The 57,671-nt window shown below is 38.3% G+C and carries 36 protein-coding genes, 2 tRNA genes and 1 pseudogene (1 of these 39 running past the window's edge); 21 read left to right on the top strand and 18 right to left on the bottom strand.

The window, feature by feature from the left end; genetic code table 11:
- The 4 genes from gspE to TY21_RS00185 all read left to right on the top strand — a co-directional run.
- On the top strand, positions 1–381 hold the end of the coding sequence (gspE, locus tag TY21_RS00200) for a type II secretion system ATPase GspE (protein ID WP_079980024.1). Its footprint begins 1,248 nt before the window's first position; 381 of the gene's 1,629 nt are visible here — the last part of the coding sequence; its start codon lies beyond the left edge, outside the window; it ends in the stop codon at positions 379–381.
- 6 nt (positions 382–387) lie between these two features.
- Positions 388–1,572, top strand: coding sequence for a type II secretion system F family protein (locus TY21_RS00195; RefSeq protein WP_042244144.1), 1,185 nt, complete (start codon positions 388–390; stop codon positions 1,570–1,572).
- Between the two features lie 20 nt (positions 1,573–1,592).
- Complete coding sequence (locus tag TY21_RS00190) at positions 1,593–2,069, top strand: type II secretion system protein (RefSeq protein WP_197725063.1); 477 nt, start codon at positions 1,593–1,595, stop codon at positions 2,067–2,069.
- Positions 2,070–2,576: 507 nt separating this feature from the next.
- Positions 2,577–3,254: a Tfp pilus assembly protein FimT/FimU gene (locus TY21_RS00185; RefSeq protein ID WP_130589424.1), complete on the top strand. Its 678-nt coding sequence runs from the start codon at positions 2,577–2,579 to the stop codon at positions 3,252–3,254.
- Between the two features lie 298 nt (positions 3,255–3,552).
- Here the strand turns inward: TY21_RS00185 and TY21_RS00180 are convergent, their stop codons facing one another.
- Both TY21_RS00180 and TY21_RS00175 read right to left on the bottom strand, forming a co-directional pair.
- Positions 3,553–7,788, bottom strand: coding sequence for a tetratricopeptide repeat protein (locus tag TY21_RS00180; protein ID WP_158622983.1), 4,236 nt, complete (start codon positions 7,786–7,788; stop codon positions 3,553–3,555).
- Between the two features lie 95 nt (positions 7,789–7,883).
- The gene (locus TY21_RS00175; protein ID WP_042244152.1) at positions 7,884–11,237 is read right to left on the bottom strand and encodes a tetratricopeptide repeat protein; all 3,354 of its coding nucleotides are present in this window, start codon (positions 11,235–11,237) and stop codon (positions 7,884–7,886) included.
- A gap of 277 nt (positions 11,238–11,514) precedes the next feature.
- Here TY21_RS00175 and TY21_RS11755 point away from each other — a divergent pair, with 277 nt between their 5' ends.
- The 3 genes and pseudogenes from TY21_RS11755 to TY21_RS00165 form a co-directional block, all read left to right on the top strand.
- A complete protein-coding gene (locus tag TY21_RS11755) occupies positions 11,515–11,622 on the top strand; it encodes a transposase family protein (RefSeq protein WP_079980025.1) in 108 nt (35 codons plus the stop codon).
- 415 nt (positions 11,623–12,037) lie between these two features.
- Positions 12,038–12,184, top strand: a complete 147-nt coding sequence (locus tag TY21_RS10890) for a hypothetical protein (RefSeq protein ID WP_158622982.1) — start codon at positions 12,038–12,040, stop codon at positions 12,182–12,184.
- 34 nt (positions 12,185–12,218) lie between these two features.
- A pseudogene (locus TY21_RS00165) lies at positions 12,219–12,908 on the top strand (IS1634 family transposase); the annotation flags it as partial.
- Between the two features lie 244 nt (positions 12,909–13,152).
- Here the strand turns inward: TY21_RS00165 and TY21_RS00160 are convergent.
- Positions 13,153–19,422: a tetratricopeptide repeat protein gene (locus TY21_RS00160; RefSeq protein ID WP_052354681.1), complete on the bottom strand. Its 6,270-nt coding sequence runs from the start codon at positions 19,420–19,422 to the stop codon at positions 13,153–13,155.
- Between the two features lie 732 nt (positions 19,423–20,154).
- Positions 20,155–21,186: an aldo/keto reductase gene (locus tag TY21_RS00155; RefSeq protein ID WP_042244153.1), complete on the bottom strand. Its 1,032-nt coding sequence runs from the start codon at positions 21,184–21,186 to the stop codon at positions 20,155–20,157.
- A gap of 380 nt (positions 21,187–21,566) precedes the next feature.
- On the opposite strand from TY21_RS00155, the gene TY21_RS00150 reads away from it, so the two are divergent.
- The 7 genes from TY21_RS00150 (at position 21,567) to TY21_RS00120 (ending at position 28,578) form a co-directional block, all read left to right on the top strand.
- Positions 21,567–22,169: a hypothetical protein gene (locus TY21_RS00150; RefSeq protein ID WP_052354682.1), complete on the top strand. Its 603-nt coding sequence runs from the start codon at positions 21,567–21,569 to the stop codon at positions 22,167–22,169.
- Between the two features lie 44 nt (positions 22,170–22,213).
- Positions 22,214–22,891: a hypothetical protein gene (locus tag TY21_RS00145; RefSeq protein ID WP_145987370.1), complete on the top strand. Its 678-nt coding sequence runs from the start codon at positions 22,214–22,216 to the stop codon at positions 22,889–22,891.
- Between the two features lie 16 nt (positions 22,892–22,907).
- A complete protein-coding gene (locus TY21_RS00140; protein WP_042244156.1) occupies positions 22,908–23,858 on the top strand; it encodes a hypothetical protein in 951 nt (316 codons plus the stop codon).
- Positions 23,855–24,838 (top strand): small ribosomal subunit Rsm22 family protein, encoded by a 984-nt coding sequence (locus TY21_RS00135; RefSeq protein WP_042244158.1) that lies wholly within the window; start codon positions 23,855–23,857, stop codon positions 24,836–24,838. Before TY21_RS00140 ends, TY21_RS00135 begins: the two co-directional genes overlap by 4 nt.
- A 265-nt stretch (positions 24,839–25,103) precedes the next feature.
- Positions 25,104–25,508, top strand: a complete 405-nt coding sequence (gene flgN / locus TY21_RS00130; RefSeq protein WP_042244160.1) for a flagellar export chaperone FlgN — start codon at positions 25,104–25,106, stop codon at positions 25,506–25,508.
- A gap of 302 nt (positions 25,509–25,810) precedes the next feature.
- On the top strand, positions 25,811–27,187 hold the full coding sequence (locus TY21_RS00125) for a sigma-54 dependent transcriptional regulator (protein WP_042244161.1): 1,377 nt from the start codon (positions 25,811–25,813) through the stop codon (positions 27,185–27,187).
- A 485-nt stretch (positions 27,188–27,672) separates the two neighbouring features.
- Positions 27,673–28,578 (top strand): hypothetical protein, encoded by a 906-nt coding sequence (locus TY21_RS00120; protein WP_042244163.1) that lies wholly within the window; start codon positions 27,673–27,675, stop codon positions 28,576–28,578.
- Between the two features lie 249 nt (positions 28,579–28,827).
- Here TY21_RS00120 and TY21_RS00115 read toward each other — a convergent pair whose 3' ends face one another.
- On the bottom strand, positions 28,828–30,738 hold the full coding sequence (locus tag TY21_RS00115) for a leucine-rich repeat domain-containing protein (protein WP_052354683.1): 1,911 nt from the start codon (positions 30,736–30,738) through the stop codon (positions 28,828–28,830).
- Positions 30,739–30,780: 42 nt separating this feature from the next.
- Entirely contained in the window at positions 30,781–31,101 is a 321-nt protein-coding gene (locus tag TY21_RS00110; RefSeq protein ID WP_042244164.1) for a hypothetical protein, read from the bottom strand.
- 351 nt (positions 31,102–31,452) lie between these two features.
- Between TY21_RS00110 and TY21_RS00105 the strand changes: the two genes are divergently transcribed.
- Together TY21_RS00105 and TY21_RS00100 are read left to right on the top strand one after the other, a co-directional pair.
- A complete protein-coding gene (locus TY21_RS00105) occupies positions 31,453–31,764 on the top strand; it encodes a DUF1670 domain-containing protein (protein WP_158622981.1) in 312 nt (103 codons plus the stop codon).
- A 130-nt stretch (positions 31,765–31,894) separates the two neighbouring features.
- On the top strand, positions 31,895–33,529 hold the full coding sequence (locus TY21_RS00100; protein ID WP_158622980.1) for an IS1634 family transposase: 1,635 nt from the start codon (positions 31,895–31,897) through the stop codon (positions 33,527–33,529).
- 99 nt (positions 33,530–33,628) lie between these two features.
- On the opposite strand, the gene TY21_RS00095 is transcribed toward TY21_RS00100, so the two are convergent.
- The 4 genes from TY21_RS00095 to TY21_RS00080 all read right to left on the bottom strand — a co-directional run bounded on the left by TY21_RS00095 (position 33,629) and on the right by TY21_RS00080 (position 40,109).
- Positions 33,629–35,656, bottom strand: a complete 2,028-nt coding sequence (locus TY21_RS00095) for a 6-hydroxymethylpterin diphosphokinase MptE-like protein (RefSeq protein ID WP_232044366.1) — start codon at positions 35,654–35,656, stop codon at positions 33,629–33,631.
- 386 nt (positions 35,657–36,042) lie between these two features.
- Positions 36,043–39,063: a 6-hydroxymethylpterin diphosphokinase MptE-like protein gene (locus TY21_RS00090; protein ID WP_079979934.1), complete on the bottom strand. Its 3,021-nt coding sequence runs from the start codon at positions 39,061–39,063 to the stop codon at positions 36,043–36,045.
- 38 nt (positions 39,064–39,101) lie between these two features.
- Positions 39,102–39,521: a hypothetical protein gene (locus TY21_RS00085; RefSeq protein WP_130589419.1), complete on the bottom strand. Its 420-nt coding sequence runs from the start codon at positions 39,519–39,521 to the stop codon at positions 39,102–39,104.
- 105 nt (positions 39,522–39,626) lie between these two features.
- Positions 39,627–40,109, bottom strand: coding sequence for a hypothetical protein (locus TY21_RS00080; protein ID WP_039386225.1), 483 nt, complete (start codon positions 40,107–40,109; stop codon positions 39,627–39,629).
- A gap of 149 nt (positions 40,110–40,258) precedes the next feature.
- On the opposite strand from TY21_RS00080, the gene TY21_RS00075 reads away from it, so the two are divergent.
- Positions 40,259–41,884, top strand: a complete 1,626-nt coding sequence (locus TY21_RS00075; RefSeq protein ID WP_232044365.1) for a hypothetical protein — start codon at positions 40,259–40,261, stop codon at positions 41,882–41,884.
- On the opposite strand, the gene TY21_RS00070 is transcribed toward TY21_RS00075, so the two are convergent.
- The 5 genes from TY21_RS00070 to TY21_RS00045 form a co-directional block, all read right to left on the bottom strand.
- Complete coding sequence (locus TY21_RS00070) at positions 41,881–44,763, bottom strand: hypothetical protein (RefSeq protein WP_042241531.1); 2,883 nt, start codon at positions 44,761–44,763, stop codon at positions 41,881–41,883. The genes TY21_RS00075 and TY21_RS00070 overlap by 4 nt on opposite strands.
- A gap of 59 nt (positions 44,764–44,822) precedes the next feature.
- Positions 44,823–45,281 carry a type I restriction enzyme HsdR N-terminal domain-containing protein gene (locus TY21_RS00065; RefSeq protein ID WP_042241526.1) on the bottom strand — a complete coding sequence of 153 codons (459 nt, stop codon included), beginning with the start codon at positions 45,279–45,281 and terminating at the stop codon, positions 44,823–44,825.
- 59 nt (positions 45,282–45,340) lie between these two features.
- Positions 45,341–45,979, bottom strand: a complete 639-nt coding sequence (gene raiA, locus TY21_RS00060; protein ID WP_042241522.1) for a ribosome-associated translation inhibitor RaiA — start codon at positions 45,977–45,979, stop codon at positions 45,341–45,343.
- A gap of 858 nt (positions 45,980–46,837) precedes the next feature.
- On the bottom strand, positions 46,838–47,905 hold the full coding sequence (gene rlmN, locus TY21_RS00050) for a 23S rRNA (adenine(2503)-C(2))-methyltransferase RlmN (protein ID WP_042241521.1): 1,068 nt from the start codon (positions 47,903–47,905) through the stop codon (positions 46,838–46,840).
- Positions 47,906–47,919: 14 nt separating this feature from the next.
- A tRNA-Arg gene (locus TY21_RS00045) sits at positions 47,920–47,992 on the bottom strand.
- A gap of 87 nt (positions 47,993–48,079) precedes the next feature.
- On the opposite strand from TY21_RS00045, the gene recO reads away from it, so the two are divergent.
- The 4 genes from recO to yidD all read left to right on the top strand — a co-directional run bounded on the left by recO (position 48,080) and on the right by yidD (position 50,150).
- The gene (gene recO / locus TY21_RS00040) at positions 48,080–48,763 is read left to right on the top strand and encodes a DNA repair protein RecO (RefSeq protein WP_042241518.1); all 684 of its coding nucleotides are present in this window, start codon (positions 48,080–48,082) and stop codon (positions 48,761–48,763) included.
- Between the two features lie 129 nt (positions 48,764–48,892).
- Positions 48,893–48,976 (top strand) — tRNA-Leu (locus TY21_RS00035).
- A 173-nt stretch (positions 48,977–49,149) separates the two neighbouring features.
- A complete protein-coding gene (locus TY21_RS00030) occupies positions 49,150–49,944 on the top strand; it encodes an RMD1 family protein (RefSeq protein WP_042241514.1) in 795 nt (264 codons plus the stop codon).
- Complete coding sequence (gene yidD / locus TY21_RS00025; protein ID WP_042241511.1) at positions 49,941–50,150, top strand: membrane protein insertion efficiency factor YidD; 210 nt, start codon at positions 49,941–49,943, stop codon at positions 50,148–50,150. Before TY21_RS00030 ends, yidD begins: the two co-directional genes overlap by 4 nt.
- Positions 50,151–50,907: 757 nt before the next feature.
- Here yidD and TY21_RS00020 read toward each other — a convergent pair.
- The 3 genes from TY21_RS00020 to TY21_RS00010 all read right to left on the bottom strand — a co-directional run bounded on the left by TY21_RS00020 (position 50,908) and on the right by TY21_RS00010 (position 55,594).
- Entirely contained in the window at positions 50,908–52,458 is a 1,551-nt protein-coding gene (locus TY21_RS00020; protein WP_130589418.1) for a leucine-rich repeat domain-containing protein, read from the bottom strand.
- Positions 52,459–52,993: 535 nt separating this feature from the next.
- A complete protein-coding gene (locus TY21_RS00015) occupies positions 52,994–54,064 on the bottom strand; it encodes a leucine-rich repeat domain-containing protein (RefSeq protein ID WP_130589417.1) in 1,071 nt (356 codons plus the stop codon).
- Positions 54,065–54,598: 534 nt separating this feature from the next.
- Complete coding sequence (locus TY21_RS00010) at positions 54,599–55,594, bottom strand: leucine-rich repeat domain-containing protein (RefSeq protein ID WP_130589416.1); 996 nt, start codon at positions 55,592–55,594, stop codon at positions 54,599–54,601.
- Positions 55,595–57,671 lie beyond the last annotated feature (2,077 nt).

Raw genomic sequence — 57,671 nt, 5'->3', positions numbered from 1 at the left:
ATTATTGGAGTACTAGCCCAACGTCTTGTACGCAAAATATGTTCCCATTGCAAAACTTTTTATACTCCTACAGACCAAGAAATACAAAATATAGGCTTAAAAAGAGAAAATTTATCGGAAGGGCATCTTTTCCATGGTACAGGCTGCCAGGCATGCTATGGTTCAGGATATAAAGGACGCCACGGTATTTATGAATTAATGCTTGTCAACCATGCCGTCAAGCAGCAAATTGTTAAAAGTCCTGACGCGGTAGAACTGCGAAGAGTGGCTTTACATGCAGGCATGACGAGTCTATTAAGTCATGGCAGCCTTCTAACTAAGCAAGGGATTACTACTGTCGCTGAAGTTTTACGTACCACCCGTGGCATTGAGGAGGGCTAAGACTTTATGCCCTTATATAGTTATGAAGCCCTTGATTCGTGGGGTAAAAAACGCACCGGATTGATTGAAGCGCAAACTGAAAAAGAAGCTAAGGAAAAACTGCGCAGCCAAGGCACCATGTTAAAAAAGCTTGCCTTGCGTACAACTATCTCTAAAAAGCAAAACCTTAAAGGTGATACTCTTTTAGCTTTTACTTTACAGCTCTCTCAGTTAGTCAGCGCAGGAGTCCCTCTTTATGAAAGCTTATTAGCCTTAGAAGAGCAATACCGTACAGATTCCTGCCATCGTGTAATTTTAAGCCTTTGCGAACAGATCAAAGCTGGTCAATCGCTTTCACAAAGCATGGGTAACTTCCCTGATAGCTTTGATAAACTTTATTGTTCAATGATCACCGCTGGCGAAGCTGTAGGAGCGTTAGATATAGTCCTGGACAAACTTAGTCAATTATTGCAAAAGCAAAATAAATTAAAGAAGCAAATCATCACAGCGATGGTCTACCCTGCTGTCCTTGCTGCATTTTCATTTTTAATCATTCTTATGCTGCTAGGGTTTGTTGTTCCTTCAATTGAGGGCATCTTTGTCGATCGCCAATTAAATGGCTTTACAGAATTTGTACTGGGAATGAGCCGAGGGTTTAGGAGTTACTGGTGGATTGCCCTACCTTCAGTTCTAGCGGGGATTATTTATCTTGTTCACTTCTTGCGGAGCCTCCCGGGTAGGCTCTGGCTTGAACGCAACATGATCAAAGTTCCCTTGCTTAAAACGCTTATCATTCAAACTTGTGTAGCGCGCTTTTGCCGCACGATGGGAACTTTGCAGCAAGGAGGGCTGCCCGTCATCAACTCTTTGCGCATTTCGCGTGAAGTGATGCATAATATTGTTTTAGAAGAAGAGGTAAAAAAGGCAGAAGGAAAGATTATTGAAGGAAGTTCTCTAAGTGCTGAACTCATGCACTCTCGTTACATTCCTAAGCTAGTTTCTCGCATGCTAGCAGTAGGTGAAGAATCAGGCAATGCGACTGCCATGTTTAATAAGGTAGCAGATATATATGAAAATGAGATAGAAAAGTCACTAGAACGGGTAATGGCGCTTGCCCAACCTGTAATATTAATTGTGATGGGAACTATTATTGGCATCGTGCTATTAGCTATTTTGCTTCCCTTAACAGACGTAAGTTCATTGACTATGTAATTGCATCCTAAGGAGGTTTCATGAAATTTTATGTGTTAAAAAAAAGATATATTACTCTAATCGAAATTATGATTGTGATGTTTTTGATTGCCTTAATAGCAGGGGTCATTACTTACAACTATCGAGGGAGCTTAGATGAGGGCAAAGCTTTTAAAACGCGAGCAGCAATAGACAAAATTGAAACAATATTAAATTTGAGTGCCGCTGACGATCCTGCGTTATTAGATCACTTAGATTCTGAATGGAAGAAAGTAATTATTGCCTCTCCCCTAGTAAAAAATCCTGACGATCTGATTAAAGATGGCTGGGGGCACGAATTTAGAGTCACTTCTGAAAATAATGCTATCCATGTCTCCTCAGATAAATATAACGAATATAAAATCGGGTCGCCCAAGGGAACTTCCCCCTTAGGCTCCCACAGACACGTACGTGAAACTCTCGCTTCATACGGCTCCTATTGTTCTTCAAGCTTTCCAGCCTTTTCCCCACCCCCATAAGTTCCTCGTATTTCTACTTGACTTATTGAGGTGGATTGAACAATTCAACCCCTTCGCTCCCCCTTCATTACAAAGGCTTCCTCACTACTACGAGTTGATCTGCCCCTCATACATGCTTCGATATTTCCCACTTTGTGTTCTTCACTTATATAGTTTTCTCTTAACATCATCTATGAGGTTCCCACGTTCCATACAAAAGCCTAGACTAAGTTCACGCTATCTTTATGCCGGACGCCATTTAGGCAGTAAACAGGTTGCCCTAATTTATCCTGGAAGAGCTTTTAACCCCCAGTTTTGACATCATCTTTACGCTTTCGACACTTGGACCGATAGTTCACTTTCGTTCGTCTCCTTAGCCCTCACCTGATATGTTTATCACACCTTTTCCTTAACGCTCACTACCTTGGCTTTTGACCAAAGCAGCTTAAGGTGGTTTGAAATCTCTTCCTGCAAAGCGACTTCGAGGAGCCATTTTCCTCATCTTTCGTATAGTTACGCACATCTATAATGTGCTCGTGGCACACAGAAGCCATGCGACCTTATTCAAAAAGTAAGCGAGTCAAAAAGCGTTTCATTACCCTTTTAGAGCTGCTGATGGTGATGGCAATCTTAGCTCTGACCTTGGGAGTAATAGGCTTTAATGTTCATAAAGCTTTACGTGAACAGCGTTTTAAGACCGAAACAGACCTAGTCGTAGATTACTTAAGGCTAGCTCAAAACTTAATGTTGATCATGAATGCTGATGTGCATGTTATTTTTGAAAGCGCTCAAAATAGTCAAGCTAACCTCATGCGCCTTAAAGTAGAGGGTAATCTAGATGATAAGCTATTAGAGCTTGTGACAGATAAAGAAAAACCCTTGCACTACATTCAGCTGATTGAATTTCATGATGAAAATAGAACCCATCATGAATCCAATAAAATAGATGTTAAGTTTTTTTCCAAGGGCTCAGTCATGAGTAAAGGAGTGATGCGGCTGGCCACACATGCGCAAAGCAACACATCAGGCACATTAGAGAGATTTATTTACTTGCCTGGTTATCCTCAGCCAATCGTTAGTACGCTTACTAACAGTCCCGACCTCACCTCTAAGGGAAAGCAAAACGCCGATTTTGAGATAAAACTCATCAATGCCACAGTGCAAGAAATTCAAGAGAAAAGGTTAGCCAAAAGTAATAGCTTATGATTCTCCTTGATTTATAGAAGATATTCTGACAATTTTCAACGTTTGATAGGATAAACGCAAATTCAATACACGGGGAAGATAGCCTAAAAATTATTCTAGTACATTAAGTAATACGGTTTAAAAAAACTCCGTCTACATATCAAATCCTCTAAAAGCTGTCTTTTTACTTAACACAAGGGATTTTATAAAGTACGGGGCTGCATAAGAAGTAGCTTAAAAAGGTATAACAAGATCTTATAGCATAATTTTTAAAGCTAATCAGATGGCGTCCCCTAGGGCTTAAAAGTTACGAAAAAAACTATTTGTGCCTATGCTGTTTTAAATAAGCCTCTAAGAAGAGTACCTGTAGGTTATTGCAAATTGTTATTACATTGGGATGATCTTTTCCATATAAGTGGTAAGCAAGTTCCAAAGCTTTACTGATATGCTTAAATGCTTTTCGTAACTTATCTTGTTTTTGGTAGGTCCTTCCTAAGTTATTGTAACAAATTGCCACCTTGGGGTAGTTTTCCCCAAAAAGCTTAAGGTTAATGGTAAGCGCTTTTTTGCTATACTCTGCCGACTTGTCTAAATTGCCTTGCTCTTGGTAGATCAGTCCTAGGTTATTGTAACAAATGGCAACAAGGGGATAATTTTCACCAAATAGCTTAAGACTGATGACAAGTGATTTTTTTAAATACTCTGCCGCCTTTTTTAAATTGCCTTGTTTTTTATAGATTTGTCCTAGGTTATTATAATAAGTTGCCACACTAGGATGATTTTCACCAAAAAGTTTAAGATTGGTAGCAAGCGCTTTGTTACTATACTCTACCGCTTTGCCTAAATTACCTTGAACGTTGTAGATTTGCCCTAAGTTGTTATAATGAGTTGCCACACTACAATGATTTCCCCCAAAAAGCTTAAGGTCAATAGCAAGCGCTTTGTTGCTATACTCTGCCGCCTTATCTAAATTGCCTTGCGCTTTGTATATTGCTCCTAAGTTGTTGTAATCTCTTGCTATGTTGTGATAATTTTCACCATAAAGCTTAAGGTCAATGGCAAGTGCTTTATTTAGATACTCTGCCGCCTTGTCTAAATTGCCTTGGGCTTTATAAATTTGGCCTAAGTTGTTATAACGAGTTGCCACACTAGAATGATTTTCACCATACAGCTTAAGGTTAATGGCTAGCGCTTTGTTGCTATACTCCAACGCTTTGCATGAATTGCCTTTGTCTTTGTAGATTGCTCCTAAATTATTGTAATCTCTTGCTACGTTGGGATGATTTTCGCCAAATAACTTAAGGTCGATTGCTAGCGCTTTGTTGCTATACTCTCCCGCCTTGGCTAGATTACCCTGGTTTTTGTAGATTGCTCCTAGATTGCTGTAACAAACTGACACAGTAGAATGATTTTCACCATAAAGCTTAAGGTTGATAGCGAGCGCTTTATTGCTACACTCCACCGCCGTGTCTAAATTACCATTGTTTTCGTAGATTGCTCCTAGATTGCTGTAACAAGCTGACACAGTAGAATGATTCTCACCATACAGCTTAAGGTTGATAACTAGCGCTTTGCTATTATACTCTGCTGCCTTGTCTAGTTTGCCTTGGTCTTGGTAGATTGTTTCCAAATTGATGTAATTTGCTGCCACCATAGGATGATTTTCTCCAAAAAGCTTAAGGTCAATAGCAAGCGCTTTGCTGCTATACTCTTCGGCTTTATTTAAATGGCCTTGTGCTTTATAGATTTGTCCTAGATTGCTATAATCGATTGTCACGGCGGGATGATTTTCTCTAAAAAGCTTAAGGTTAATGGCAAGCGCTTTGCTGCTATACTCTTCGGCTTTATTTAAATGGCCTTGCTCTTTGTAGATTTGTCCTAGATTCCTGTAATCTATTGCCACCGTGGAATGATTTTCTCCAAAAAGCTTAAGGTTAATTGTAAAAGCTTTGTTTAAATACTTTAACGTCTTTTTTAAATCGCCTTGTTCTTTATAGATTTGTCCAAGGTTATTATAATGGGTTGCCACACTAGGATGGTTTTCACCATAAAGCTTAAGGTTAATAGCTAGCGCTTTGTTACTATGCTCCAACGCCTTGCATAAATTGCCTTCGTCCTTGTAGATTGCTCCTAAATTATTGTAATCTCTTGCTACCTGGGGATGATTTTCGCCAAACAACTTAAGGTCAATGGTAAGCGCTTTAGTGCTATACTCTGCCGCTTTTTCTAAAGTACCCTGGCCTTGGTAGATCAGTCCTAAGTTGTTGTGACGAATGGCCACGATGGGATGTTTTTCGCCATATAGCTTAAGGTCAATGGCAAGTGCTTTATTTAAATACTCTGCCGCCTTTTTTAAATCACCTTGTTCTTTATAGATTTGTCCTAGGTTGTTATAATCGGTTGCCACCGTAGAATTATTTTCTCCAAAAAGTTTAAGGTTGATAGCAAGCGCTTTGTTACTATACTTTACCGCTTTGTCTAAATTGCCTTGGGCTTTGTAGATTTGCCCTAGGTTGTTATAATGAGTTGCCACTATAGGATGATTTTCTCCCAAAGCCTTAAGGCCAATAGCAAGCGCCTTCTCACTATACTCTACCGCTTTGCCTAAATTGCCTTGCTCTTCGTAGATTGTTCCTAAATTGTTGTAACATATTGCTATCCTGGGATGATTTACACCATACAGCTTAAGTTCAATGGCAAGCGCTTTCTCGCTATACTCTACCGCTTTGCCTAAATTGCCTTTGTATTGGTAAATATTTCCAAGAGTATTTAAAACCTCCGAATCTTGTGGATTTGCTTCTATAGCCCGTAGATACCATTTTTCTGCATTTCTATTTTGAAAAATCCTTCGACATATATGTCCTCGCGTTTTTAGCGAATTATCCTCCAAATCAGAAAATCTAAGTTGCTCTTCATTGCCAGCTAAAAATTCTTTGATAGCTTGATAGAAAGGAATAAAGATATGATAGATTTTTTCTATTTTTTCTAAGGCTTTATGATCTAAAGCAAACTGCTTTTCAATAAGATCTGGATCTTCAAATCCAAAGGGCTTAAGGAGAGGATTCATCATCTCTTTTTGCGCTCGATAATGAGAATAAGTCCTAAGACGCATAAATAAGGCTAGGCTCATCCAATCCTTTAACTTTTCAGTGGCTCCTTGTGTCATAATCCCTAGCTCACTTAACTTGTCAATCCTAGTAAAAGTGTCGGAAACTTCTACTTTTTTAAGAAGCGCTAATCGGTCCAAAGCTAAATGGGGAAACCGATAGAAATCTTTTTTTACTTGAAAAAGCATGCCATGCTTGTCTAAATCACCCATTCCCGGGTCAAAAGCTTCCATATCAGCTAGAACAAGGTGCTGCTTGGCCAAATACTGACGCAAATCAAGGTTTTCTTGATAAGGCATATTAAGCACTTCATGAATTTTCTCATCATAGGCTTTAGTTAACTCTCTACTGCCTAACAAAGGAGTAAAGTTTAGCAATTCCATAGGGAGGTGAGGCTCTTTTTCATGCCACCACTGACCTTCTTCATCTTTACCAATATACTGGGCCATCTGTCCAGGAGTTTGGATAAGCTCAAATGTCTTACCATTGCCTAAAGGGGTTTTACACCCCTTTCCTTCTACTCCTGCCCCATCAAAGGCAAAGCCCCGAGGTGTTAAACCATCAAAAAAATTGATGGCTTTTAAGCAAGGAATGTTTAAAGCAGGAAGAATGGTTTCTCCTAAGTTGATAACCTGCAAGTGAAGGAGGATTGTAAAACACTTGAAATATTCTCTATTTACTGAAGTATCTTGTTCTATAAGAATGCCAAATTCTAGGTCTGAATAAGGAGTCATCTCTTCTCTAGCTAGGGAGCCAAAACCTATCATGGCGTATTCACATGGAGCAGGACCTAAATTGTCAAAAATTTGTATTGCAAGCTGCCCAAAGAAAATTTTTATCTGGCAAGCTATCTCAGCATATAGATCTCTCACCTCTTGGCAAGAAGGAGTTTCCGGTAGCTTTTGAATTTTCTCCCCTATTTCTTCTCTGAATTTTTTCAATACCTTACGATTGTTTTCAAATTGTTTTTCTACTACTACCGGATCAAAAGGTCTGCCTTTACATTGTTTAACAAGTAAATTTTGTACTTGAAAAAGTCTATCTTTAAGAACTTCTTGCCGCTCTTGAGGAGCTAGACGTAAGGCATAATTGTAAAGACCCGCCGCTTGCAGAAGCGTCTCTGTCGTTTCTTTTCTTAAATAAATATCGCCTAATTTTTCTATGCAACAGCTTTCTTGAATAGGGTCTTTCTTTTCAAAAATACTCTTTAAAGCTTGCGTATAGGCTTTTTCGCTTAAAAAACTACCTTCAACTAGCTGCTTCCACTCCTTACAGACTAGTTTGGCTTGACATAGATCTTGTAATCCTAATTCTTTGAATATCTTTAAGCTAATCTCTCTATAGGCAGTAGTATCTCTTGCAGAATAGCTACCATGTGCTTCTTCATTCTTGAAGGCAGGAAATAATACTGAGTGAATACGGTGAGGTTCTGATGAAAGATGATTCATAAGCTTATCCATTTTTTAAGCTAGTCTTAGCTTTTTTAATCAATGCTCTTTATTCATAAAATGAAGCTTTAATTTCAAGCGCTTTCTTAGCATAATTAGCTACCAATTCCACTCTTTTCTGGCATTCTATAAAGTTTTCTTAGTACCTTAAACATCATTACAATAGAAAAATGTTTTTCCTTAAAAAATAGTGCTGTCTTAATGTTAATCGCTTTCTCGGCATATTGGGTTGCCAATTCTAATTTTTCCTGTGCTAAATAAATCGCTCCCAAATTATTGTAAAGGATGGCTACTTTATAATGATTTTCACCAGAATGCATAATCTTAATTTCAAGAGCTTTCTTCATATGTTCAACTGCTTGATCAAGATTTCCTTGCTTTCTATAAATTTGCCCCAGTTGATAATGAAGGACTGATAGTTTATGATGATTTTCATCAAAAAGCAGTGTATTAATTTTAATCTCTTTCTTAAAGCATTTAGCGGCCAATTCTAAATTTCCATGCTTAAGATAAAGCATTCCTAATTTATCATAATCTTTTGCAACTTCTAACTTATTTTCACCAGAATGCGTAATCTTAATCTCAAGCGCTTTCTTAGCATGCTCAGCTGCCCGGCCAAGTTTTCCTTGTTTTCCATAGACTTGCCCCAGTAGGTGGTAAAAATTTGCCAGCCTACAATCATTTTTATCTAAAAGTGGAATCTCAATTTTAAGTGCTTTTTTAATGCATTTACCCGCCCATCTTAATTCATTTTGGGATATATAGATTTCCGCCAAACTATAATAAATTTTTATCCCATTAGGATGCTTTCTACCAAACAGGCCGTGAATGATAAAAAGCGCTTTCTTAGTCCGTTCTACTGCCTGTTTTGACTTTCCTTGTTCTTTATAAATCGCCCCTAAGTTGGTGTAAATGATTGCTACATTTAAATTTTTTTCACCAGATAACCTAAGTTGCATTTCTAAAGCTTTCTCGCAATATTCAGCTGCCTGACTCATATTCCTTTGGTTCATATAAATTACACCTTGCGTATGATAATAAGCTGCTCCGGTAGGATGATTGTCACCAAACAGCTTGAGATTAATGTTGAGGGCTCTCTTGCTATACTCATCTGCCTTTTCTAGCTTTTTTAAGCCAAGGTAGACCCAAGCTAGGTTGTTATAATCTCTTGCCACGGCAGGATGATTTTCGCCATAATGCTCAATGTCAATATTGAGCGCTTTCAAGATGTAAATCTCTGCGAGCACAAAATTTTTTTGTTCTGTGTAGAATACCCCCAAATTGTTATATTCCACTGCTACAGCAGGATGATCTCTACCAAGGAAATTCAAGTGTATAACAAGCGCTTTGTTAGTATATTCTATCGTCAGCTCCAAATTTCTTCGAATAAGATTAATTTGGCTTAGTTTGTTGCACGACATTGCTACAATACCAAGATTTCCCTTCTTAGGATGAAGTCCAATGGCAAGCGCTCTCTTTACAGACTCCTCTGCCTGCTCTAACTTCCCCTGTTGAGTATAGATTTGTGCCAGATTGTTATAAAACTTTGCCATCTTAAAGTAATCTTTTTCCGCATGTTCACACTCCGTAGCAATTGCTTGATTGATACAATCAGCTGCAGTCTTTAAGTCACCTTGCTCTTCGTAGATAAGCCCTAAAATATTTATAATGTCAGGATTTTGTGGAGTAGCCTGTCTTGCTAAGATATACCACTTTTTTGCTTCTTCTTGTTGAAATAATCTTAAAGCTATGTCCCCTTGGATTTGAGGCAAATCACCATTTAAAGTGGAAAACTTAAGAGCCTCCTCATCGCCAGAGAGGAACTTTTGAACAGCTTGATAGAAAGGAATAAAAATACTATAAATTCTTTCTACTTTTTTTAATAATTTCGGATTTAAATCAAACTGTTTTCTAATAAGAGCTGGATCCTCAAATCCGAAGAGTTTAATTAAAGGGTTCATCATCTCTTTCTGAGATTGATAGTAGGAATAGGTTCTAAGTCGCATAAGCAATGCTATGCTCATCCACTCCTCTAGCTTTTCAGCAGCCTCATCCGTTAAAATCCCTTGCTTATTTAACTGAGCGAGCCTGGAAAAGGTATTTGAAGCAGTCACTTTTATAAACAGAGCCAAGCGATCTAAAGCTAGATGAGGAAAACGGTAGAAATCCTCTTTAGCTCTAAAAAGCATACCTTGTCTTCTTAGATCATTCAAATTTGGATTAAAAGATATCATATCCGCTTGGATCAAATGCTTTTTAGCTAAGTATTGACGAAGATCAAAATCTTGTTGATAAGGTGTAGCAAGCTTGCGTTGAACATTTTGTCTATATAGCTCGGTTAGCTCCTCGTTGCCTAACAAGTGAGTGAAGGTTAATAGCTCCATAGGGAGGTGAGGCTCTTTTTCATGCCACCACTCTCCATTTTCATCTTGAGCAATATATTGGGCCATCTTTTCAGGGGTTTGGATAAGCTCAAATGTTTTACCATTGCCTAGAGGAATTTTACACCCTTTTCCTTCTACCCCTGCACCATCAAAAGCAAAGCCGCGTGGCGTAATACCATCAAAAAAATGGATGGCTTTTAAGCAAGGAATGTTCAATGCAGGAAGAATTGTTTCGCCTAAGTTGATAACCTGCAAGTGAAGTAGATTTGTAAGATTCCTAAAATACTTCTTATTTATAGGTACATCTTCTTGTATAAGAACACCAAATTCTAGATCAGAATAAGGAGTCATCTCTTCTCTAGCTAACGAGCCAAAGCCTATCATAGCGTATTCACAAGGTGCATCGCCTAAGACATCAATGGCTTGGTTAGCTAGAATGCTAAAAAAGCTTTTTACACCCTTTGCAATATCTCTATAAAGCTTTCTTACTTCTTGAGGTGAAGGATTTTCGGGCAGTACTTGAATCTTCTTTTCTATTTCTTCTCTAAAATTTTTTAATACTTCGCGATTACCTTCAAATTGTTTTTCTATTAACCCATTGCTTAAAGATTTTCCTCTACAAATTCTAGTAAGTAGGCGCTGCGCATTAAAAAGTTTTTCTTTGATAATCTTTTGTTGATTTTTCGAAGAAATATGTAAGGAGTAATTGTATAGCCCTACGGCTTGAAGCAATGCTTTAGTACTATCTTTGCCTAAATAAATATCGCCTAGTTTTTCTATGCAAAAAGCTTCCTTAATAGAGTTGCCTTTTTGAATAAAAAGTTTTAAAGCTAGAGTATAAGCTTTTATAGCTAAAGAGCCACCTTCAATTAAATGTTTCCATTCCTTACAGACTAATTTGGCTTGACATAGATCTTGTAACCCCAGTTCTTTGAATATCTTAAAGCTAATATCTCTACAGGCTGTGGTATCTCTTGTTGAGTAACTAGAATATTCTTCTTTATTTTCAAAAGCTGGAAAAATTAAGGGATGAATACGGAGAGGATCTGATGAGAACTGATTCATAAGCTTATCCTATTTTAGCTCTTCGAAGACTTGTGTAGTAAAATGTTTATTTAAGGTTGAAATTAGTTAAATAAAATAGCATATATCTCCTATTAAATTTTAAAAAAAAAGAAGAGCGAATAAATAATAAATAGAAATTATCTAACAAAACTTATTAATTTGGAAGAAATAAAATTTAAGGAAATTTACATTTAAGATGGCACGGTTAGAGTTTTAATTACTCGTTTAAATAATGTACTGCTATATCCCCACTGTGGTCAGTCAACGTTTAATTTAGTTGGATATTAAGCCAAAAGTTTATCGTGATGTAGATTTAGCTGGACGAGCTTGTTACATTGAAATCGATTTAAGAAGGTTTGAATGCCAAGAATGTTATTGTACTTAATGGATCTTTAGATTTTGCTTCTCCTTATAAGCACTCTACCAAACGATATGATTAGCAAGTCTATAGATGCTGCCAAAAAACAGCAGCTTCTTCCATAAGCTTAAAATTTGAGATGAGTGATAAAAACGGCTGCAGAGATTTAACAAAAGGAAGCTACGAGCAAACAACACTTACAATCACTTCTACCTACGCAAGTCATCGATATTGATGGAATGGCTATACGCAAAGGGCATAAGGATTTTGCTGTCATGATTACTGACCTAACCAAAAAGCTTTCAGCAAGCCTACGAGAATTGTTATATAGTAGGAGATAGTACTCTTTATACGCCAGCCATCTTACAAGTTTTTAAAGAAGAACAAAGCTTATTTATCACGCGTGTGCCCATGCAAATCAAAGAGGCTAAAGAGCTTATATTTGAAGCACCTCCACGATAAGACGGTAGAAATAGTAGAAGGCTATCGAGCTTTTGAGAGAACCTCCTCTCCTGCTATGCATGTGCTGAACAAAGATTGGCAGTCATCTTTAGCCAAGCGGCCTATCAAAGAGAATGCCCTACTTTAGCCAAGCATTATCTTAAGGGCAGCAAAAAAAATTTAAAGCTTTCTTTAAGTTTATAAAGCAAGAGTTTTCATGCCCCAACGATGCTAAGCGCCAATTAGATAAGTTTGCAAAAAAGCTTAAATATATACAAATTGTAGAACCTCAAGTTATAGCCACTCAAAAGCATGCTATGTCTGGTCGGCCAAAATCTGGGCAAACACCTTCTATACTTAGCTATCGCCTAGAAGGTACAGTAACCTGCTCTTTGCTTAACAAGGCAGAGTTAGAGAGGAGCAAAGGGTTTTTCATCTTAGCGACTAATGACATAGACGTAACTGCTTTTCCTGCTCAGGAAGTGCTAAAAACATATAAAGCACAGCAAAGTGTAGAAAGAGGATTTAGGTTTTTGAAAAGCCCTGGCTTCCTAGTTTCTTCTTTCTTTCTAACAAAGCCAGAAAGAATTGAAGCTCTTTTAATGGTAATAACTCTATGCCTTTTAGTCTATTCTGCGCTTGAATATAAGATTCGAGAAAAATTGCGAGAAAGTGGTGAGAACTTCTTAAATCAACTTAAGAAACCTACGCAAAAGCCAACCACTCGCTGGGTGTTTTTCTGTTTCCTAGGGCTGCATATGGTCTTTATTGACCATAAAAAATTGCAAATTACCAATTTGAAAGAACGTCATAGAATTATCCTTAGATGCTTAGGGCCTCCTTACCAAAAATTCTATTATTCTAAAATGTGATGAGAAGTCACGGGCAAACATGTCAAAAAATTTAATATAAAAAAGTCTTGTTGCATAAAGGTTTAATACAAGCCAGTGCAAATATTGGGGGGCACCTTGCTACAAGATTCTCCCCTCCTAGACTCATTTAAGATCTATTAAGTTAGTATTACTTGCCTTTAAAAAAGTAAAATTTCGCCATATAATGATTTTTCAATCTATGCCATCCAATTAGATTGGAAAATTATACTCTCCTCAGAAAAAGCTACTTTTTCCTAGGGCCTGTTAAATAAGCCTTTAAGAAGAGGTCTAGTAGATTATTGCAAACTGCTAGTACAGTGGGATGATCTTTTCCATATAGGCGGTAGGCAAGTTGTAAAGCTTTGTTGATATGCTCAAATGCTTTTTCTAGCTTACCTTGTCGTTGGTAGACCCCTCCTAAATTACTATAGCAAATTACCGCCGTAGAATGATTTTCTCCAAAAAGCTTTAGGCTAATGGCAAGAGCTTTGGTGATATAATCTGCTGCCTTACCCAAATCGCCTTGGGCTTTATAGATTACTCCTAGATTAATGTAGCAACTTGCCAGTGCGGGATGATTCTCATCAAAAAACTTAAGGTTAATGGCAAGCGCTTTGTTGATATACTCTTCCGCATTGTCTAAATTGCCTTGATCTTGGTAGATTTGCCCTAGGTTATTATAATTACTTGCCACCGTGAGATGATTTTCTCCAAAAGCTTTACGGTTAATGGCAAGCGCTTTATTGAGATACTCTACCGCCTTGTCTAAATTGCCTTGATCTTGGCAGATTTGTCCTAGGTTATTATAATCTCTTGCCACCGTGGGATGATTTTCTCCAAAAAGTTTAAGGTTGGTAGCAAGCGCTTTGTTACTATACTCTACCGCTTTGTCTAAATTGCCTTGGGCTCTATAAATTTGACCTAAATTGTTATAATGAGTTGCCACACTAGAATGATTTTCACCATAAAGCTTAACGCTAATGGTAAGCGCTTTAGTGCTATACTCTGCCGCCTTGCCTAAATTGCCTTGCTCTTTGTAGATTTGTCCTAGATTGCTATAAGCGATTGCCACGTTGGGATGATTTTTACCAAAAGCTTTACGGTTAATGGCAAGCGCTTTGTTGCTATACTCTACCGCCTTGTCTAAATTGCCTTGCGCTTCGTAGATTTGTCCTAGGTTATTATAGCAGATTGCCACCGTGGGATGATTTTCTCCAAAAGCTTTACGGTTAATGGCAAGCGCTTTGTTGCTATACTGTACCGCCTTGTCTAAATTTCCTTGAGCTTGATAGGCTGCTCCTAGGTTATTATAATCTCTTGCCACGGTAGGATGATTTTCACCAAAAAGCTTAAGATCGATAGCAAGGGCTTTGTTACTATACTCTGCCGCCTTATCTAAATTGCCTTGCGCTTCGTAGATTTGTCCTAGGTTATTATAGCAGATTGCCACCGTGGGATGATTTTCTCCAAAAGCTTTACGGTTAATGGCAAGCGCTTTATTGCTATACTCTACCACCTTGTCTAAATTTCCTTGAGCTTGATAGACTGCTCCTAGGTTATTATAATCTCTTGCCACGGTAGGATGATTTTCTCCAAAAAGATTCAGGTTAATGGCAAGCGCTTTGTTGTTATACTCTGCCGCCTTGTCTAAATTGCCTTGGGCTCGGTAGATTTGCCCTAGGTTATTGTAACAGATTGCCATCCTGGGATGATTTTCTCCAAGAAGCTTAAGATTAATGATAAGCGCTTTATTGAGATACTCTGCTGCCTTGTCTAAATTGCCTTGCTCTTGATAGACTGCTCCTAGGTTATTATAATTACTTGCCACCGTGATATGATTTTCTCCAAAAGCTTTACGGTTAATGGCAAGCACTTTATTGAGATACTCTGCCGCCTTGTCTAAATTGCCTTGGGCTTGGTAGATCTGTCCTAGGTTATTATAATCTTTTGTCACGTTGGGATGATTTTCACCAAAAGCTTTACGGTTAATGGCAAGCGCTTTGTTGATATACTCTTCCGCCTTGTCTAAATTGCCTTGGGCTTGGTAGATCTGTCCTAGGTTATTATAATCTTCTGTCACGTTGGGATGATTTTCACCAAAAAACTTAAGGTTAATGGCAAGCGCTTTGTTGATATACTCTTCCGCATTGTCTAAATTGCCTTGCTCTTGGCAGATTTGCCCTAGGTTATTATAATTACTTGCCATCCTGGGATGATTTTCACCAAAAAGCTTAAGGTTAATGGCAAGCGCTTTGTTACTATGCTCTACCGCCTTGTCTAAATTGCCTTGCTCTTTGTAGATTTGTCCTAGATTGCTATAAGCGCTTGCCACGGTAGGATGATTTTCTCCAAAAAGCTTAAGATTGATAGCAAGGACTTTGTTGCTATACTCTGACGCCTTGTCTAAGTTTCCTTGAGCTTGATAGACTGCTCCTAGGTTATTATAATCTCTTGCCACGGTAGGATGATTTTCACCAAAAAGCTTAAGATCGATAGCAAGTGCTTTGTTGCTATACTCTGCCGCCTTGTCTAAATTGCCTTGCTCCTGGTAGATTTGCCCTAGGTTATTATAATCTCTTGCCACGGTAGGATGATTTTCTCCAAAAAGCTTAAGGTCAATAGCAAGGGCTTTGTTACTATACTCTGCCGCCTTATCTAAATTGCCTTGCGCTTCGTAGATTTGTCCTAGGTTATTATAGCAGGTTGCCACCGTGAGATGATTTTCTCCCAAAGCTTTACGGTTAATGGCAAGCGCTTTATTGCTATACTCTACCACCTTGTCTAAATTGCTTTGAGCTTGATAGACTGCTCCTAGGTTATTATAATCTCTTGCCACGGTAGGATGATTTTCTCCAAAAAGCTTAAGGTCAATAGCAAGGGCTTTGTGATTATAGTCTGCCGCCTTATTTAAATTGCCTTGAGCTTGATAGATTTGCCCTAGGTTATTATAATTACTTGCCACCGTGAGATGATTTTCTCCAAAAGCTTTACGGTTAATGGCAAGCGCTTTATTGAGATACTCTACCGCCTTGTCTAAATTGCCTTGCTCCTGGTAGATTTGCCCTAAGTTATTATAATTACTTGCCATCCTGGGATGATTTTCACCAAAAAGCTTAAGGTTAATGGCAAGGGCTTTGTTACTATGCTCTACCGCCTTGTCTAAATTGCCTTGATCTTGGTAGATTTGCCCTAGGTTATTATAATTACTTGCCACGGTAGGATGATTTTCACCAAAAAGCTTAAGGTCAATTGCAAGCGCTTTGTTGCTATACTCTGCCGCCTTATTTAAATTGCCTTGAGCTTGATAGACTACTCCTAGGTTATTATAAATACTTGCCACGGTAGGATGATTTTCACCAAAAAGCTTAAGATCGATAGCAAGCGCTTTGTTACTATGCTCTACCGCTTTGTCTAAATTGCCTTGCTCCTGGTAGATTTGCCCTAGGTTATTATAATTACTTGCCATCCTGGGATGATTTTCACCAAAAAGCTTAAGGTCAACTGCAAGCGCTTTGTTGCTATACTCTACCGCCTTGTCTAAATTGCCTTGCTCTTTGTAGATTTGTCCTAGATTGCTATAAGCGATTGCCACCTTGGGATGATTTTCACCAAAAGCTTTACGGTTAATGGCAAGCGCTTTGTTGCTATACTCTACCGCCTTGTCTAAATGGCCTTGGGCTTGGTAGATTTGTCCTTGGTTATTGTAACAGATTGCCATCCTGGGATGATTTTCTCCAAGAAGCTTAAGGTTAATGGCAAGCGCTTTGTTGCTATACTCTACCGCCTTGTCTAAATTTCCTTGAGCTTGATAGGCTGCTCCTAGGTTATTATAATTACTTGCCACGGTAGGATGATTTTCACCAAAAAGATTAAGGTTAATGGCAAGCGCTTTGTTGCTATACTCTACCGCCTTGTCTAAATGGCCTTGCTCTCGGTAAATGGTACCAAGAGCGCTTAAAACTTCCGAATTTTGTGGACCTGAGTCTTTTGCCCGAAGATACCATTTTTCTGCTTTTTTATTTTGAGAAAGCCTTTGAAGTATATCTCCTCGCGTCTTTGGCGAATTATCCTCCAAATCAGAAGATTTAAGCGCATCTTCATTGCCTGCTAAAAATTCTTGGATACACTGATAAAAAGGAATAAAAGTCTGGTAGATTTTTTTTATTTTTTTTAAGGCTTGATGATCTAAAGCAAACTGCTTTTCAATAAGATCTGGATCCTCAAATCCAAAGGGCTTAAGGAGAGGATTCATCATCTCCTGTTGTGCCTGATAATGGGAATAAGTTTTAAGACGCATGAATAATGCTAGGCTCATCCATTCCCTTAACTTTTCAGTGGCTCCTTTTGTTATGATCCCTAACTCACTTAGCTTATCAAGCCTAGTAAAAGTGTCGAAAGCTGCTACTTTTTTAAGGACAGCTAGTCGATCCAAAGCTAAATGAGGAAAACGATAGAAATCATTTTTAACTTTAAAAAGCATACCCTCTCTATCTAAATCACCCATTCCTGGATTAAAAGCTATCATATCAGCTACCATTAAATGCTGTTTGGCTAAATACTGGCGCAGATCGAGGCTTCCTTGATAGGACATATCAAGCACGTCTCGAATTTTCTCATCATAGGCTTTAGTTAGCCCTCCATTGCCTAATAAATGAGTAAAGTTTAGCAATTCCATCGGAAGATGGGGCTCTTTTTCATGCCACCACTGGCCTTTTCCATCTTTACCAATATATTGAGCCATCTTTTCAGGGGTTTGGATAAGCTCGAATGTCTTGCCGTTACCTAAAGGGGTTTTACAGCCTTTCCCTTCTACCCCTGCCCCATCAAAGGCAAAGCCTCGTGGCGTCATGCCATCAAAAAAATTGATGGCTTTTAAGCAAGGAATATTTAAAGCAGGAAGAATGGTTTCTCCTAAGTTGATAACTTTTAGATGAAGTAGATTTGTAAGATTCCTAAAGTACTTCCTGTTTACTGGAGTATCTTGTTGTATAAGAATGCCAAATTCTAAGTCAGAATAGGGAGTCATCTCTTCTCTAGCTAAAGAACCAAATCCTATCATAGCATATTCACAAGGCTCAGTATCTAATTGATGCAACGCCTGTAGGATAAGCTGCCCAAAGAAAATTTTTATTTGGCGAGCTATCTCACCATAAAGCTGTCTTACTTCTTGAGAAGAAGGATTCTCTGGCAGAATTTGTATTTTCTTCTCTATTTCTTCTCTAAAATTTTTTAAGGTGCTGCGATTGCTATCAAATTGTTTCTTCATCACCTTAGGATCAAAAGGTTTACCGTTACATTGTTTAACAAGTAAATTTTGTACGTGAGAAAGTCTAGTTTTAATGATTTCTTGTCTTTCCTGAGGAGCTAGGCGTAAAGCATAATTGTAAAGGCCCGCCGCTTGCAAAAGCGTTTCTGACGTCTCTTTTCTTAAATAAATATCACCTAATCTTTCTATACAAAGGCTTTCTTGGATAAGGTCTTTCTCTTCAACAGCACGTTTTAAAGCTTGAGTGTAGGCTTCTTCTGCTTCTTTTATTTCCTTGTCAGATAAAAGCTCCTTACTATCAAATGTCTCTAGCGAGCTTTTTAATGCATTTATAGGTAGGGAATTGGAAAGAAAAACAGTAGAAAAGCTTTTCGAATTTAATAAAAGAGGAAGGTCTTGCTTTAAATGCTTCTGCGCATACACAAAGTGGCCTCCTAAGTCCACAATAAAAATGTATTCATTAGGTCTTTCTTTTTGAGGGATAGTTTTCCATTCCTGCGATCTATTCTCCTCGGATAAACTTTGACCTGAAAAGATCAGCCTATCATGTATACCGCAAACCAACTTCTCTTCATTAATCGTTACTAGCCTGATAGGAATAGATAAGGCCGAGGCTAATAGATCACCTTCCCCTAAGCCACTTACCCAAGTAGCTTTTCTTTTTATTTCTTCCGCTCTTTCACTGTCGGTGTGTTTAACGATATCAGCGAGTACTTGCCTTAAATAAGAGATTTTATCTTTACAATCGTCTAATAAAGGAATTTTTCTAGAAAGGCAAGCATAGCTTCCTAAAAAAGCGCTAAAGAAGCAGTCGCCATCACTAGCCACCCCTTTTAATTCAAAGCCTTCTTCTTTTAGGTAAGTAGCCGCGGCCTTTACTTTTGCTTTTATCGAATTACTGATGATAGTAGTAGAATCCTTCCATAGAGCCACCGCTATTTGAGTTTCGTCCCACGGGCAAGAGGAAAGCTCTAAAGATTGTAACTTATCACCAGGTTGCTCTTCTTCTTGCGAACCAGCTTCAAAGCTTGCTGAATAAAGCCTTTTCCATAAATGGGTTTGTTCAACTAATCGCTTCCATTTTTTACAAACTAGGCTTGCCTGGCATAAGTCTCGAACTCCCAACTTTTCGAAGATCTCTAAGCTAATCTCGGCATAGGGCCCTAGTTTCATATCCTGTTTTCTTTTTTCTATTTCCTTAAATTCAGGAAATATAAAAGAGCTAGTGGGTAAATTGTCTAAATTCATTCGCCTATCCGGTTTTTAGCTTTACTTGTATTTCAATGCGCGTGTAGCGTTATACGCTCTTCTTCCTAACTATGGCTCCCTTGCTTATATTAACAAAAAATTAAGGGTTTTTGCTGCTTTTCTTCTATCGCATATCCAAAGCTTTTTAAGCAAAGTTTCTTTCTATCTCACTAGCATCCTGAACAAAAGTTCAATAATCCTGGCTTAATCGCCGTTATGCTGTCTTATCGGTTCAGTGGTTCCAAATGTGTATCAGAGACTTATCTTGACCAAGGTAGCTACCAAATTTCTAGATAATACTAGTGGTGGCACTGCATAGCTTGTTTACTGGCATACTATTATCTTCTTCTCCTACTCCATATTCATATTTAACTTCAAACGATTTGCTACACATTGCTGGCTCTTAGTTTTTATGCCTGCCTCTTGTACGCTAAGTTAACTTTTGGTAGGCAATATGCTTATTATCTTTTGCAATGAGTATGGGCAAGCAGGCCTATAGACAATCTTTTCTTTTTAAATTGCTGAGGTGAGTTTTATGTAAAAACATTAAAATTCATTTTAAGCTAGCAGATTATCTCACCCAAATGCTTAAGCTATTAATCAACTTAAAGTATCTCTAAAAAAGCTTTTACATTTTTTTCCAAGCTTATTCATGTATAAGGACAAGATAATCTTATCGCTAAAATCCCTTTTAATTCCTTGGAATATAATCCATTGATCTTCTCTTATTGTTTACCTTCCTAAGGGAGAAGGATTTCTTTCACGGGAAAAGCGTTGATGCCAGTAAGGATAGGAGGGCATCTTTTCACTCACCTTGTCAAGTTTGGCCACTTGCTCTTGAGTCAAATTCCATCCTATGCTTCCTAAATTTTGCTTAAGCTGTTCTTCGTTGCGTGCTCCTAACACAATGTTAGAGACTGTAGGACGCTGTAATAACCAATTGATGGCCACTTGAGGAATAGTTTTCTCAGTTTCTTGTGCAACTTCCTCTAAAACATCGAGAACATCGTATAAGAATTCATCGTCAACTTGAGGTCCTCCTATATCACCCCCAGATTTAAGCCTTCCTTCGGGTAAGGGCATGCCACGACGAATTTTCCCCGTAAGCCTTCCCCATCCTAAAGGACTCCAAGCCATTAGACCGATGCCTTGATCTAAGCCTAGCGGCATAAGCTCTTCTTCATAATCGCGTCCTACTAAAGAGTAATAGCCTTGGTAAATGACGTAACGAGCTAAGCCATATTTTTCAGAAACGGCTAAAGACTTCATCACATGCCATCCGGAGAAGTTAGAACAGCCGATATAGCGCACCTTACCGCTTTGAATTAAATGGTCTAAAGCTCCTAAAGTTTCTTCAACAGGAGTGAGCGCATCAAAAGCATGCATAAAGTAGATATCAATATGATCGGTATCTAGCCTTTTTAAGCTAGCCTCACAAGCTTTTATGAGATGAAAACGGGAAGATCCCTGGTCATTAGGCCCCTCACCCATTTGGAAGGTGGCTTTAGTAGAAATTAATACCTTTTCTCTTTTACCCTTTAAAGCCTGGCCTAAAATTTCTTCAGATCTGCCTTGCGAATAAACATCCGCCGTATCGAACAAATTAAGTCCCTTATCCAAGCAAAGTTCAACTAGCCTAGTAGCTTCTTTTACATCCGTTTCACCCCAGGGCTTAAAAAATTCGTTAGAACCTCCAAAGGTAGCTGTCCCAAAGCTTAATACAGGAACTTGAAGGCCCGATCTTCCTAATTGACGATACTCCATACTTAAACCCTCGTTATCTTTTGTTACTTTAGAACTTTACCATTAAAAATATTTATTTACGCAATATTCTGCGTTTCTTCTTTAAGAAGAAAAAAGACAATCTTGGCAAAAAACAACTAAACAAAAACTCTTTATCTTTGGATATTAACCTACAAAATGTTCTTTACTCTTTAGTTAAGTGCTGACTTGCTCCCTTCCTATCCAGCTTAATCTTGCATCTGTCCTTAGTCTTATTTAATGTAATTTTTTATAAAAATCTATAGATAACTTAAAACTTCAAATATCTTTAGCCGTTAAGATCGATAGTCTAACGCATTTGGATATACATTAAAAAGTCGGGTAAGATAAAATCAAAACATTTAACTTCTTATATTTAAAGCATGCAAGTTCCCTTTATCTCTTTTTTTGTATGGCTCTCAAAAGTATTATCTCCACGCCACTACCTAAGACGCTCCAGCAGGCCTCATTCTCGAAAGCATGTTTTACTTCTGGAAGTGCTTATCGCTTTTGCTCTTACCGGGTTGTGCATCTTTCCTTTAATCTACCCCCAAGTTGCCATCGCTAAATCCCAACGTGAATTTATCAAGAAAATAGAGCTTGATCGCGTAGTGGCTTTGCTGTTTGCCCAAATTTATCAAGACTTATTTACTAATAAGATTAACTGGGCAGATATTGAAGAAAAAAAAAGTTTTGCTCTCTCTTCGGAAGATCTTAAAGCGCTTAATCAACAGCAAAGTCTGCCTTTTAAAGGCTCCTATCATTTCGAACCGATTATTCATAAACCTAAGAGAAATACTTCTCAGCAAGAGACTACCGCCTATCTTATTCACCTGATCTTTAAATTTACTTCCAACCTTACCCACAAAAATAAAATAAACGCTCAGCAAGCCCTAGTTTATAAGTATAAAATATTCATTTTGCGTGATCTTAGAGGTTCAAAATTAGCTCCTCAGGCTCACGAACAACCTTTTCCCCCTCTATGAAATACAAAAAAAAATTTATTACCTTAATAGAGCTAATGGTTGCTATGGCATTGACCTCATTGCTCCTTATGCTGCTTTTGCATTTTTATCGTGATATGGAGTGGTGGAATCAAGATATCAATAAATCCCAAGTTAAAGCTTTTCAAATATTTTATGTGCAAAATCGTCTTTCTGATATCCTTTCTCATGCGGTCTCTCCCCGTACAGAGGAAAAAGATTTTTTCTTTTATACTAGCCAGGATGTTAACGGCTTATTAAAGCCCAATAATCCTAGCTTAGTTTTTACCTATCATTTTGGACCCAACCGTGATCCCTTATTTGCCAATCATGTACTAGGCCGCCTGTATGTAGATGTTCAGGATAATCTACGTTTAGCCACGCTTCCTTCTCCTAAATTTTGGCCCTCTCTTGCCTCACTGAGAATGAAAAATGAAATCTTGATGGAAGGTATAGAGTCTTTAGCTTTCAATTTTTATATTCCTCCCCAAAAAGATCGTTCTTTAGTTGGCAATAAAGCACCGCAAGGAAGTTCTAATAAAGATAATTATTCATTAGCAGATATTCAGCCTGCAGACAGCTGGGAGCATTCGGAGTGGAAAAGCGAATATAACCAGTTACCTGCCATGATTAAAATTATCCTAAAAGCTAAAGAGAGAAAAGAACCGATTACTTTGGTCTATCCATTCCCATTTTCTGATTTTACCATCATTTATAATAAATAAGATTTAAGGTCTACCCATGAATATCCTTATCTATGTCATGAGCCTTTTAATGATGCTTACTTTATTGACTTATGGACGTTTAGAAATCTATCGTAGTTTTGTAATTACTCAAAAAGAACTGGAGCGTTACAGATCCAGGATTGGCCATAGTGCTATCGATAACGGAGCTAAGCAATGGTATGCATGGACTACTTTTTCAAGTAAAGAGAACAGCAAAAAAAATTCGGCTCCTAAAGAAGCAAGTCCCCTAATTAATCTCTATTGGTTACTTCATCCGGAAGCTAGCAATTTTTATCCTCAAGTTGAGGCTACTTACCGTAACCTATTAAAAAAGATTATCCATCAAGTTTTTGGCGAGCAAACAAATTTTAAAGAAGCCTTAAATATTAATCCTCAGCTGGTCGATGACCTTATTCAGGCAATTGAAGCAGCTGGCCATAAATTAGCGCTTGAAAATAACCCTATAAAAACAAAAAATGGCTTAGAAAACTTAGATTTAGGTCAGCCTTTTCTCCAGGATATTTACTATTCATTGCTTAAAGGATACAACTTGAGCCCGCCTGTAAGCCTAGGGAATAAGGATTTTAATTTGCCTGCCGAAAATATAAATACTCTGGATAGCAGCGAAATTGGGAAATCTTTAGATGAAGGCTTTGAAGAATATAAATATAATGCTCATGCAATTTCCTTATTGGACTTTGTTACTCTTAACCCCCAAAAGACTAAAATAAGAGTGTATTTAGCACCTAAAGCTATTCTATTAGCCATTTTTGGAGATCCTTCTACGGTAGAAGAAATCTTACAACAGCGCATCAGCCTCTACTATCAGGTTAAAAAAGCTGAAGATAATCAGCTAGCCACAGAACAATTTAAACATGCATTTGCGGGGCGTGCTATTAATATGCCAGAAACAATGTTAGATTTTACCGTAACAGCTACAGATCCTCGCCACTATAAGGTACCATGAATCTACCCAACATTTTACAACAAGCTCTCGAACGTGAGGCCCGTACGTTAAGGGGAAGTGCTTTACAACAGGCTACACAAGAACTGAGTGAGCGTTATCGCAATGAGAAGCAACGCCAAAAAATTATGCAAAGCAAGCAACGTTTTGTGAGCAGCCCCGAGCAACGTATAGCCTACCTACTTTCACGTATGCCAGCAACCTTTGAAGCGATAAAATACGTGTTAAATAAATTAAAAGAGCGTTATGAGGGAATCTTCGGCTCTGTACTGGATGTAGGAGCAGGCCCCGGTACTGCCATGTGGGCTGTTTCAGAGCTATTCCCTCATACTTGTAAAATCACTCTCCTTGAGCAGGATAACTTTTTAATTTCTTTAGGCAAAAAATTAACCTTGCAAGCTAAGACTTCTTTATTCAGAGAGGCGCAGTGGGTAGAAGGAGATGTTTTAAAACGAGATTGTTTTCCAGAAAGTGATCTAATCATTGTATCTTATGCCATGGGAGAATGGCCTCAGCCCGTATGGGGAGAGATAATTAAAAAACTATGGAAAAGTACTAGGCAAGCGTTGGTCATCATTGAACCAGGCACGATGCTAGGATTTCAGGTAATTAGACAAATACGCCAGCAGCTCATCGACTTACAGGCACATATTTTAGCCCCATGCCCCCACCAGCATGCATGCCCTATGGCAGCAAAAGATTGGTGCCACTTCAGCGTTCGCTTAGAAAGATCCCCTTTTCACAAGCAAGCCAAAGGCGCCCTTCTCGGCTATGAGGATGAAAAATTCTCTTATATCATTTGCACGAAAGCTGCTACCGCTTTGCCGGAGGCACGTATTTTACGCCACCCCCACAAGCACTCGGGCCATCTAAGTTTTAAGCTCTGCACGCAAAACGAAGGATTGACTGATAGAATAATTTCGCGACGCCATGGAGAGCTCTATAAAAAAGCCCGTAACTTAGAGTGGGGAGATAGTTTGTAACCTACCCCCTAATTTCTTTTTGATAGCTTCTTATTTGAATTCGGCATAACAATCAAACATGCTATTAAAAATAGCTTTAATTTATTAAACCCCTCCCCTTTATTTCATCTTATTAATGAATATTTAGCAATGTTTATATAATACAAACAATTGCTTAGTCAACCTGCCGATTAAGTAGATAATTTTTTTTTCATTCTTACTTGAACAAAAACACAAATATTCATAGGCTGTGGAAAAAAACTTTTGAAGAAAATTGGCATCTGCTATGACAAAAAATTTCTCCTCACTTTGCAGCCTCTCGAATGATGAAGCACTTTATCACCTTTTAAAAAAAGAACATGATTATTATAAAGACATTTTAACTCTTACTCATTATGAGCATGAAAAGTTAATTTCGAAGCATCCTCCTCAGGAAATGCATTCTCTCCTTAGCAAGAAAAAGGCTTTGGTAGCTTGTATACGCGATATTGAAAAAACCTTAACACCTCTTAAAAAGTATTGGATAAATAAATCTTCCCACGATCCTTCTTCTTTGCAAATTAACGAACTGCTGACTTCTTTATGTGATATTCTTAAAGAAATTTTACAGCTCGATCTAGTTAACCAAAAATTGTTAAAAAATCTTCTTTCCCAGCTCCCTCAGGTGGAGATGGATGATAAAAAAATCTAAATTTATTTTATAAAAAATTTTTAATATAAAGTTGAGACAGGTATAACCCATACTTATAACCCCAAAACAATAAACCTTGGCATAGCTTAGGAAAGGATTGGCTTTTTAAATTTTCCTTTCAGCAGGGCTTTAGAAATAAATGCCAGATATTAAACATACATAGAGTTTATACCTACTCCTTTGCCATTCCTCTGAAAGCTCTTTATTTTAATAAGGAATAGATAGAAGCAAGCGCGGAGCTAAATAGATAATGGATTGTTATTATTAAATAGCCCTTAAAAGGCTTTTACAGGAAAGTTAATATGCCTATTGAAAAAGTACTTATCGTCGACGATGAAGCCTTGATAAGGGATTTTTTAGCCGAAACATTAAGAAGAAAATCTTTAGATGTCACTACTGCTGAGGACGGCCTTAAAGCTCTAGCTCTAATTAAGGAACACCTATTTGATATCGTCATTACCGACATGAAAATGCCAGATTTGACAGGAATTGACTTACTTCAAAAAATTAAAGAAATTTCTCCCCAAACAATCATTATTGTGATAACCGCTTATGGAAGCATTGAAAACGCCGTGGAAGCCATGCGTTTAGGAGCCTACAATTATTTAATCAAACCTTTTTCTCCAGATACCTTAGAAGCAGTTTTAGAAAAGGCTCGTGAACATCTAACCCTTATCCACGAAAATCATTATCTTCGTCAGCAAGGCCCAGGTAGTGCCTCCCAATCTCTAGTGATTGGAGATAGCGTAGCTATAAAAAAAATTATGGAGGATGTGATTCAGATTGCTAAAAGTAACGCTAGCGTATTTATCAATGGAGAGTCGGGTACTGGCAAAGAAGTGATTGCGCAAGCCATCCACTTCCATTCTCAACGGTCCCACAAATCCTTTATCAAGGTTAACTGTGCCGCCATTCCTGAAACTTTGGTAGAAGCAGAGTTTTTTGGCCATGAAAAAGGAGCTTTTACAGGAGCAAATGCTAAAAGATTAGGACGATTTGAGCTGGCTAATTCAGGAACCCTTTTACTTGATGAGGTAACAGAAATACCTATAATTCTTCAGGCCAAGCTTTTGCGAGCGATTCAAGAACAAGAATTTGAGCGTATTGGAGGAACAAAAGCGGTTAAAGTGGATGTGAGGATCATCTCGACTTCTAATCGTGATATCAAGGAGGCTATCTTTCATAAACACCTGCGCGAAGATCTTTATTATCGCTTAAATGTCATTCCTATCCATCTGCCGCCTTTAAGAGAGAGAAGAGAGGATATCATTCCATTAGCCAGGCATTTCCTACAAAAATTTTGCAATGAAAACCATAAAGAAAACAAACAACTCTCCTTAGAAGCAGAGAAAAAATTATTAGCTTATCAATGGCCGGGAAACGTACGGGAACTTGCTAATATCATCGAACGAGCGGTAGTAATGGATAGCACCAGCAAAGTTTCGCCTGATCACCTATTCATTGATCCTCAAACAAGTTTTAAGGCAGAAAAATCACCAGCAGAAAATGGAGAATTTCCTACAGGCCTTTCCTTACAAGAGCTTGAAAAGCGCTTAATTATTGAGACTTTCCATCAACAAGATAATAACCAAACCAAAACAGCTAAAATCCTAGGAATAAGCACACGCAAGCTGCGTAATAAGCTCCAAGAGTATAGTCTTTTAGAATCAGCCGAATAAGGGGAAATTTTAGAACATCTTTAGAAAGAGCCAATAGAGACTTTGTAGAAAAGTTGCGTCATCTGGACCTGTGCTTCCCCTCTTTTCTTTTCTCCCGAAGAGATTAATACTTTGATGATTTTTCTACTCTACCTTCTAAAAAAAACTCTGATTGTATAACCAAAAAAGAAATCAACCTTTTCCCAAACTGACTTCCTCCATAAAAACGAGCTTTTTATTAAGTATAGGATTACAGGCTTAAAAAAAACTTACGTCTGCATACCTAACCCTCTAAAAGCTGTTTCTTTAGTTAAGAGAATATTTTTATAGGGTAGATGATTGCATAAAGAGGAGCGTAAAAGCGTCTTGCATAAAGAGTTGCCAAAAAGGGAATTACTTATTTAATTGGAATTTATTAACAGTTATCGATATAATTTGCTGTAGACCCAGCCTCACTTTTGAATTTCTTCCCTATTATTTTATTTAAATAAGGAGATATTTCTACCATGCGAGCTATTTTACTGTCTTTACTAGCAGCCGGGGGTTCAGCCTCATCCAATCTGTTTTTCCGCAAGAACTCTCAAAATTCCTCTGCCTCAAACCCTACCACCTACCTCTTAGCTTTTTATTTAACTTCTTTTCTATTTTCCTTTATTCTTTATCCCACTATTTTTTTCGAAAGCCTTAATTTGAAAATGTTAGGAATTGGAGCTCTTGTAGGGCTTTTAAATATAGCGTTAATGTTTTTTACCTCTTGCGCCTTACATAAAGGGCCTGCTGGATTAACCTTTGCCTTTCAAAATACAAGTGCCGTTTTTCCAGGGATGATTTTATTTGCTTTATTCGGCTCGGAAAATGGTTTCTCCTATTCTTATCAAAAACTATTAGGGATTTTATTAGTCATAGGAGGCCTTTTTTTAGGAGCCAGAGGTGAAGCTAAAGGCAGCCTAAAAAGTTTATATCCTTGGTTAAAATATGCTCTTGCTTGCTTAGCTGTTCAAGTGCTTGCCCTAACATTTATGCAAGCACGTTGTGTAATATGTCCTACAGTAGAAACAGCGACCCCTAGTTATGCTCTTGTCAGCAAAGAGGATGTGAGTTTCATGTTAGGACAATTCGGAGTCGCTTGTTTAATTCAAGCCATTTATTTCCTTCGCCAAATGAATGCATGGACTACCACTACCACAATGTATGGGGTTTTAGCAGGTCTGGCAAATTTTGCTTCCACAGCTTTATTACTCTTAGCCACCAAATGGGCTCTTCCCATAGAGAAAGGTGTTTTATTTCCTTGTTTTGCTGTAGGTACCATCATCGCCTGTAATATATGGGCTAATAGGCTATATGGAGAAAAATTCAATTATACCTCTAATGCCATTTGCGCAGGTGGAATTATACTCAGCCTTCTAGCGTAGTTTTTTCCAAGATGCCAGGCAAAATTTTATAAGTATTCTCATCTTTCTTGCGGTATTAAATTTTGCTATTTCTTCTGCCTTGTTCTCTTTCTTAAAAGGACAATAGGCTGCATTTCGCTCTATTGCTCTTCTTAGCAAAAACATATAATTAAACCTTCTTCAGACAAACTAAAAAAATTTAGATTTGCTGGAAGATAGGAAAAGTATCTGTCTTCTTCACCATGAAGTTCTAAAGGATTATTTAGTTACTCAACAATGAACCACAGCACTTGGGAAAAGAGACTTGATCTTAGCAGGAAGACCGGTTAGCCGGTTTTGTTGCAAGTTAATACAACCCAGCTGAGATAGCTGTCTCATCTCGATAGGGAGAACTGTTAGCCGATTTTGTTGCAAGTCAAGGTATCGCAGACAGGATAGCTGCCCAATTTCGGCAGGAAGAGAGGCTAGTTGGTTCCAGCCTAAGCCAAGCTGTTCCAGCTTAGAAAGTTTCCCAATTTCAGCAGGAAGAGCCGTAAGGTGGTTTTGCTTTAAATTAAGCCATGTCAGCTGAGACAGGAGCCCAATTTCAGCAGGGAGAGCCGTAAGGTGGTTTTGCTCCAATTCCAGCGTTTGCAGCTTAGAAAGTTGCCCTATGGCAGCAGGCAGAGTTGTTAGATGATTCTGCTCCAAACGAAGACGTTTCAACTGAGACAGCTGCCAGGCTTCAACAGGTAGAGCCGTTAGTTGATTTTGTCCCACGTTAAGAAACGCTAGCTTGGAAAGCTGCCCGATTTCTGGGGGTAGAGCTGTAAGGCGGTTTTGCTCTAACTCCAGGTCCCATAAGTTAGAAAGCTGCCTAATTTCCGCAGGGAGAGAGCTTAGATAGTTTTGGTGTAAGAAAAGCTGCTTTAATTGAGATAGCTGCCAGACCTCGGCAGGAACAGCTGTTAGCTGGTTTTGCTGCAAATCAAGGGCTTCTAGCTTGGAAAGCTGCCTAATTTCCGCAGGCATGGTCGTGAAACGGTTTTGCTGCAAATTAAGCCATGTCAGCTCAGAGAGCTGCCCGATTTCTGCAGGGAGAGTCGTGAGATGATTTTGCTGCAAATCAAGGGTTTCTAGCTTAGAAAGCTGCCCAATTTCAGGAGGAAGCACTGTTAGATGATTATGGTTTAGTCTGAGCTGTTGCAAATTAGAGAGCTGCCCAATCTCCGCAGGAACGGTAGTGAGTTGATTGTCGCCTATGAAAAGCCGTTGCAGCTGAGACAGCTGCCCAATTTCTGCAGGCAAAAAAGTTAAAGTTAAGCCTACCTCATCGATAAAGTCTGTTCCAACAATACGAACATTGATCGCATCTTTTCCATGTTCTTTTAGAAGCTCTTCTAGAAGCTCTCCTTTTTTCTTTAAAGGTAAAGCTTTAAATTTTTCTTCACTTAAATAATCTCTGCCCTTGGGTAGATCTTCCCAGAGTAAAAAGCGATTAATATTGAGATGATAAGAAACATAGGTCGAAATATTGAAAATTTCATTGTCTTTATTTTCTCTTTCGAAGTCTACAGGGGAAAGAGATTTAGCCCAGGTTAAAACTTGCTCAAAGATGTGTCTCACCTTTGCTGCAACAGAGAGCTCGGGCTTAATTTTATATACTTGATCCAAAATGCGAGCGCATTCGGTGAGATTTTTATTTTGATGAGGAAAATGGAAATCTATTATTTTTCTGTACAGAATGCCTGGAGGCTCGGGAGAAAGAGCTTGAGTGGTAACAGTTGAAGGTGGAGGAGTCGCTATAGGAGCTAAAGAAGATTGTGGATGGATTTGCTGCAGCTTTTCCAGGGCAAATTGCCTCACCTTTTTATTTTCACCTAATAGATTCTTTGTGCATTGATAGCTTATCTTTTCATTCGCGGTCAGCTCTTCACCCTCCTGGCTCATCAACTCTTCCAATTGGCTTTCTAGCATTTTCTTTAAAGCCGGATGGGCTTGAATTTGGGGTTCTTCTAGAAGGTTAAATAAGAGTTCTATATAGCCTTCTTTAAAGGGGCTTGCAGAGGAGTGTGCTTTTTCTTTGCCTTTTTCGCGACAAAGCGAAAGAGGCTTTGAAGAGGAATCTGAAGAACGTTTAAGGCAAAACTCTAGATAAGCTTGAGCCTTTTCATAAGTAGGACTTAAACGCAGAGATTGCAATAAAGCTTCTACAGCTGCTTCATGATTTCCTTTTTCAGCGTATTACTGAGCGCGTACGAAATGCTTTACAGCTTCATCGCTAGGTTCGTTCTGATGTTCTTCTAAAGGATGGGACTCAGCCGTTTCGGCTAGGTGCCTGATCGCATAGTTGGGTATATATCTTTCAATGAGCTGCCTATCCAAGGGGCAGAGTTTATTACGCGCTAAACATTGAATGGCGGTATCCTTATTAAATGTATGGCCGCAAGGGATCAAGATGACCGCTCGGGTCATCAACTCTCCTGATACAGCGTCTTCTACATTTTCTGAAACTGTGCTTCTAAAGTCTGCCTGCTGCCTAGAAATAGGGTCTGAGGGTATCATATAAGCTCCTTAAGTTTTGCCATCAGCTAGCTTATCAGTCTGGATGTATAATTTTTAGAATTATCTTAATTCACTCATTTTCGATTAGGTCATCTGTCTTTTTTATAGATTTTTTTTTAAATTGAAAATCTATTAAAAAAACTGGCGTTCACCTTTATAATGTTTAATTAAAGAAAAAACAAAAACATCCATAAAAGGAACGCCATGAAAAATGTTACTATAAATTCTAGAGAAGATCAAGAAAGACGACTGCAAATCAAAAACATCCATCAGCAGATGAAAAATTTGGCTGTTCAAGGAACGGGAATTAGTCCTTAGGAAGCTCAAATTTTAGTAGGTCTGATTGAGGAAGTGTACTTTTCCGAACTTAACCAAAGTCACTTAAAACCAGGGCAAATTAAATATCATTGTGTAGCAGCTGAAGAAGGAGCTGGCAAATCTTTAAAAGAGTGCAAGATGTTACCTATGGTTTTGACGCTGTTTGACCAACGAGACAAAGGAAATTTTTCCCAGGATAATAATAAAGATAGAAGTGTTGAGCTAAGAAGGAGAAGACTTGTGCGTATAGCTGAAGAAGCTAAAGAGCAAGGAGGATACTTAACGCAAGAAGACCTAGCAGAATTGTTAATGTGCGATATAACGGAAGTTCCATTTTTTTTATAGGGTTAAAGCGGTTAATTATTTTATTATTAAAGCTTTATGGATTTTTTATAAAAATTTGTAGTCACCAAAATATTAATTAAACTGGTTTTTAGAATTTACATAAATGCCGTTATTAGTGTATTTTGTAGGTATGCATATAGTGAAGTCAAAATTTAAATCAGCTGCCGGCAAAGTTTATGAAACAATTTTGCTGCGAGAATCCTATAGAGAAGGCAAAACCGTCAAAAAACGCACGGTGGGTAATCTATCCAATTGCACACCTGAAGAAATTGCTGCTATCGAGTTAGCTTTAAAACATAAAGGTAATCTCCAAGCTTTAACCTCGTGTAATGGAGCCACAATGCAAGAGGGATTATCTGTCGGTGGTGTATGGGTGATATACCAAATGGCTAAACGTTTAGGAATTGTGGATGCACTTGGCAATAGCCGAGAAGGTCAGCTCGCGTTGTGGCAAGTGGTAGCACGCGTATTGGAGCAAGGCTCAAGACTTTCTGCCGTCAGGCTGGCAGAAACATATGCCATTGCTCCTGTAATTGACTTGCAAAAAGGCTTTAACGAAGAAGATCTTTATAAGAATCTTTTGTGGTTATGCCAAAGCCAAGCCTCTATCGAAGATCGATTGTTTACTAAAAGTTTTTGCAAGAAACCTCCTCACTTATTTTTGTATGATGTCACTAGCTCGTATTTAGAAGGCGAGAAAAACGAGCTTGCCGATTGGGGTTACAACCGAGACAAAAAGAAAGGTAAGAAGCAAATTGTGATAGGCTTGCTAAGTTCAGCCGATGGCACACCCGTATCAACGGAAGTGTTTAAAGGCAATACGCAAGATACTTCTACCTTTCATGCTCAGATCAAAAAAGCTAAAGAGCGCTTTAAATGCGAGAAAGTCACTTTTGTAGGCGATAGAGGGATGATTAAAAGCGGGCAGATCGAAAATTTACAAGAGCATGGTTTTCATTATATTACCGCTATGACAAAAGCTCAAATAGAGACCTTAATGAAAAAAGGTGTGATCGAATATACGCTATTTGATAAAAACTTGGCTGAAGTCAAAGAAGATGGGATAAGATATATTCTTAAACGCAATCCTGTGCGCGCCCAGGAAATCGCCCATTCTCGTCTCAGCAAGCTAGCTAGCATAGAAAAATTGGTCGCTATGCAAAATGCCTATCTACATGCACATCCCAAAGCGCAGGTAGAAGTAGCGCTGAAAAAAATTAAAGCTAAAATCGAGCGTTTAGCGCTTAAGACTTACGTGACAGTTAGCGCACAAGATAGAAGCTTATCTGTATGCCTCAATCAAGAAATGCTAGCTGAGGATGCTAAGCTAGATGGTTGCTATGTGATTAAAACCGATCTTGCTTGCGACGAAGTGAGCATGCAAGAAGTACATGATCGTTATAAAGATTTAGCTAGGGTAGAATCAGCTTTTAGAACAGTAAAAAGCGATCTTGAGATACGGCCAGTCTATGTACGTTCAGAAGAAAGTACAAGGGGCCATGTTTTGGTGGTAATGTTAGCCTACATGATTATCAGAGAGCTTGATAAAGCCTGGAAGGACCTTTATTTAACAGTAGAAGAGGGCTTACGCAGTTTATCTACTTTAACGCTAATAGAATGGACAGTAAATGATGGCTTAAGTTTTCAGCAAATCCCCGAACCACGCCATCAAAACAGACAAATGCTTGAAGCCTTAAAAGTAGAGTTACCAAAAGTTTTACCAAAGAATCATGCGCATGTAGTCACTAGGAAGAAGCGCCGATAATTCACTTAAATGATTAATAATCAATAACTTGATTGCTACCGATTGTTTCTAAAAAAGTGGAACTTCCGTTACAAAAGAAAAAATCTCAACCTAGCCGCCTTATTCATTCGGCAGGCTTTCATCCCCCAAAGGTGCCACGTGAGATTTAAGGGTGCCATCCGGATAAAAAAGCTGTGCTGTTATCAGCTTGCCACCCTCATAGTTTAAGAGCGTTTTAACTGTCCCGGTAGGATAATAAAATTCCTGCTTTCCCTCCCATACCCCCTCTTTAAACACCTGCCTGCTATAGGGTTGGCCATTAGGATAAAAAAACTCTGCCACCCCTTCTTGCAAACCTTTTTCAAAATAAGCGGAAGATAAAATTTGTCCTTGAGCATGAAAGGAGGAGCTTCCTTGGATCACTCCTTGAACTTTTGTTTGCTTGCAGGTAATTTTCCCTGGCTTTGGAAAGGTAGGCGCAGGAAGTGTCACATGCTCATGCATAGCCATCTTGATGAGCTCCAGGTTAACCTTAGCCACATCGCGTAAAAAGACAAAACGTTTGATGAGTAAGTCTAGCTTCTCAAGCGCTTGTTGAACTTCTGAAATAGGGGCATGCTGGATACCTTGTAATTCTCGATTTAAAACGCGCGTATAAGCTTCATTAAAGATATGTAAGACATAGCGATAGCCTATTTCTTCTGCCAAATCGCTCTCATAAAGTGCTGCTTTTCCTGTCTGTTGAGGAAAGCAAACTTTTTGATCTTTTTCCGACCGTATTTGGATGACCCTAGTTTCTTCAATAAGGACTTCGAAATCTTCCACGCAACGCGTTAAGCTTTGTTGCAAATCTTGCATTAAGTAAGATATCTTTTCCTTTTTAACTTGCGGCATCGAGCTGTTAAAAATTTCGCTATGGATCATGCCCTTAAAGTCGTAATCTTCCTTTAAATATTTGTCAGCCACCTCTTGGAGAGTTTTATTGGGTACACCAGGAAATCCTAATCCCCCTTCTGTTGCATTGATTACCCTGATATCCGGATGAGCTTTAGCAAAGTCACCTATCCATTCAGCTTCTGCTATCCATTTCCATAAGGTGTAGATAGGCTTTCCATAAATATCTGTTTTAAGCAGTGCCGCTTGATCGATATTCTGCGTTGTTGTAATGTCGGCCGCCTCGACACGATTATCTTCTATGACGCCTGAAGCATAAGCCTTCATATCGGTATAGGCTAAATCCATGCCTACAAAAATAATGGGATTGCATCCTAAAGCATGCGCAATCTCTAAGCAAAAGTTAACGACATTATGCCCTTCCTCAATAGGTGTACCTTTAATTCCTAACCCTTCTTCAAAAAATGAAGAAATATCATATCCACCACTTCCTGTAACATAAAGGCGTGGACCATGAATAGTGTTAAAAGCCTTATGTAACAAGCGATTGCGATAAAAAAAAGGCGTTTCAAAAGAACTGTTAGTACTTAACCGATCATATTGAGGGACATTGGGATCTATACCTGCACCAAAATGGGGTTGTATATCTCTTTTACTCAAAGCGTTTAGCGCTGATCCGCCTGCAAAAACTAAAGCCTTATTTAAAAGCTTACCTAGCAGGGAAAGATTTTTTTCTAAAGAAGGACCTGCCCCGCAAATGATAGCGGGAATGTTATGAAATTTTCCAAAAAGCTCATCGGCTAAATAAGCACCTTCCAAAGAAAGAATATTAGGGTAAAAATTTTTGAAAAAGCCTACTCCATATTCAAGGTATTCTGTAAGCAGGCTATTTTTAACGGATGCTTCATAAGCAAGCGTATGCTTTAAATGGGCATATTGCTCTGCTTTTAGATCTTGATATAATTTTAAACCTGATACCGTAAGAGTAGTTAAAAAAAAATTCCAGTAAAGAATATGGAACAATTCTTTGCTTTTTTCCAAGTCCTCAAAAAAATGCAGCTGCACTTGAGGATCATGAACTAGCTGAAAGCCCAGATTAGTTTCAAAGAGGCGATGAATGACGGCTAGGTTATCTTCTAGGAAAACAAGGCGGCGTGAAGGATCTTCCTGAAGCCAGCTTTGAGCAGCTTGATAGTAATAACCTAAGCCTACCCCATAGACATATATTAATGGCACCTCAGCTAGCCTAGTCATTTTGAACCACTCTTTTGCTTCATCAAGAGCTCCTTGTTGACAATGAAAAAAGTGAGTTTCTCCCCTATGTTGAAATTTTAAATTTTGTTCTTCTTGCTTAGTTATACAAAATGTCAAGTCCTTACAATCTATATAGGGCAACAAAAGTGCTTTTTGCGGATTAGTACAAGACCATTTTTCGCAATTTTTTTGGAAGACATCGAGGCTATTTTTCATAAAGAATAGGTGGGTAAAAAGATAAAGATATAAAGATTGGCGTTCATCAAAATAGCCAGGGGATCTATCAAGGTATTTTTCCCTTAAAATTAAAAAGCCCTTTCCCTAACGTTTTAAATAAAAATTAAGGTAAGCTTTCATTCAGCTCGACATTCTATTTTGTTATGCTTTTAGTTAGGGAAAAGTTCCACTTCTTTTTGTAAGTTAAGCTTCTCAAATAGACTTTTAAGGCTCGCTTGCGTTTCAATCGTCAATTCAGACAAATTTTTTGTTAAGCCTTCTAGCTGAGCTTTAACTATCCTCTCTGCTTCAGGAGTTTTCCACACAGCTTCTTTGGGGGCCTTGCCTTCTGTCCCTGAAATTTTTAACATTTCATGGCTATATTTATTAAGCTTATCCATCTCTTTTTGCAATTCTAACAAATCATCCTCAATGCTGGTAGATTTATCCTCTTTTTTTACTTCCAAAATAGTGGGAGCAATATTGACAAGAGCCTGATAGAGATTGTGGAGAGAAGTAGTTAATGCAGTAGAGTGATTAGTCACTAAATCAAAATAATCTTTCCCTTGGGTGGTATCTTTTAAATGGGGCGTACCATCTTCATTCCATTTTTTTATTTCAAGCTTGTCCGAGTCATTAGCATAGATAATTTCTTTGCTGAGGTTGCCATTAGAATACCATTCTCGGGCCGTCCCTATAGGCAAATCATTCTCGTAATGAGCTTCTATTAACAGCATGGCGTCTTCATTCCACATCCTTTCCACACCATCTTTTTTTCCTTTTTTGAAATGCATTTGGCGTTTAATTCTACCGCTTGCATGGTACAAAAGGACCTCCCCATCCATTAAACCGTCTTGATAAGGGAGAATAGTTTTAGGAAGGCCATTTAAAAAATAGTATTCTTGACGTCCATGTAAAACACCTTTCCTATAACGCTTGATAGCATACAGCTCGCCTGTAAGGTAATAAAAGAAACCTTTACCTTCCAAAAGACCTTCCACATACCAGTTTTGAGCAAGGAGTTGGCCATTTTCAGCATAGTAGGTCGCGGGACCATATAGCTTGCCTTCATGTAAAAAGTTCTGGCTCTTTAAAGCCCCATTAGCATATAGCTGCTGTTCAACTTGACTTTCACATTTTTTCTTAAAATTTAAATGAAGCTCAGGGTCAATGATTTCCAAATAATTATCTAGAAAAGAGTAATGCTCTTGTTCACTCAAATTTGTACGTTCAATTTGTAACTTTTCTTTAAGAGCGAGAGTTTTTCTGGAAGGCGTAACTTCTGGATTATTACTTTCTTTAACTACCTTGGTAAGAAGAGAGCTAATAATATTTATATTATTTCTTGCCACCGAGGAAAGAAAAGAATATAAGCTTATCTCAAAAACAATTTTCTTCAAAAAAATTTCTTTCTCTGAATAAAGCTGAGAGTCGTATTCTAAATAAACAAGCCGGGGAAAGAAGATCTCTAAAAACCTGTCCTTATAATCACTTAAGATATATTTAAAAGCATCCAACGCTTCAAGCTTGGCTAAGTTCTCTTCAATTGCCGGATTTTTGAGATGAGCGGGTATCTCTTGCCCAGCCTCTACGCTCTGATGAATTTTACTATTTTCAAGAGCGATAATACTACAATAGGTTTCGCAATCGAGTAGACTACGTGCAAATATCTCCAGGCTTTCTAATACTTTATAGGTAGTTAAGCCTTGAGGAACCCCACTGTTTTGAATTTCTCCATGCACCAACGAAGAAAAATCGTAATTTTTCTTTAAATAGATGGAGGTCGCCTCTGCAAGAGTCATATTAGGGACCCGTGTAAAGCCAATCCCTCCTTCGGTACAATTCAATAAAGTGATTTCAGGATATTGGCTGGCAAAATGCGAAAACCACAGAGATTCATTGATCCATTTCCAAAGGGTATTAACAGGCTGGCCATAAATGTCCTCTTTTACCAGGAGCTCTTCATGAGAATATTTGGTTAAAAAAGCATCTTTAGGATCTTGGAGTGCATGACGTACCAAACCGGGAGCGTAGGAGCTATTATTCGAATAGGCTAAATCTACTCCTACTATAATAATAGGGTTACATCCTAATTCTTTAGCGATCGATAAATTGAAATTAATCACATTATGGCCTTCTTCTATAGGGACCACTTCAGGAAGGCCTAGTTGATTTTCAAACCATGCAGGTAGGCGATAACCTCCGGCACCGGCTACTAATAGCCGCTCTCCATGCACCATTTTCAATGCAGGATTGTACATGCGCTGCCGATAAAAGAAAGGCACCTCAAAGGCCGTATTAGATATTAATCGATTATAATGGGAAGGATTGGGATCTATTCCCAGGCCAAAATGGGGGGTAATTCCCGCTCCATTTAAGACGTTCATGGCTGTCCCCCCTGCCATTATTAATGCTTTATCTTTTAGCTCTTTGAGAAGATGAATATTCTTAGCTAATGAAGGCCCTGCCCCACAAATAATAGCAGGGATACCTTTGAACTGATCGAGCATTTTTGATTCAATTTTAGAGGAAGGAATTTCCATTAAATTTTGATAGTAGTTATGAATAAAGCCTTTCTCGCCAGCTAAATTCATAAATTCGGCACTTATGCCGATGCGCATATCATGAAAAAAAGAAAGACGCGCTTGAAACTCCATCGTATGGAGCGTATCGCTCTTTTGATAAAATTTAAGTGCCGAAGCTTTAAAAGAAGCCAAAGAAAAAAGAGAAGTTACAAAGCCAAAGGAAAAATAAGATGTTTCCCATGAAAAATGAAAGAGTTTAGCTTGGGTATCATTTAAGAAAGCTGTGGCTCGCTCTGTTTGAAGAAAAAATTTTATTACTTCCAGGTTATTTTCTAGGAAAACTACATAGCGTTTAGGATCTTCTTTTAACCAATTCTTAATCACATCATAGTAATAACCCAGCCCGATCCCATAAATATACACCACTAAAGTATCTTTTAAATTTAAAGATAAAAACCATTGCTGCGCTTCTCTTTGGGGAGAAAGGGGAGAATGTAAATAGGCAGGCAAATCTTCGGAAATCTTTTGTAAATTCCATTCACCATCTTCATTAGCGATAAGAGCAATCTCTTGGCACTCTAAAACTTTGATTTTTTCTGCTGCATCTTTATTAAGAACAGACCATCTTTGCAAATTATGTGTAAAACGTTCATCATTTCTCATCATTATCTACTTTCATTTATATAGTGTGGTTATTAGGAATGCTACAGAGGAATCCAGCCTTTTTTGCCCCCTACATGATTGAACTTTTCTTTTCTTTTGTCACCCAACTGCTTGTTTTTTCTTTCCTCTTTTTGCTTTTCTGTCGCTGCTTTAAGTACATTTCTACAGCCTTCAAGTTGGCTCTTAAGATATTGTGTTTTCTCTAGAAAGTTTTGCAGATCGGGCGGAAGATGATTTTTTGATTCTAAAATAGTTTTTCTTAGCTCTTCTTGAGAGATTCCCATGCGTGAGGCTTCAGTATCAGTCATATGAGAAATTTCTTGAATCTGCCTGGACAAGCGCTGAATTGCTTCTTTGATTTCCGGGCGTGAATCCATCTCTTTATGCTGATTAGATAATAGATATTGGTATAAAAAGGTAACCTGACTAAGAATCTGCTCAAGAAAGGAAATTGGTTTCATAATAGCCATCAAAATTAAGTTGTTTAAGTTCCAAACTTAACCTAGCACTATTAAAAATTATTTCAAACTATTTTCACTTAAGCACTCATCCTTAAGAGCTTAGATTTATTCAAACTTGCTTTTTGGAGAATCGTAAGGATTTTCTAAATCTTCCCAATCAAAATCTGGCATTTCTTCTTTTGTCCCTATACTCAAGCCTGGATGAAGGACCCCTGCTGCTAAACGGACGATACAAGCCGTATATAAGAGGGGATGCGACCATACAAAATAATGCACATTTTGTCGCACTTTACTCCAAATCCTCTCACGCGTAGCTGTATCAGAAGTGCTACGTGTTTTGAAAAGATTCTTTGTAGCTCGTGCAACAGCCACTGCTTCTACCTTAATAAAACGAGGAACATAAAATGTACAGGACATGACTACACATTTGATGCGTCCTTTTAATGACCAAAACTGTCGTTCTGATTGATCCTCGGTATAAAGAGGAGGCTTACCAATATTTTTGATTTGTAAAACAGGATTGATAAGAGCTGGATCTTTGCCTATCTCTAATCCCCATGCTTTAATTTTTCCCAACATAGCTGACATCGTCTAAATCCTTGATTTATTTAAAATAGTACCATTTTTATATTTTTTCAAAATTATAAATTTAAAAATTTACTTAGTATCGAAATATATAGAGATAAAAAATAGCCAGCAAGAGAAAAAAATTTAGAAGGGTATTCCAATATTATCTTATGATCGCTATAAAGCATAATAAACTCACCAAGGTAAATTTTATGCGTAGCTATTATGCACATCTTGCCAATGCAAGTCCACACTCTACCTTAAAAAATTTTTCCCCTTCCATTTTTCGTTCCTCTGCCATCTTTCCTGTAATCTCTTTACCCGGCATCTCAGCAAGGCTACTGTTTATGGGATATTGGATGTTAAAAAGTCATGTGCAGGAAATTGCAGCTCAGATTTCTCTGCGTTCTAGTGAAGGAGAGCTGCTTTATCGAACCTCCTTGCATATTCGAGAAGCTAAAACTTACCGTATTGAGCTTATCGATCAGCTTATAGCCATAGGTTTCCCCCTTGATCAGCCTTTCATAGGTAGCCTAGAAGTAGAATTTTTTTCTACGCGCCATTTAGTTTTTCCCTATCCAGCTGTTGCTATTAATTACTATGGCCCTGCTTTTAGTACTGTTGTTCATTCGGCTCAGCGCGTTTACAATAACTTTGAGGATATGCGCAATAATTCTCACTCGCATGTTCCTGAAGCAGGCTTTAATATTTATGCGGATGAAGATCATGAACCTTTTATTAGCATTATTAACGGTCCTGAAGCTCTTCACCAGGCTCCCCTTCTTATGGAGTTTTATAATAGCAAAAATGAAAAGCTTACCCATGAAATTTCTTATCCTACCTTACAAGCTTACCAAACCTGTCTTATCTACCCAAGTAGAGAGGTTGAACTTCAAAAATTTTTAGATGGCCAACCTGGGACGGCTAAAATTACATGTAAAGTCAGTTGGATATTCCCTCGTCTGCTAGTAGGAAATATCCAACGCTCCTTACCGGCTATGACAATTACTCATACCTATTATGATTGCTCTAAGGCTAGTTCAGAAAGCGATTACTGGCGTCCAGCCGAGCCTCAGTGGCTTCCTGCTACTCTCATGATCCCTTTAACTTTACAGAGAAATTTATTTACGAAAGCATATTTTTATCCTATCTACCCCCCTAATACCTTAATTATTGATCTTGAAATCTACAATCAGGAAGGAAGACTTTTAGGAAAAAAAGACCAATGCTTGGCTTTGCATTCCCAACAAAGCGGTTATCAATCCGTATCTTTCAAAGATATTTGCAAGAAATTAGACTTAGATACTGAACAAAATCTTGCAGCGCGCTTAATCGCACGCACAGAAGATGGAAGTCGTATTCCTGCTCGTATTAAGCTAGGGTTAGATTTAGGAGTAGAAGGCCAGCAGATGCCTTGTAATATCTGTACAAACCTCCAACCTTTTAATCCTGCCCTTGAGAACAAACCGACTTCTTTTCGGTGGGCCCCTATCCTTGCTGATAGGGAGAAATCTACTGTGTGGCTCATCAACTCATCTTCTCATGTAGACTACACCCGTTCTGCCCAAATAGACTTAACCTTCTTTCGCGAGAAAGATACCGAAACGCTCAAGCGTACGATAATTTTGCCTCCCCATGGCTTTCGGATAATTTATGCCCAGGAAGATCAAGAGCTCTGCCAGTTCTTAGAAAATACTATCGGCTGGTTTACAGCTGTGAGCCCGAATCCCTATACAAGCACCTACTATTTTACAGAAGATTCTTCTGGAGTCGTAGGCGGAGACCATGGATTTTAATAAACAGTTTTTCTAGCAGATGAAGACGGCTTTTTTTCCCCCGGTAAAAAAGAACCTATTTTTCTAGTTCTGCTAATCACCTTCTTACTTAGGTAAGCACGCCTTTTATTGACCTTAGTAGAGGTATGAGCATGGAGTAGGGGATTCATTTGCTCTCCATGCCTGGCTGCATTTTTTGTATTCTTTCTCTCTAAGCGAAACAATTTTTTTCTTACGTGTGAAGAGGGTTTTTTCTTTCTAGCCTTATTAATTACATTTTTGGCTAGATAAGCATGCTTTTTATCAATTTTGGCATGTAAATGGGGATTGAGTAGAGGGCTGATCTGCTCTCCGCGAGCGCCAGAATTTTTTTCCGTATTGTTTTGGCTTACTGAATACTGATGAATAAGCGGTGAAATGAACTTATCAATATACTCTTGGTCTTCTGGCCCAAAAGGTACTCGCCCAAAAATAGCCTGAAAAGCTTTATTCTCTTGGATTTTATCATCTACTCTTCCAGTACGGTCTTCTGCACTCTTGCAAAAAAACTCTACACAATTAGACATCATCGCATGAATTTCTAAGTAATTAACTTGGAAATCAAGCACGGAATTTACTTCTTTATTTTTTTGGTGGTAAAACACATCGGTAGCCAGCTCAAATTTAAGGGTTAAATCGTTGATATGATGGAGTTGTTGTACTTTTGCCAAATCGGAAGGCAGCTGATCAATTTCTCTTTTTAACTGGGATCTAAACTTTTTAAAAAGATTTTTTATTTCTGAGCTCTTTTGTATATAAATTTCAGATTTAAGTCTTAAATAATCTTTATAGTGATTGTAAACCTCTTTCTCATGCTGTTCAATTTTATCTTTTAAGCGAATAATTTCCCGTTTAAGGTCAGGCTTTTCGGGGTGGGAAAGATATTTTTCCATTAATCTATCCAATGAAGCATAAAGAGAAATAATCTCTTTAGCTTTTTCATGTTGAATCGCCTGCATATCCATTTTTGCTTGACGTAAGGAAGGTGCCCCTTTCATCGATTCAATTTCTTGTAAGGTTACCATTAAAGAAGGTGGGAGGATAGACTGTTTTTGGAGGAAATCAAACACTTCTTGTTCAAACTCTATAAATCCTTTAGCATTGTAAGAAGCTAAAGATTCAGCATCTTTTAAATGCTTTCCCATAGAGGTAGAGTTTACAGCCAATTCATTGGCTCCTAAGTTCATAAATGAAATATCAGGCTTAATCCAAACATCTTTTCCTTCTATTCTAACTTTAAGAAGCCGTTGATTATATATTTTTAAAGCTAAAGCGGATTCTTCTAGTTGAGTAGTTTCACTTTCTCCCGACCATTTTCCTGCAATCCCCTTTTTACGATTGCGCATCTTATCTATTTTTTTTGGTGATAATAACATCATCGTGCGTAAAGGAAGGACAAGAGGTCGATTAGGAGTAGTAACTAAAGAAGGATCAGCCTGAATTCTTAAAGCCGCTAAATCAATTAAATTTTGTTTGCAATTTCGGCACCCGATAGCTTGCCTTTGCAGGGTATCTTTAATGGCGATTGGCGGATAGCTAGAATGGCGAATGGCATCAAAGAGTGTTTCTAGAAAATCCTCTCCCTCTCTATAATGAATTTCTCCAAAAGAAGTAGCCACATAGTTAGCTAAACCTTCACGATCTCTAACCGTGCTTGGTAACATCGCTCTTGCCATACGTTCACCTTTCTCATTAATAATAGAAGAAGGCTTTTGCATATGAAAAAATTGTTGATTTGAATCACCTAGGAAGTAGGTGTTGATAATGGTAGGCCTTCCTACTGCCACAATAAAATCTTTTTCTGCTTGAGCTAACTTGTCAATTGTAAACTCCTCCATCTTTAATTCCGCTACTTGATTGAGCTGATTAACAGTAAATTGTATATCTTTAGCTAGCTGAGCGAGCAGCTCTTGGGCAATCCCATGCACCTGCATATAATGGTCTTCGCCAACTTTTTTATCAGGATGCTGGATATATTGGGGGTCTATCAGAAATTTTTCCGAACGTATTTCCTGCATAAAATTTCTTTGAAGGTAGTCAAGAGTTTCTAACATCTTCTCTTGGGCTTTCTGGCCCTCTAGGCTATCTCCTATAGGTAAATTTTTCACATGCCATTTAGCCGCATCTATTAACAGCCGCTGTCTTTCTATAAAACCTTCAGTCTTAGGCCCATGGTAAGCCTGGGGCGCATATTCATTAACCTCATAGGCTTGCCCCTCTCTGGTTATTTTCCACACAGTAATCCCATAATTTTCATAGGAATTAATCTCAAATTCAATTCCCTCCAGCTCTCCTTTCTGGATTTTTATGCCATGCTCCTCTGTCTGCGCATCGATAAGAGCAGGCTCTTCAGCTTGCAGCTTTTCTTTAAGGTCTTTAATGATATTTAAAATTAAGGCCACCTCTGTTGCTGAAGAATCTCCTTCATTTTTTTCTTTAGCTTTTATATCTCGACTACTCTCTGATAGCTTGCTTACTTCTGGGGAAGCCATGATCTCCTTTTCATCCTCATCCCCTGCGGTTTTGTTCAAGATTTTGGCAGATACATTCTTTATTTTATCGGAAGGAAGTTCTTTAATGATTTTGTAATGATGGCGGTAATCGTGAATGGCTTTGCCTATAAGCATTATTAGAGGGATAATAACAGTAAAATAAGAAATTATTTTAGCAGTGTTTTTAAGCAGTTCTTTCATATTTACATGGCTAGCCCCCCATGAATAGCCACTCTCTTGGCTTTCCAATTTTTTAAATCGATGCCCTCCTTCTTTTCGTGAAACATTTTTTAAATGGAAATAGGAATCGAAAACATTTTTATTAGCATGATCAATCGCATCAGAAAATTGAGTTTTGTCTATTGCCATAGTTAACCCCTTATTTAACTAATACTTATTAATATTATAATTTTAAATTAAAATATTAATCAATTAATTAAAGAATTAACTAACTCAGAATAAAAAGGTAAATAATTAACGAATTGATAATCAGATAATTTAGGATCAAACCAGCCTAGCTTGTGCTCAGTTTGATTAATTAACGCTATAAAAGAAGCTTTGATGAACCGGTTATAACCTATGACTTGAAGAATCTCTTTAGAAGAGAGGGGAACTGCCTTACATTCAATAAGTAACAAAGGATGCAGGCTGTTTTCTTTGGGGAGATAACAAATAATATCCGCTCGCCTTTCGGGTAAAAGAGAGGTAAATATTTTCATATGGGGTAAGGATTGCAGCTCTTTCTCTACTGCAATACATGAACGAGGAAATCCTAAATGCTGGATTAAAAGCTGGATCGCTTGCTGGCGAACAAGCTCTTCAGGGGTAGCTATTAACCAGTTTTTACGAATAGCACAATAAATTTTTTGCTTTTCTTCTTTCTCCATAATAAGAAGCTTCAAAAATCCATAAGCTTGAAGTTATGAACTTTTGAAGCAATATTTAATTACCCTTCAGGCATGAGAAGATCATAATCTCCATCCTCTCGGCGATAAATAACGTTTAACTTACGATCCACTTCATTACGAAAAAGGAGAAAAACCTCTCCTGATAGCTCCATTTTCATGATAGCTTCATCTAAAGTTAAATATTTAAGAGGTTTTTTTTCTTGTTTAACAATATGATGAGGACGATATTCTTTATCTCTCTGGGATGCATTTTCAGCTTCAATCTCTTCGTTAATTTCTGCTGCTTCGACTTCCTTTAAAGGACGTAAAACATTAACGGCCATATCCACCACTTCAAGAGGCTTAGCATGATGATCTTTAATTTTTTGCTTATATTTTTTAAGTTGCGTTTGAATTTTATCTACTGCTTTATCAATAGATGCATACATATCATCTGTGACCGCTGAACTTTTAATGAGTATATGGTTCAGCTTAACGAGAAGGTTGACATGATGCTCAAACCTTTGAATATCCATTGTGATCGTTATATCTATAATAGGTATATCGTATTTTTCAATTTTAGAAAGCTTGTCTTTGATATAGCCTTCCATGGCCTCGGTTACTTGTACATTTCGTCCATTAATAGTTAAGCTATAGTCTTCATCAACAAATTCAGCAGCTTTAGATTTGCGGCTCATAGAAACCTCGATTTTATGGAGTTGAGATAGGAATTTTAAGTTCCTATTAGCTCCTATTATACAAAAAAATCTAGTAATGGGTAAAGAGAACAAAGCAGATCTTTTGAAAATAGCATCACCAGAAGATACAAACTCTATTTCTTCAAGCCCTTAGCCTCTCAAGTTTGAGGCTATAATTAGGCCTAAGATCCTATGTAGACCTTTACAAAGAGGATTGCCTTCAAGGATGATACTTTTTAGGCTTTATGAAAAATGCTCTGTTAAAACCCGGTGAGCAGCCAAATTTTAGATACTATTAAAACTTAAATTTTTTAAATTTTTTTTCTTTGGCAGCAGAGAAAAGAATTGCTAAAAAATCTTTTCGTATTTTTTTATGCCTACTTCACCGTTTTTAGAGTCCTACCCGTGGATATAGACTTGCTTTACGCAAAAAAAAGTTCTATTAATCGCTAAAGCTTTTTTAAGCCCTACTCCACAGGTCGAATACGTTTTTGAGCAGCTCTTTATGCAAGCTTATACTTAATAGCAAGCTCTGCCTTTAAGAAAAAGTTTAACTTTTAAGGATAATTTCCTTGCTAGAAGGAGGCCCTAACAAAGCTTATTTACAGGCTATTATTTCCTATTCCATAAGCTTTTCTTCTGGAAAGGAATTTAAAGTCTCTTCTGCTTTCCTCGAAAAATCCCCACAAAATTCGTCATCCTCTCAAATAAACTCCAATAACTTTAGGTTATAAAAAAAACTAGAGGAAGGCCAAAAAAAAATTTAGAGGATCTCTAACCTTAAAAGATAGAGGGAATCATGAGGAGCTAATGACGTAAAAGATGCCATTTATCTAACAGATTTACCGAGTAGAAGTTTTATACTGCCTCTAAATTTTTTTTCAATTGGGCACGGAGCTTTATATTCCCTAGCTGTCCACAGGCTGCCATAATGTCCTTACCCTTTGTTGCTCTAAGGAGAGTTTGATAGCCTTGTAAGCGCAAATGTTGACGAAAAGCTATAACAGCCTCCTCAGTAGGCCGAGCAAAACGATCACCTGTTTGGGGATTATAAGGGATAAGGTTAATTTTAACATGAAGGCCTTTAAGATAATCTGCTAAGCGTTCTGCATGTTCTAAAGAATCATTTACATCCTTAATGAGTACATAAGCGGTAAGGATTTTTAATCCTGTGACTTCATTGTATTCACGCATTGCTTTATAAAGTTGTTGCATATCATGCTTACGGTTGATAGGCATTAAACGCTGGCGAATTTCATCCGTAGGAGCATTGATCGATACGGCCAGATGAGGCTTAGGCCCGGGACTATGGGTGAACTTATTGATCCCTTCGATTACCCCGCTAGTGGAGATAGTCAAATGGTTACGTCCAAATCCTAATCCTTTAGGATCCATTAATATATGGGTAGCTTGCCTAACGTTTTCATAATTATCAAAAGGCTCTCCCATTCCCATAAAGACAATATTACGTATAGGATACCTGAGTACATGACGAACCACAAAAACTTGACCGATAATCTCTTCTACCTTTAAATTACGCAGCAATCCCATCCGGCCAGTCTCACAAAATGTACAACCCCTGCGACATCCCACCTGCGAAGAGATACACAATGTACCCCCCGCCTGCATAGGAATTAACACCGCCTCAACCTCAAGGTTATCCTGGGTTTTAAGAAGAAATTTTTTCGTTTCACCATCATCTTTTTCTACAGGCACTAAAGGCAAAGAAAGGTCGACTCTTAATAGGATTTCTCTTAAAAGCTTAGAGGCATTATGAAAAGCTGGATGGTGGCCAGAGACTGCGCCTGTGCGATAGAATTCTTCATAGACTAAGCCGGCATGTAGATAACCTTTGCCTAATTCTGCTGCGATAAAATTACAAAAAGAGTGATGAGTATAGCTTAAAAGATTAACTGTTGAATTCATACCTTGGAAAAATGTGCACCGAAGAGGGCTCGAACCTCTAACCACCCGGTTCGAAGCCGGGTACTCTATCCATTGAGCTATCGGTGCATTTAGCTTGCAAGATTATAGAAAGAATCACGAAAATAGCATTCTAGCGTAGAAGCTTCTTTTTTTAAACCTAAAATTGGCCGTTGCATGCAAATTTCTCATACGCAAGGTTTGATCCTTAAAGTCATTGACTTTCGCGAATATGACCAAATCATGACTGTTTTTACTCCTGATAAGGGAATAGTAAAATGGATCTTCAAAATAAGAAAACCTTCGAAAACTTCTCCACGGGTTAAAATTTCTCCTCTTATGCAAGGCGAATTTACATACAGCGAAACTAAAGGAGAGATTTGGAAATGTAGGGAACTTATCATCTATAACTATTATTTAAAGTTACGGGGAGATTATAACTTATTAGAAAGTGCTGGACGGATGATTAACACCGTTATAGATTCTCAGCCCTTGCATAAGCCTGCCCCTAAACTTTTTAAGCAATTGATCACCTATCTAGAGAAAATTCCTTTTACAACCAATTTACCAGCTTTAGAGCTAAGCTTTATACTAAAAATTCTTAAAAATGAAGGGGTAGCCAATACCCATTTACAATGCTCTGTTTGTCAAAGTTCCCTTCAATCTCTTTATATTTGGCAAGGAGAACATTTTTGTGCCATGCATACGCCTGCAGGTGCCTTGCTTTTTAATGAAGATGAAACTTTAGCTTGGATGCAGTTGGCTGCTTGTTCTTCTTTTAACCAGCTTAACACTATTTGCATCCCTGTACATTTGCCCTATAAAGCTCATCAGCTATTTAAAATTCTTGTTCAGCATTGATCTTGTTTCCTATTTGCCAGCTTTTTCTTTACTCCTCCCTACGAACGTGCTTTTCCTTTTTAGAATTTCAATTTTATTCTTGCCTATATAAAGGTGAGTTTGTTATATTTTAGCTTCTTCAATTTTTAAGCGAAAGTGGCGGAATTGGTATACGCGCTACTTTGAGGTGGTAGTGAGAGAAATCTCGTAGGGGTTCAAGTCCCCTCTTTCGCAATCAAGCTTTTGGCCCTCCTTTTCAAACGATTTACTAGCAAACTTTTCAGTTATCATATTTCTAAATAAGCTTTTTTTTATCCCCTATTTAATTTAGGATATTTATTCAAAAGCTAGACATTTATGCTTGAATCCTCTATGGTTGGCTTTTTTAATCAACTCTTGATTCTTTCATGGATTGTCGTGCCTATTGCACTGCTGCTTCTTATAAAATAAAGCTTTTTTACGAAATTCTTCGCCAACGTTTTCCTTCTGCCTCTTATCGTGATGCTGTCCACTGCTCGATTCCTCTTCCCCATCTTCCACCCGGAGATGTTTTCTTCTTTTCGTATGGAGCTGTGGTTTGCTGGGGTTTACCCAAGGAAATAGAAAGCGAAATGCTTAAACTTGTGCAACCCTACGAAGAAAAGCATTCTGATGATATTGAGACCGATGAGTTCACTTACCTTTATGGAGAGGCTCCTAGAATTTTAGAAGATGAAATTATTTTACCCAATCAAGAAATGCTTACCAAGCTTGCTATTTCGCATGGATTGGCTCAATCTGTTAAGCTAGGAACTTTTGAAAACGCTATTCAAGCGACTTTTAATCAATCTAAACATATTCCTGAAGACTTAGCTAGCAAAGGAAAAATTTCTTATTCTAAAAAGGCTATACGCAAAAAGATGGGGGAATTATTCATTGCGCGCAACTCTATCAATTTACATGCCGATGTGCTAGACACGCCAGAATTTTTTTGGGAATATCCAGAGCTTGAACCCTTGTATACGATGGTCGCTAACTATTTAGATATTGAAAGCCGCGTGGAAGTTCTTAATCAGCGTTTAGATGTAGTCCATGAGCTTTTCCAAATGCTAGGCTCTGAGCTTAATCACCAACATTCTAGTCGCCTTGAATGGACAATTATCTGGCTCATCATTATCGAAGTAATGCTTAATCTATTAAAAGACGTGTTTAGAATTTTATGAAGGTTTTATTTATTCTAATTATTCGTATTTACCAATGGACCATTAGTCCTCTTCTAGGGCCGATCTGCCGCTTTACACCTTCTTGTTCTAATTATGCCTTACAAGCTATTAAAAAGCATGGCGTATGCCGAGGAACAGGGCTAGCTATCAGACGTATCTGCCGCTGCAATCCTCGCCACTTAGGAGGGAGAGATGAAGTGCCTTAAAAAATTATACTTTTTTATTTTATAAAGTAGAGTACTACCCTTATTCTTACTTAGTTAAAATTTAAGTCTTTTAAAAAAAAGTTTTTAGTTCATTGTGCTAACTTCTCTTACGCCCACAAACTCCTTACATTTAAAGCAGGGAAAAACTTCCTCAATCATTTTACAAAGCCCTCGTAAACATGGAGGTATTTGCCAGAAAAGGAGGCAACCAGATAATCAAAATTTAAGCTAAGTAACCTACCATCAAAGGAAGAAGTTAAGAATCTAAAATCCTTTCTAGCCTTTTATTAACCTTTTATTGTTTAGAGCTGATTCAAAATACACCTTAAGCGGCTAAAACAAAAGCAAGTCGCCTTTAATTATAAATTATTTTACTTCCTACTTTTTCTAATAAACTTTGCACTCAGTGGGACTTTTATCATTCCCCTATGTTCTTAAATTAGAGTGATAATATTTAGCTCTTTCTATCTATAAATTTTCCCCTGCTTTTCGATCCTTAACTTTTTATGCTAAGCGCTAATTTCTTAGCTTGTGCTTACGTAATTAACGCCAGTTTCTTGCTGTCAAGAAAAGTTGTCCTCCCAGCCATAACACTCTTCAGAAAAAGAGAAAAACTTCTTGTCGTTATAATGTGTAGGCTAGTTTAAGCTTGCTTAGTTGCGGGAAGAAAAGCGGATTACTTTCTTAAAGATAAGGTGGTTAAAAGTTTCTTATTTCATTTTAGCCCACCCTAATTTAAAAAGTACTTACGACTATTCTACAATTGAAAACGCTGCCTTATTTTTTTGTTGATATTTTTCAAAGGATTTTCCGCTAATTCAAGGAATCGCAGATCAGACAGCCGTCCTATTTTTGCAGGCAGGCTGATGAGCTGGTTTTTGCTTAAGTCAAGCCCTTGCACCTGAGACAATTGGCATATCTCTGCAGGCAGAGCCGTAAGGTGGTTTTGATTTAAGTAAAGCACTCGTAGTTGAGACAGTTGCCCAATTTCTGCAGGCAGACTGGTGAGCTGGTTTTGATTTAAGTAAAGCACTCGTAGTTGAGACAGTTGCCCAATTTCTACAGGCAGGCTAGCAAGCTGGTTTTGATTTAGTTCAAGCGTTTCCAGCCAAGACAGCCGCCCGATTCCTGCAGGCAGAATGGTGAGCTGGTTTTGATTTAGTTCAAGCGTTTGCAGCTGAGGCAGCTGCCCGATTTCTCCAGGAAGGCTGGTGAGCTGGTTTTGATTTAAGTAAAGCCTTTGCAGATTGGATAGCTGCCCTATTTCTCCAGGCAGAGCGGTGAGCTGGTTTTGGCTTAATTTAAGCGTTTGCAGCTGAGGCAGCTGCCCGATTTCTGCAGGAAGAGTGGTGAGCTGGTTGTAGCTTAAACCAAGCCCTTGCAGTTGAGACAATTGACCTATTTCTGCAGGAAGGCCGGAGAGCTGGTTTTGACTTAAATCAAGCCCTTGCAGCCGAGAAAGCTGCCCAGTTTCTACAGGCAGAGCGGTGAGCTGGTTTTGATTTAAGAAAAGCCATAGCAGTTGAGACAATTGACCTATTTCTGCAGGCAGAGCGGTGAGCTGGTTTTGATTTAAGCCAAGCGTTTGCAGCTTAGACAGCTGCCCAATTTCTGCAGGCAGACTGGTGAGCTGGTTTTGACTTAATTCAAGCTGTAGGAGCTGAGACAGCTGCCCAATTTCTGTAGGCAGGCTGGTGAGCTGGTTTTGATTTAATTCAAGCTGTAGCAGCTGAGATAACTGGCCTATTTCTGGGGGTAAGTAAGTCAAGCCTGCTCTAGATAAATCTAAAGCCGTAATATTTTTACAATTTTCTTCAATCCAATCTCTAAGAAGCTCCCCTTTTTTTTCTAGAGGCAAGTGCTTAATTTCTTCTCGGCTCAAGTATTCTTCCCCACCAGGAAGCTTTTTCCAAAGTAAAAGGCGATTAATATTTAAGAGATAAGAAGAGTAGTTAGCCAGAGTAAAATAACTTTTTTCCTCGGTTTTCCATTTAAATTCCAAAGGAGAAATAGATTTAGCTAAGGTAAAAACTTGTTTAAAAACTTGATAAACTTTTTCAGTAGAGGTAAGTCCAGAATTGAGTTGATAAACTTTAGCTAACATAAGAGTTCGCTGGGTAGTGGTATTCTTCGTGGGAAAATGAAGCTGGGCTATTTTTTTATAAAGAGAAGGCATCGCTTCAGAAGCCAGCAGATGATGCCATCTTTTACAGACGCTAAATAAGGAAGGAACTACGCAAGCCTCTAAGATAGGGAGCAGCAATTCATTAGGCAATCTTTCAATAGATGTCGATGAGATAGGATGCATTTTATTTCCTTGGGTAGTAATGAACTTTTATCATTTTTATTTTTGAAGGCAATATAAAAAAATTAAAAAAGCAAGTCAAACGAATTCGTATCCTTATCAAGGAAAAAACAACCCATAGATAATCTGCCACGCTTTTATTGCAGATAGATTCAGGAAAGGGGGGGGGCCTTCCAAGCATTTAGGAGCAGCCACAGGTTTTGGCGATTAAGTGACGCGGCAATTTTGGTTTGACTAAAAGAATGAGATTGATTCTTTGCTATATTTGAGAAAAACAGCTCTGTTGGGTGCCTTCTTTTAATTTTTCTACCGCATGATGGAATACAATACGCCTAGCTTCTTCCTATCAAAAAAAGTTGTTCTCCCAGCTATAAAACTCTGCAGAAAAAGAGAAAAACTTCTTGTCGTTACAAATGTGTAGGTTAGTTTAAGCTTGCTTAGTTGCGGGAAGAAAAGCGGATTACTTCTTTAAAGATAAGATGGCTAAAAGTTTTTTATTTCATTTTAGCTCACCCCAAATTAAAAAGTACTTACTATTCTACAATTGAAAACGCTGCTTTATTTTTTCGGCGATATTTTTCGAGGGATTTTCCGCTAATTCAAGCGTTTGCAGCTGAGACAATTGAACTATTCCTGCAGGAAGGCTGGTGAGCTGGTTTTGATTTAAGTAAAGCCATTGCTGCAGCTGGGACAATTGACCTATCGTTGCAGGCAGGTTGGTGAGCTGGTTTTGGCTTAAATCAAGCCATTGCAGCTGAGGCAGCTGCAAGATTTCTGCAGGCAGGCTGGTGAGCTGGTTTTGGCTTGAATTAAGCTCTTGCAGCTTAGACAGCTGCCCTATTTCTGCAGGAAGACTGGCGAGCTGGTTTTGGCTTAAGTAAAGCCATTCCAGCTGGGACAGCCGCCCAATTTCTAAAGGAAGGCTGGTGAGCTCGTTTTCACTTAAGTCAAGCGATTGCAGCTCAGACAGCTGCCCGATTTCTTCAGGCAGAGCGGTGAGCTGGTTTTGGCTTAAGTGAAGCTCTCGCAGCTGAGATAACTGGCATATTTCTGAGGGTAAATAAGTCAAGCCTGCTCCAGATAAATTTAGTGAAGTTAAATTTTTACAATTTTCTTCAATCCAATCTCTAAGAAGCTCTCCTTTTTTCTCTAAAGGCAAGTGCTTAATTTCTTCTCGGCTCAAGTATTCTTCCCCACCAGGAATTTTTTTCCAGAGTAAAAGGCGATTGCTATTTAAGAGATAAGAAAAGTAATTAGCCAGCGTTAAGCCTCTTTTTTCTTCTGTTTTCTCTTTAAATTCCAAAGGAGAAATAGATTTAGCTAAGGTAAAAACTTGTTTAAAAACTTCATAAACTTTTTCAGTAGAGGTAAGTCCAGGATTGAGTTGATAGACTTTAGCTAACATAAGAGTTCGCTGGGTAATAGCATTTTCCCTGGGGAAATAAAGCTGGGCTATTTTTTTATAAAGAGAAGGCATCACTTCGAAAGCCAGCAGATGATGCCATCTTTTACAGACGCTAAATAAGGAAGGAACTACGCAAGCCTCTAAGATAGGGAGCAGCAATTCATTGGGCAGGCTTTCAATAGATGCCGAAGAGATAGGATGCATTTTATTTCCTTTAGTAATGATGATTTTTTATCATTTTATTATTAATAATAAAATAGAAAAATTAAAAAAGCAAGTCAAACGAATTCGTATCCTTATCAAGGAAGGACAATTCACAGATAATCTACCACGCTTTTATTTCAGATAGATTAAGGAAAGGGAGGGCCTTCCAAGCATTCAGGAGCAGCCACAGGTTTTGGCGATTAAGTGACGCGGCAATTTTGGTTTGACTAAAAGAATGAGATTGATTCTTTGCCTTATTTGAGGAAAACAACTCTTTTTGGTGCCTTCTTTTAATTTTTCTACCGCATGATGGAATACAATACGCCTAGCTTCTTTCTGTCAAGGAAGGTTGTTCTTCCCACTATAACACTCTGCAGAAAAAAAGAGAACCTTCTCGCCATTATAAATGTGTAAGTCAGTTTAAGCTTGCTTAGTTGCTGGAAGAAAAGCGGGTTACTTGTTTAAAGATAAGATGGCTAAAAGTTTTTTATTCCATTTTAGCCTACCCCAATTTAAAAAGCACTTACAATAATTTTACAATCGAAAACGCTGCCTTATTTTTTCGTCGATATCTTTCAAAAGATTTTCCGCTAATTCAAGAGTTTGCAGATCAGGCAGCCGTCCGATTTCTGCGGGCAGGCTAGTGAGCTGGTTTTGATTTAAGTAAAGTCCTTGTAATCGAAACAATTGACCTATTTCTACAGGCAGACTGGTGAGCTGGTTTTTTCTTAAGTCAAGCGTTTGCAGCTGAGGCAATTGCCCGATTTCTACAGGCAGGCTGGTAAGCTGGTTTTGACTTAAGTAAAGCCCTCGCAGCTGAGGCAGCTGCCCGATTTCTGCAGGCAGAGCGGTTAGCTGGTTACCTCTTAAGTAAAGCTGTTGCAGATTAGACAGCTGCCCGATTTCTTCAGGCAGAGCGGTGAGTTGGTTTTGGCTTAAATCAAGCGCTTGCAGCTGAGATAGCTGGCATATTTCTGGGGGTAGATAAGTCAAGCCTATTCCAGATAAATATAGATCCGTGGCATTTTTACAATTTTCTTCAATCCACTCTCTAAGAAGCTCTCCTTTTTTTTCTAGAAACACGTGCTTAATTTCTTCTCGGCTCAAGTATTCTTCCCCACCAGGAAGCTCTTTCCAAAGTAAAAGGCGATTATTATTAAAGAGATAAGAAGAGTAATTAGCCAGGGTAAGATACCTCTTTTCTTCTATTTGCACTTTAAATTCTAAAGCTGAAAAAGACTTGGCTAAAGTAAAGATTCGCCTAAAGATTGCATTTACCTTTGCTGCCTCAGAAAGCTTTTCTTTTAGCTTATAAATCCTATCTACAATAAGAGCCTGCTCCTTAACATTTCCTTGAGGAACATGCACTTTACCTATTTGCTTATAAAGAGAAGGCATCACTTCAGAAGCTAGCAGATGATGCCATCTTTTACAGACGCCAAATAAGGAAGGAACTGCGCAAGCCTCTAAGATAGGGAGCAGCAATTCATTAGGCAAGCTTTCAATAGATGCCGGAGAGATAGGATGCATTTTATTTCCTTCGGTAGGGATAACCTTTTATCATTTTTATTTCTTAAAGACAGAATATAAAAATTAAAAAAAGCAAGTCAAACGAATTTGTATCTTTAACAAGGAAAAACCACTCACAGATGATCTAATAGCGCTTTCTTTTCAGATAGATTCCAAGGAAAAGGGGTAGACCTTCCAAGCATTTAGGAGCAGACACAAGTGTTAGCGATTAAGTGACGCGGCAATTTTGGTTTAGCTAAAAGAATGAGATTGATTCTTTGCCTTATTTGAGAAAAACGGCTCTTTTTGGTACCTTGTTTTAATTCTTCTACTGAATGATGAAATACAATACGCCAGTTTCTTCCTATCAAGAAAGGTTGTTCTCACAGCCTAGCAATCTGCAGAAAAAGAGAGGAACTTCTTTTCGTTATAAATGTGTAGATAAGTTTAAGCTTGCTTAGTTGCCGGAAGAAAAGCGGATTGCTTCTTTAAAGATAAGATGGCTAAAAGTTTTTTATTTCATTGTAGCCCACGCCGATTTAAAAAGTACTTACGGCCCTTCTACAAATAGAAACGCTGCCTTATTTTTTCAGCGATATCTTTCAAAGGATTTTCTGCTAGTTCAAGCTTGATAAGCTGAGAAAGCTGCCCGATTTCTGTAGGCAGACTGGTGAGTTGGTTTTGATTTAAGTAAAGCCATTGCAGCTGAGACAATTGACCTATTTCTGCAGGCAGACTGGTGAGCTGGTTTTGATTTAAGTAAAGCCATTGCAGCTGAGACAGCCGCGTTATTTCTACGGGCAGAGCGGTGAGCTGGTTTTGATTTAAATTAAGCCCTTGCAGCTGAGGCAGCCGCCCTATTTCTGCAGGCAGAGCGGTGAGCTGGTTTTGATTTAATTCAAGCGATTGCAGCTCAGACAGCTGCCCTATTTCTGCAGGCAGGCTGGCAAGCTGGTTTTGATTTAAGTAAAGCCGTGCCAACTGAGGCAGTTGCCCGATTTCTGCAGGCAGACTGGTGATCTGGTTTTGATTTAAGTAAAGCACTCGTAGTTGAGACAGTTGCCCAATTTCTGCAGGCAGACTGGTGAGCTGGTTTTGATTTAAGTAAAGCACTCGTAGTTGAGACAGTTGCCCAATTTCTACAGGCAGGCTAGCAAGCTGGTTTTGATTTAGTTCAAGCGTTTCCAGCCAAGACAGCCGCCCGATTCCTGCAGGCAGAATGGTGAGCTGGTTTTGATTTAGTTCAAGCGTTTGCAGCTGAGGCAGCTGCCCGATTTCTCCAGGAAGGCTGGTGAGCTGGTTTTGATTTAAGTAAAGCCTTTGCAGATTGGATAGCTGCCCTATTTCTCCAGGCAGACTGGTGAGCTGGTTTTGATTTAAACCAAGCCATTGTAGCTGAGACAGCTGCCGGATTTCTGCAGGAAGACTGGTGAGCTGGTTTTGATTTAAGTCAAGCCATTGCAGCTTAGACAGCTGCCCGATTTCTGTAGGCAGAGCGGTGAGCTGGTTTTGGCTTAATTTAAGCGTTTGCAGCCGAGGCAGCTGCCCGATTTCTGCAGGAAGAGTGGTGAGCTGGTTGTAGCTTAAACCAAGCCCTTGCAGTTGAGATAACTGGCCTATTTCTGGGGGTAAGTAAGTTAAGCCTGCTTTAGATAAACCTAAAGCCGTGATATTTTTACAATTTTCTTCAATCCAATCTCTAAGAAGCTTTCCTTTTTTTTTTAGAGGCAAGTGCTTAATTTCTTCTCGGCTCAAGTATTCTTCCCCACCAGGAAGTTTTTTCCAAAGTAAAAGACGATTAATATTTAAGAGATAAGAAGAGTAATTAGCCAGAGTAAGATACCTCTTTTCTTCTATTTGCACTTTAAATTCTAAAGTTGAAAGAGACTTGGCTAAAGTAAAGATTTGCCTAAAGATTGCATTTACCTTTGCTGTTTCAGAAAGCTTTTCTTCTAGCATATAAATCCTATCTACAATAAGAGCCTGCTCCTTAACATTTCCTTGAGGAACATGCACTTTACCTATTTGCTTATAAAGAGGGGGCATGACTTCCGTAGCTAGCAGATGATGCCATCTTTTACAGACGCTAAATAAGGAA

The organism is Neochlamydia sp. S13, from assembly GCF_000648235.2.
Classification (GTDB): domain Bacteria; phylum Chlamydiota; class Chlamydiia; order Chlamydiales; family Parachlamydiaceae; genus Neochlamydia.
Note: the sequence above shows the minus strand (reverse complement) of the source record. Positions and strands in the feature narration are given on the sequence as shown.

Coding starts and splice junctions, on each gene's coding strand:
- TY21_RS00195 (WP_042244144.1), top strand. CDS start 388: ATGCCCTTATATAGTTATGAAGCCCTTGATTCGTGGGGTAAAAAACGC.
- TY21_RS00190 (WP_197725063.1), top strand. CDS start 1,593: ATGAAATTTTATGTGTTAAAAAAAAGATATATTACTCTAATCGAAATT.
- TY21_RS00185 (WP_130589424.1), top strand. CDS start 2,577: ATGTGCTCGTGGCACACAGAAGCCATGCGACCTTATTCAAAAAGTAAG.
- TY21_RS00180 (WP_158622983.1), bottom strand. CDS start 7,788: ATGAATCATCTTTCATCAGAACCTCACCGTATTCACTCAGTATTATTT.
- TY21_RS00175 (WP_042244152.1), bottom strand. CDS start 11,237: ATGAATCAGTTCTCATCAGATCCTCTCCGTATTCATCCCTTAATTTTT.
- TY21_RS00160 (WP_052354681.1), bottom strand. CDS start 19,422: ATGAATTTAGACAATTTACCCACTAGCTCTTTTATATTTCCTGAATTT.
- TY21_RS00155 (WP_042244153.1), bottom strand. CDS start 21,186: ATGGAGTATCGTCAATTAGGAAGATCGGGCCTTCAAGTTCCTGTATTA.
- TY21_RS00150 (WP_052354682.1), top strand. CDS start 21,567: ATGCAAGTTCCCTTTATCTCTTTTTTTGTATGGCTCTCAAAAGTATTA.
- TY21_RS00145 (WP_145987370.1), top strand. CDS start 22,214: ATGGCATTGACCTCATTGCTCCTTATGCTGCTTTTGCATTTTTATCGT.
- TY21_RS00140 (WP_042244156.1), top strand. CDS start 22,908: ATGAATATCCTTATCTATGTCATGAGCCTTTTAATGATGCTTACTTTA.
- TY21_RS00135 (WP_042244158.1), top strand. CDS start 23,855: ATGAATCTACCCAACATTTTACAACAAGCTCTCGAACGTGAGGCCCGT.
- flgN (WP_042244160.1), top strand. CDS start 25,104: ATGACAAAAAATTTCTCCTCACTTTGCAGCCTCTCGAATGATGAAGCA.
- TY21_RS00125 (WP_042244161.1), top strand. CDS start 25,811: ATGCCTATTGAAAAAGTACTTATCGTCGACGATGAAGCCTTGATAAGG.
- TY21_RS00120 (WP_042244163.1), top strand. CDS start 27,673: ATGCGAGCTATTTTACTGTCTTTACTAGCAGCCGGGGGTTCAGCCTCA.
- TY21_RS00110 (WP_042244164.1), bottom strand. CDS start 31,101: ATGATACCCTCAGACCCTATTTCTAGGCAGCAGGCAGACTTTAGAAGC.
- TY21_RS00100 (WP_158622980.1), top strand. CDS start 31,895: ATGCATATAGTGAAGTCAAAATTTAAATCAGCTGCCGGCAAAGTTTAT.
- TY21_RS00095 (WP_232044366.1), bottom strand. CDS start 35,656: ATGACTAGGCTAGCTGAGGTGCCATTAATATATGTCTATGGGGTAGGC.
- TY21_RS00090 (WP_079979934.1), bottom strand. CDS start 39,063: ATGATGAGAAATGATGAACGTTTTACACATAATTTGCAAAGATGGTCT.
- TY21_RS00085 (WP_130589419.1), bottom strand. CDS start 39,521: ATGAAACCAATTTCCTTTCTTGAGCAGATTCTTAGTCAGGTTACCTTT.
- TY21_RS00080 (WP_039386225.1), bottom strand. CDS start 40,109: ATGTCAGCTATGTTGGGAAAAATTAAAGCATGGGGATTAGAGATAGGC.
- TY21_RS00075 (WP_232044365.1), top strand. CDS start 40,259: ATGATCGCTATAAAGCATAATAAACTCACCAAGGTAAATTTTATGCGT.
- TY21_RS00070 (WP_042241531.1), bottom strand. CDS start 44,763: ATGGCAATAGACAAAACTCAATTTTCTGATGCGATTGATCATGCTAAT.
- TY21_RS00065 (WP_042241526.1), bottom strand. CDS start 45,281: ATGGAGAAAGAAGAAAAGCAAAAAATTTATTGTGCTATTCGTAAAAAC.
- raiA (WP_042241522.1), bottom strand. CDS start 45,979: ATGAGCCGCAAATCTAAAGCTGCTGAATTTGTTGATGAAGACTATAGC.
- rlmN (WP_042241521.1), bottom strand. CDS start 47,905: ATGAATTCAACAGTTAATCTTTTAAGCTATACTCATCACTCTTTTTGT.
- recO (WP_042241518.1), top strand. CDS start 48,080: ATGCAAATTTCTCATACGCAAGGTTTGATCCTTAAAGTCATTGACTTT.
- TY21_RS00030 (WP_042241514.1), top strand. CDS start 49,150: ATGGATTGTCGTGCCTATTGCACTGCTGCTTCTTATAAAATAAAGCTT.
- yidD (WP_042241511.1), top strand. CDS start 49,941: ATGAAGGTTTTATTTATTCTAATTATTCGTATTTACCAATGGACCATT.
- TY21_RS00020 (WP_130589418.1), bottom strand. CDS start 52,458: ATGCATCCTATCTCATCGACATCTATTGAAAGATTGCCTAATGAATTG.
- TY21_RS00015 (WP_130589417.1), bottom strand. CDS start 54,064: ATGCATCCTATCTCTTCGGCATCTATTGAAAGCCTGCCCAATGAATTG.
- TY21_RS00010 (WP_130589416.1), bottom strand. CDS start 55,594: ATGCATCCTATCTCTCCGGCATCTATTGAAAGCTTGCCTAATGAATTG.